The 53,518-nt window shown below is 33.5% G+C and carries 60 protein-coding genes and 1 riboswitch (1 of these 61 running past the window's edge); of the genes, 34 read left to right on the forward strand and 26 right to left on the reverse strand.

The window, feature by feature from the left end:
• From parC to ESZ54_RS04785, 20 genes are all read left to right on the forward strand, one after another.
• Positions 1-1,980: the 3' portion of a DNA topoisomerase IV subunit A gene (gene parC, locus ESZ54_RS04690; protein ID WP_136136530.1), read on the forward strand. 483 nt of this gene lie to the left of the window's left edge; only the last 1,980 of its 2,463 coding nucleotides appear in the window; its start codon lies off the left edge, out of view; it ends in the stop codon at positions 1,978-1,980.
• Positions 1,981-2,333: 353 nt separating this feature from the next.
• Positions 2,334-4,583: a formate C-acetyltransferase gene (gene pflB, locus ESZ54_RS04695; protein ID WP_136136586.1), complete on the forward strand. Its 2,250-nt coding sequence runs from the start codon at positions 2,334-2,336 to the stop codon at positions 4,581-4,583.
• 71 nt (positions 4,584-4,654) lie between these two features.
• Positions 4,655-5,428 carry a pyruvate formate-lyase-activating protein gene (pflA, locus tag ESZ54_RS04700; RefSeq protein ID WP_136136531.1) on the forward strand — a complete coding sequence of 258 codons (774 nt, stop codon included), beginning with the start codon at positions 4,655-4,657 and terminating at the stop codon, positions 5,426-5,428.
• Between the two features lie 74 nt (positions 5,429-5,502).
• A riboswitch (guanidine-I (ykkC/yxkD leader) is annotated at positions 5,503-5,612 on the forward strand.
• A 61-nt stretch (positions 5,613-5,673) separates the two neighbouring features.
• Entirely contained in the window at positions 5,674-6,015 is a 342-nt protein-coding gene (locus ESZ54_RS04705; protein ID WP_136136532.1) for a DMT family transporter, read from the forward strand.
• A 3-nt stretch (positions 6,016-6,018) separates the two neighbouring features.
• Complete coding sequence (locus ESZ54_RS04710) at positions 6,019-6,333, forward strand: DMT family transporter (protein WP_136136533.1); 315 nt, start codon at positions 6,019-6,021, stop codon at positions 6,331-6,333.
• Between the two features lie 66 nt (positions 6,334-6,399).
• Positions 6,400-7,326, forward strand: a complete 927-nt coding sequence (locus ESZ54_RS04715; RefSeq protein ID WP_136136534.1) for a manganese-dependent inorganic pyrophosphatase — start codon at positions 6,400-6,402, stop codon at positions 7,324-7,326.
• Between the two features lie 69 nt (positions 7,327-7,395).
• Positions 7,396-8,346 (forward strand): DUF1803 domain-containing protein, encoded by a 951-nt coding sequence (locus ESZ54_RS04720; protein ID WP_136136535.1) that lies wholly within the window; start codon positions 7,396-7,398, stop codon positions 8,344-8,346.
• Positions 8,347-8,414: 68 nt separating this feature from the next.
• Positions 8,415-8,756 (forward strand): thioredoxin family protein, encoded by a 342-nt coding sequence (locus ESZ54_RS04725; protein ID WP_136136536.1) that lies wholly within the window; start codon positions 8,415-8,417, stop codon positions 8,754-8,756.
• Positions 8,757-8,767: 11 nt separating this feature from the next.
• The gene (locus ESZ54_RS04730; RefSeq protein WP_136136537.1) at positions 8,768-9,154 is read left to right on the forward strand and encodes a hypothetical protein; all 387 of its coding nucleotides are present in this window, start codon (positions 8,768-8,770) and stop codon (positions 9,152-9,154) included.
• Positions 9,155-9,175: 21 nt separating this feature from the next.
• A complete protein-coding gene (locus ESZ54_RS04735) occupies positions 9,176-10,081 on the forward strand; it encodes an RluA family pseudouridine synthase (protein WP_136136538.1) in 906 nt (301 codons plus the stop codon).
• A gap of 200 nt (positions 10,082-10,281) precedes the next feature.
• Positions 10,282-10,824, forward strand: coding sequence for a bifunctional pyr operon transcriptional regulator/uracil phosphoribosyltransferase PyrR (gene pyrR, locus ESZ54_RS04740; protein ID WP_136136539.1), 543 nt, complete (start codon positions 10,282-10,284; stop codon positions 10,822-10,824).
• A gap of 142 nt (positions 10,825-10,966) precedes the next feature.
• The gene (uraA, locus tag ESZ54_RS04745; protein ID WP_136136540.1) at positions 10,967-12,283 is read left to right on the forward strand and encodes a uracil permease; all 1,317 of its coding nucleotides are present in this window, start codon (positions 10,967-10,969) and stop codon (positions 12,281-12,283) included.
• Positions 12,284-12,305: 22 nt separating this feature from the next.
• Complete coding sequence (locus ESZ54_RS04750) at positions 12,306-13,232, forward strand: aspartate carbamoyltransferase catalytic subunit (protein WP_136136541.1); 927 nt, start codon at positions 12,306-12,308, stop codon at positions 13,230-13,232.
• 10 nt (positions 13,233-13,242) lie between these two features.
• Entirely contained in the window at positions 13,243-14,520 is a 1,278-nt protein-coding gene (locus tag ESZ54_RS04755; protein ID WP_136136542.1) for a dihydroorotase, read from the forward strand.
• 14 nt (positions 14,521-14,534) lie between these two features.
• Positions 14,535-15,314, forward strand: coding sequence for a dihydroorotate dehydrogenase electron transfer subunit (locus ESZ54_RS04760; protein WP_136136543.1), 780 nt, complete (start codon positions 14,535-14,537; stop codon positions 15,312-15,314).
• Positions 15,311-16,231 carry a dihydroorotate dehydrogenase gene (locus tag ESZ54_RS04765; protein WP_136136544.1) on the forward strand — a complete coding sequence of 307 codons (921 nt, stop codon included), beginning with the start codon at positions 15,311-15,313 and terminating at the stop codon, positions 16,229-16,231. The genes ESZ54_RS04760 and ESZ54_RS04765 overlap by 4 nt, the downstream gene beginning before the upstream one ends.
• Positions 16,228-16,935: an orotidine-5'-phosphate decarboxylase gene (gene pyrF / locus ESZ54_RS04770; protein WP_136136545.1), complete on the forward strand. Its 708-nt coding sequence runs from the start codon at positions 16,228-16,230 to the stop codon at positions 16,933-16,935. The genes ESZ54_RS04765 and pyrF overlap by 4 nt, the downstream gene beginning before the upstream one ends.
• 2 nt (positions 16,936-16,937) lie before the next feature.
• The gene (pyrE, locus tag ESZ54_RS04775; RefSeq protein WP_136136546.1) at positions 16,938-17,555 is read left to right on the forward strand and encodes an orotate phosphoribosyltransferase; all 618 of its coding nucleotides are present in this window, start codon (positions 16,938-16,940) and stop codon (positions 17,553-17,555) included.
• A 124-nt stretch (positions 17,556-17,679) separates the two neighbouring features.
• The gene (locus ESZ54_RS04780) at positions 17,680-18,750 is read left to right on the forward strand and encodes an ABC transporter permease (RefSeq protein ID WP_136136547.1); all 1,071 of its coding nucleotides are present in this window, start codon (positions 17,680-17,682) and stop codon (positions 18,748-18,750) included.
• Between the two features lie 10 nt (positions 18,751-18,760).
• Complete coding sequence (locus ESZ54_RS04785; protein WP_136136548.1) at positions 18,761-19,456, forward strand: ABC transporter ATP-binding protein; 696 nt, start codon at positions 18,761-18,763, stop codon at positions 19,454-19,456.
• 56 nt (positions 19,457-19,512) lie between these two features.
• On the opposite strand, the gene ESZ54_RS04790 is transcribed toward ESZ54_RS04785, so the two are convergent.
• The 4 genes from ESZ54_RS04790 to ESZ54_RS04805 all read right to left on the reverse strand — a co-directional run bounded on the left by ESZ54_RS04790 (position 19,513) and on the right by ESZ54_RS04805 (position 24,671).
• Positions 19,513-20,427 carry a DUF5692 family protein gene (locus tag ESZ54_RS04790; protein WP_136136549.1) on the reverse strand — a complete coding sequence of 305 codons (915 nt, stop codon included), beginning with the start codon at positions 20,425-20,427 and terminating at the stop codon, positions 19,513-19,515.
• Between the two features lie 125 nt (positions 20,428-20,552).
• The gene (locus ESZ54_RS04795) at positions 20,553-21,098 is read right to left on the reverse strand and encodes a TetR/AcrR family transcriptional regulator C-terminal domain-containing protein (RefSeq protein ID WP_136136550.1); all 546 of its coding nucleotides are present in this window, start codon (positions 21,096-21,098) and stop codon (positions 20,553-20,555) included.
• Positions 21,099-21,183: 85 nt separating this feature from the next.
• Positions 21,184-22,884: an NFACT RNA binding domain-containing protein gene (locus ESZ54_RS04800; RefSeq protein WP_136136551.1), complete on the reverse strand. Its 1,701-nt coding sequence runs from the start codon at positions 22,882-22,884 to the stop codon at positions 21,184-21,186.
• 74 nt (positions 22,885-22,958) lie between these two features.
• The gene (locus tag ESZ54_RS04805) at positions 22,959-24,671 is read right to left on the reverse strand and encodes a cell division site-positioning protein MapZ family protein (protein ID WP_136136552.1); all 1,713 of its coding nucleotides are present in this window, start codon (positions 24,669-24,671) and stop codon (positions 22,959-22,961) included.
• A gap of 184 nt (positions 24,672-24,855) precedes the next feature.
• Here ESZ54_RS04805 and ESZ54_RS04810 point away from each other — a divergent pair, with 184 nt between their 5' ends.
• The 7 genes from ESZ54_RS04810 to ESZ54_RS04840 all read left to right on the forward strand — a co-directional run bounded on the left by ESZ54_RS04810 (position 24,856) and on the right by ESZ54_RS04840 (position 29,831).
• Positions 24,856-25,476, forward strand: a complete 621-nt coding sequence (locus ESZ54_RS04810) for a hypothetical protein (protein ID WP_136136553.1) — start codon at positions 24,856-24,858, stop codon at positions 25,474-25,476.
• A gap of 340 nt (positions 25,477-25,816) precedes the next feature.
• On the forward strand, positions 25,817-26,818 hold the full coding sequence (gene trpX / locus ESZ54_RS04815) for a tryptophan ABC transporter substrate-binding protein (RefSeq protein WP_136136554.1): 1,002 nt from the start codon (positions 25,817-25,819) through the stop codon (positions 26,816-26,818).
• 4 nt (positions 26,819-26,822) lie between these two features.
• Positions 26,823-27,692: an ABC transporter permease gene (locus tag ESZ54_RS04820; protein ID WP_136136555.1), complete on the forward strand. Its 870-nt coding sequence runs from the start codon at positions 26,823-26,825 to the stop codon at positions 27,690-27,692.
• The gene (locus ESZ54_RS04825; RefSeq protein WP_204249511.1) at positions 27,689-28,435 is read left to right on the forward strand and encodes an ABC transporter ATP-binding protein; all 747 of its coding nucleotides are present in this window, start codon (positions 27,689-27,691) and stop codon (positions 28,433-28,435) included. Before ESZ54_RS04820 ends, ESZ54_RS04825 begins: the two co-directional genes overlap by 4 nt.
• A 269-nt stretch (positions 28,436-28,704) precedes the next feature.
• Positions 28,705-29,085, forward strand: coding sequence for a cytidine deaminase family protein (locus ESZ54_RS04830; protein ID WP_136136557.1), 381 nt, complete (start codon positions 28,705-28,707; stop codon positions 29,083-29,085).
• A gap of 193 nt (positions 29,086-29,278) precedes the next feature.
• The gene (locus ESZ54_RS04835; protein WP_420824354.1) at positions 29,279-29,491 is read left to right on the forward strand and encodes a helix-turn-helix transcriptional regulator; all 213 of its coding nucleotides are present in this window, start codon (positions 29,279-29,281) and stop codon (positions 29,489-29,491) included.
• On the forward strand, positions 29,481-29,831 hold the full coding sequence (locus ESZ54_RS04840; protein ID WP_136136558.1) for a DUF2178 domain-containing protein: 351 nt from the start codon (positions 29,481-29,483) through the stop codon (positions 29,829-29,831). The genes ESZ54_RS04835 and ESZ54_RS04840 overlap by 11 nt, the downstream gene beginning before the upstream one ends.
• A 45-nt stretch (positions 29,832-29,876) precedes the next feature.
• Here ESZ54_RS04840 and ESZ54_RS04845 read toward each other — a convergent pair whose 3' ends face one another.
• Positions 29,877-30,173, reverse strand: coding sequence for a putative quinol monooxygenase (locus tag ESZ54_RS04845; protein ID WP_136136559.1), 297 nt, complete (start codon positions 30,171-30,173; stop codon positions 29,877-29,879).
• A gap of 121 nt (positions 30,174-30,294) precedes the next feature.
• Here ESZ54_RS04845 and ESZ54_RS04850 point away from each other — a divergent pair, with 121 nt between their 5' ends.
• Positions 30,295-30,609: a PadR family transcriptional regulator gene (locus tag ESZ54_RS04850; RefSeq protein ID WP_136136560.1), complete on the forward strand. Its 315-nt coding sequence runs from the start codon at positions 30,295-30,297 to the stop codon at positions 30,607-30,609.
• Positions 30,610-30,635: 26 nt separating this feature from the next.
• On the forward strand, positions 30,636-31,298 hold the full coding sequence (locus ESZ54_RS04855) for a DUF2812 domain-containing protein (protein WP_136136561.1): 663 nt from the start codon (positions 30,636-30,638) through the stop codon (positions 31,296-31,298).
• A 16-nt stretch (positions 31,299-31,314) separates the two neighbouring features.
• On the opposite strand, the gene ESZ54_RS04860 is transcribed toward ESZ54_RS04855, so the two are convergent.
• The 4 genes from ESZ54_RS04860 to ESZ54_RS04875 form a co-directional block, all read right to left on the reverse strand.
• Entirely contained in the window at positions 31,315-31,869 is a 555-nt protein-coding gene (locus ESZ54_RS04860; RefSeq protein WP_136136562.1) for a tyrosine-type recombinase/integrase, read from the reverse strand.
• Positions 31,870-32,106: 237 nt separating this feature from the next.
• Positions 32,107-32,628 (reverse strand): hypothetical protein, encoded by a 522-nt coding sequence (locus ESZ54_RS04865; protein WP_136136563.1) that lies wholly within the window; start codon positions 32,626-32,628, stop codon positions 32,107-32,109.
• A 144-nt stretch (positions 32,629-32,772) separates the two neighbouring features.
• Complete coding sequence (locus ESZ54_RS04870) at positions 32,773-34,203, reverse strand: APC family permease (RefSeq protein ID WP_136136564.1); 1,431 nt, start codon at positions 34,201-34,203, stop codon at positions 32,773-32,775.
• A 239-nt stretch (positions 34,204-34,442) separates the two neighbouring features.
• Entirely contained in the window at positions 34,443-35,984 is a 1,542-nt protein-coding gene (locus ESZ54_RS04875; RefSeq protein ID WP_136136565.1) for a ClC family H(+)/Cl(-) exchange transporter, read from the reverse strand.
• A gap of 297 nt (positions 35,985-36,281) precedes the next feature.
• Here ESZ54_RS04875 and ESZ54_RS04880 point away from each other — a divergent pair, with 297 nt between their 5' ends.
• The 4 genes from ESZ54_RS04880 (at position 36,282) to ESZ54_RS04895 (ending at position 42,401) form a co-directional block, all read left to right on the forward strand.
• Positions 36,282-38,348 (forward strand): tellurite resistance TerB C-terminal domain-containing protein, encoded by a 2,067-nt coding sequence (locus ESZ54_RS04880; protein WP_136136566.1) that lies wholly within the window; start codon positions 36,282-36,284, stop codon positions 38,346-38,348.
• Positions 38,338-39,666, forward strand: coding sequence for an ATP-binding protein (locus tag ESZ54_RS04885; protein WP_239433747.1), 1,329 nt, complete (start codon positions 38,338-38,340; stop codon positions 39,664-39,666). The genes ESZ54_RS04880 and ESZ54_RS04885 overlap by 11 nt, the downstream gene beginning before the upstream one ends.
• On the forward strand, positions 39,667-41,817 hold the full coding sequence (locus tag ESZ54_RS04890) for a DEAD/DEAH box helicase (protein WP_136136568.1): 2,151 nt from the start codon (positions 39,667-39,669) through the stop codon (positions 41,815-41,817). It begins immediately after the preceding gene.
• 155 nt (positions 41,818-41,972) lie between these two features.
• Positions 41,973-42,401: a GNAT family N-acetyltransferase gene (locus tag ESZ54_RS04895; RefSeq protein ID WP_136136569.1), complete on the forward strand. Its 429-nt coding sequence runs from the start codon at positions 41,973-41,975 to the stop codon at positions 42,399-42,401.
• Positions 42,402-42,497: 96 nt separating this feature from the next.
• Here the strand turns inward: ESZ54_RS04895 and ESZ54_RS04900 are convergent, their stop codons facing one another.
• The 16 genes from ESZ54_RS04900 to yeiL all read right to left on the reverse strand — a co-directional run bounded on the left by ESZ54_RS04900 (position 42,498) and on the right by yeiL (position 52,120).
• Positions 42,498-42,779, reverse strand: a complete 282-nt coding sequence (locus ESZ54_RS04900; protein ID WP_136136570.1) for a hypothetical protein — start codon at positions 42,777-42,779, stop codon at positions 42,498-42,500.
• 111 nt (positions 42,780-42,890) lie between these two features.
• Entirely contained in the window at positions 42,891-43,631 is a 741-nt protein-coding gene (locus ESZ54_RS04905; RefSeq protein WP_136136571.1) for a hypothetical protein, read from the reverse strand.
• A gap of 768 nt (positions 43,632-44,399) precedes the next feature.
• The gene (locus tag ESZ54_RS04910) at positions 44,400-44,855 is read right to left on the reverse strand and encodes a GNAT family N-acetyltransferase (RefSeq protein WP_162615099.1); all 456 of its coding nucleotides are present in this window, start codon (positions 44,853-44,855) and stop codon (positions 44,400-44,402) included.
• Positions 44,856-45,068: 213 nt separating this feature from the next.
• Entirely contained in the window at positions 45,069-45,680 is a 612-nt protein-coding gene (gene yqeK / locus ESZ54_RS04915; RefSeq protein WP_162615100.1) for a bis(5'-nucleosyl)-tetraphosphatase (symmetrical) YqeK, read from the reverse strand.
• 35 nt (positions 45,681-45,715) lie between these two features.
• The gene (locus ESZ54_RS12835; protein WP_136136574.1) at positions 45,716-45,931 is read right to left on the reverse strand and encodes a DUF3784 domain-containing protein; all 216 of its coding nucleotides are present in this window, start codon (positions 45,929-45,931) and stop codon (positions 45,716-45,718) included.
• Positions 45,932-46,361: 430 nt separating this feature from the next.
• On the reverse strand, positions 46,362-47,000 hold the full coding sequence (locus ESZ54_RS04925; RefSeq protein WP_136136575.1) for a DJ-1/PfpI family protein: 639 nt from the start codon (positions 46,998-47,000) through the stop codon (positions 46,362-46,364).
• Positions 47,001-47,057: 57 nt separating this feature from the next.
• The gene (locus ESZ54_RS04930; protein ID WP_136136576.1) at positions 47,058-47,414 is read right to left on the reverse strand and encodes a hypothetical protein; all 357 of its coding nucleotides are present in this window, start codon (positions 47,412-47,414) and stop codon (positions 47,058-47,060) included.
• Between the two features lie 118 nt (positions 47,415-47,532).
• Entirely contained in the window at positions 47,533-47,946 is a 414-nt protein-coding gene (locus ESZ54_RS04935) for a GNAT family N-acetyltransferase (RefSeq protein ID WP_136136577.1), read from the reverse strand.
• A gap of 34 nt (positions 47,947-47,980) precedes the next feature.
• The gene (locus ESZ54_RS04940) at positions 47,981-48,259 is read right to left on the reverse strand and encodes a hypothetical protein (RefSeq protein ID WP_136136578.1); all 279 of its coding nucleotides are present in this window, start codon (positions 48,257-48,259) and stop codon (positions 47,981-47,983) included.
• Between the two features lie 13 nt (positions 48,260-48,272).
• On the reverse strand, positions 48,273-48,767 hold the full coding sequence (locus tag ESZ54_RS04945) for a hypothetical protein (protein ID WP_136136579.1): 495 nt from the start codon (positions 48,765-48,767) through the stop codon (positions 48,273-48,275).
• A 20-nt stretch (positions 48,768-48,787) separates the two neighbouring features.
• A complete protein-coding gene (locus ESZ54_RS04950; protein ID WP_136136580.1) occupies positions 48,788-49,303 on the reverse strand; it encodes an AAA family ATPase in 516 nt (171 codons plus the stop codon).
• The gene (locus ESZ54_RS04955; protein WP_204249509.1) at positions 49,287-49,844 is read right to left on the reverse strand and encodes an AAA family ATPase; all 558 of its coding nucleotides are present in this window, start codon (positions 49,842-49,844) and stop codon (positions 49,287-49,289) included. The genes ESZ54_RS04950 and ESZ54_RS04955 overlap by 17 nt, the downstream gene beginning before the upstream one ends.
• Positions 49,845-49,857: 13 nt before the next feature.
• Complete coding sequence (locus ESZ54_RS04960) at positions 49,858-50,172, reverse strand: hypothetical protein (RefSeq protein ID WP_136136581.1); 315 nt, start codon at positions 50,170-50,172, stop codon at positions 49,858-49,860.
• 20 nt (positions 50,173-50,192) lie between these two features.
• On the reverse strand, positions 50,193-50,816 hold the full coding sequence (locus ESZ54_RS04965; RefSeq protein ID WP_136136582.1) for a hypothetical protein: 624 nt from the start codon (positions 50,814-50,816) through the stop codon (positions 50,193-50,195).
• 50 nt (positions 50,817-50,866) lie between these two features.
• Positions 50,867-51,436, reverse strand: coding sequence for a GNAT family N-acetyltransferase (locus ESZ54_RS04970; protein WP_136136583.1), 570 nt, complete (start codon positions 51,434-51,436; stop codon positions 50,867-50,869).
• Positions 51,437-51,448: 12 nt separating this feature from the next.
• On the reverse strand, positions 51,449-52,120 hold the full coding sequence (gene yeiL, locus ESZ54_RS04975) for a transcriptional regulator YeiL (RefSeq protein ID WP_136136584.1): 672 nt from the start codon (positions 52,118-52,120) through the stop codon (positions 51,449-51,451).
• Between the two features lie 82 nt (positions 52,121-52,202).
• On the opposite strand from yeiL, the gene ESZ54_RS04980 reads away from it, so the two are divergent.
• Positions 52,203-52,871: a DUF6198 family protein gene (locus ESZ54_RS04980; RefSeq protein WP_136136585.1), complete on the forward strand. Its 669-nt coding sequence runs from the start codon at positions 52,203-52,205 to the stop codon at positions 52,869-52,871.
• Positions 52,872-53,194: 323 nt separating this feature from the next.
• Here the strand turns inward: ESZ54_RS04980 and ESZ54_RS04985 are convergent.
• A partial coding sequence (locus tag ESZ54_RS04985; RefSeq protein WP_162615058.1) for a transposase occupies positions 53,195-53,518 on the reverse strand: 324 nt, incomplete at its 5' end.

A 53,518-nucleotide genomic window follows, 5' to 3' on the forward strand; every position in this document is an offset into this window, starting at 1 on the left:
TATCCTAATCTTTTAGTTAACGGTTCAACTGGTATTTCGGCTGGGTATGCTACTGAAATACCCACTCATAATTTAGGGGAAATCATCGATGGAACCATCCATCTGATTGATAACCCGAATGCTTCCTTGGATAAATTAATGACCTATATTCCTGGTCCGGATTTTCCAACGGGAGGTATTCTTCAAGGTAAGAAGGAATTAAAAAAAGCTTATGAAACTGGTAAAGGCAAGGTGAATGTACGTTCGGTAACAGCAATTGAGCCATTAAAAGCAGGGCGTGAGCAAATTGTCGTGACTGAATTACCTTATGAAGTGAATAAAGCTAATTTAGTGAAGAAAATTGATGAATTACGTTTAAGCCGACGTATTGAAGGGATTTCAGAAGTCCGCGATGAGAGTGACCGAACAGGGTTACGGATTGTGATTGAACTAAAAAAAGATGTTGATGCGAACGGTATTTTAAATTACCTATTTAAAAATACTGATTTACAAATTAACTATAACTTTAACATGGTAGCAATTCACAATTTACGTCCGGAACAAGTGGGCTTAAAAGTCATTCTCCAAGCCTATATCGATCACCGCCAATCTGTTATCCGAAAAAGAAGTCATTATGAACTAAATAAGGCTTCAACACGTTTGCATATTGTTGCAGGTTTAATTAAAGCACTTTCTATTCTAGACGAAGTCATTAAAACGATTCGTGCTAGTAAAGATAAAAAAGATGCAAAACTGAATCTTATGAAAAACTATGACTTTACTGAAGCACAAGCAGAAGCAATCGTTTCCTTGCAATTATATCGTTTAACAAATACTGATATTGTTGCTTTAGAAGAGGAATCGTCAGAGTTAAATGCAAAAATCGAAAAATTAAATTTAATTCTTAATAATGAAAATGAATTGTTTAAGATGATGAAAGCAGAGCTTAGAGAAGTTAAAAAACAATTTACAATGCCTCGTTTAACGCAATTACAAGATGAAATTGAGGAAATCACAATTGAAACAGCTGTCTTAATTCCTCAAGAAGACGTTATGGTAAGCATTACGCGTGAAGGTTATGTCAAACGAAGTAGTTTACGCTCATACAATGCATCAAAAGAAGATGATATTGATATTAAAGAAACCGATGATGTTGTTTTCAAAAAACAATTGAATACACACGATCATTTGTTTATCTTAACGACTCAGGGAAATATGATTTATCGACCTGTCCATGAATTGATTGATAAAAAATGGAAAGAAGCAGGGGATCACTTCTCAATGAGTCTGACTAACTTTGGTACAAATGAACAAATTCTTGAAGTCTTTTCATTTGATGCTGACCTGAAAATGTCAGGTAAATTTGTCTTGATTTCAAAAGATGGCATGATCAAGCAAACGGAAGCCCAAGAATTTGAACCTTGGCGTACTTATCGAGCACGTTCAACCATGGCGATGAAACTGAAAGACCATGATGAATTAATTTCTGTTTACTACTTACCAACTGAAGATAAAATGGATGTACTCTTAATTAGTTATCGTGCATTTGGGCTGCTTTATAGCCTAGATGAAGTAACAACAGTGGGTGCTCGTGCTGCTGGTGTTAAATCAATGAATTTAAAAGAGATGGATGAAATCGTTGGTGGATTCATTATCCCTAGAGGAGAAGAAGAGACGCTGACCATCTTAACAACAAGAGGTTCATTGAAACGTATGAAAGTCTCACAACTAAGCAAATTAAGTCGCGCTAAACGTGGATTAATGGTTCTACGAGAGCTAAAATCTAATCCACACCGCGTCTTAGATTGTTTCTTAGAAAGTGAAACCGATACAATTGAAATATTTACAGCAAAAGAAAAAGATTACACTGTAACATTGAAAGATGCGCCAATTAATGATCGTCAATCAAACGGTTCATTTGTAATTGATGAAAAAGAAGATGGCGAGATTATTAAGGTTGTGCGTAAATCAAAGCCTACCGATAACGATCTAAACGATTAAACAAACGAAACCCCTCAGCTATTCTGAAATGTCAGAATAGCTGAGGGGTTTATTTATTCCTAAATATGCAAATGATAAAATTCACTATTCCCAGAAACTGTACTATCACACAAGGTGAAACAACCGACTGTTATAGTACAGTTAAAACAAATATTGAAACAGAACAATATTGCATATTAGCTGTCATAACCCTTAATTAGACGGTATTATTAAGAATTATTTAAGCTTGCAAATATTTTTCATCTTTTTGAAACTATAACACTTGCGTACTTCTGTTTTTGTGCTATAATGAGCATGTAAACAAATAAGACATTAAACATTAAAAAAAATCTCTTTAGGAGGACCCGTAAATGATGAATGAACAATGGACTGGCTTTAAAGGTGAAAAATGGCGCACAAGTGTGGATGTAAGAAGCTTTATTCAAAACAACTACACTGAGTACAAAGGTGACGACTCTTTCTTAGAACCTGCCGCTGAAAGTACAGAAAAATTATGGGACAAATTACAAGAACTTTTTGAAGTGCAACACGAAAAAAATGGTGTATACGACATGGATAACAATATCCCTGCAACAATCACTTCACATGAACCTGGCTATCTAATCAAAGATGAAGAAAAAATTGTTGGTTTACAAACTGATGTACCATTAAAACAAGCATTCATGCCTTTTGGTGGAATCAACATGGCTAACAACGCTTTGCAATCAAATGGTTACGAAACTGACGCTGAAATGACAAAAATCTTCACTGACTGGAGAAAAACACATAACCAAGGTGTATTTGATGCTTACACTCCAGAAATGAGAGCTGCTCGTAAAAACAAAATCATTACAGGTCTTCCAGATGCATACGGACGTGGACGTATTATTGGTGACTACCGTCGTTTAGCTTTATACGGAATTGATTTCTTAATCACTGAAAAGAAAAAAGATCTTTCTAATGTTGGTAACAAAGTAATGACTGACGACGTAATCCGTTTACGTGAAGAAGTATCTGACCAAATTAAATCATTAGGTCATATCAAAGAAATGGCTACTTATTATGGCTTTGATATTTCTAAACCAGCTGCAAACGCACAAGAAGCTATCCAATGGACTTACTTCGGTTACTTAGCTGCAATTAAATCTCAAAATGGTGCAGCAATGTCAATCGGACGTATCTCTGCATTCTTAGATATTTATATCCAACGTGACTTAGAAAACGGTGTAATTACTGAAAACGAAGCACAAGAATTAATTGACCACTTAATTATGAAATTACGTATGGTTAAATTTGCTCGTACACCAGAATACAATCAATTATTCTCTGGTTACCCAATCTGGGCAACACTTTCTATCGCTGGTATGGGATTAGATGGACGTTCATTAGTAACTAAAAACGATTTCCGTATTTTACATACTCTTGTAAACATGGGACCATCTCCAGAACCAAACTTAACTGTATTATATTCTTCTCATTTACCAGTTGGATTCAGAACATTTGCTTCTAAAATTGCAAAAGAAAGTTCTTCAATTCAATTTGAAAATGATGATTTATTAAGAGCTAACTGGGGATCTGACGACTGTGCAATTGCTTGTTGTGTATCTTCAACAGTAATGGGTAAAGACATGCAATTCTTCGGCGCTCGTGCTAACTTAGCTAAAGCTGTATTATACGCAATTAACGGTGGCGTTGACGAAAAAACAAAAGCACAAGTTGCACCTAAATTCCGCCCTATGACAGGTGATGTTTTAGAGTTTGATGACTTTATCGAAAAATATAAAGACATGATGGATTGGTTAGCTGAATTATATGTTAATACATTAAATGTGATTCACTTCATGCATGATAAATATTCATATGAAGCTGGACAATTAGCATTTATGGATACTGACTTAAAACGTACTTTCGCAACAGGTATTGCTGGTATCTCACATGCAACTGATAGTTTAATGGCTATCAAACATGGTAACGTAAAAGTTATCCGTGACGAAGATGGATTAGCTGTTGATTATGTACCACAAAATGAATTCCCAACTTATGGTAATGATAGTGAAGAAGCAGATGCTATGGCAAACTGGATCTTAGATTACTTCATGACTCAAATTAAACGTCAACACACTTACCGTAACTCTAGACCTACAACTTCATTATTAACAATTACTTCTAATGTTGTTTATGGTAAAGCAACTGGTAATACTCCTGATGGACGTCGTGCTGGTAAACCTTTAGCACCAGGTGCTAACCCAAGTTATCAAGATGGTAAATTCTTAGGTGAGAAAAATGGTCTTTTAGCATCATTAAACTCAACTGCTCGTTTAGACTATACACACGCTTTAGATGGTATTTCTAACACTCAAACAATCAACCCTAACGGATTAGGTAAAGATGACGAAACTCGTATCGCTAACTTACGTAACGTTATGGACGGTTACTTTGATAAAGGTGGTTACCACTTAAACGTTAACGTCTTTACTACAGACTTATTATTAGATGCTCAAGCGCATCCTGAAAAATATCCAAACTTAACAATTCGTGTTTCTGGATATGCAGTTAAATTCCGTGATTTAACTCCAGAACAACAAGCAGACGTTATTTCTCGTACTGCTCACGACAGAATGTAATAAAATAAAAATTAATGAAGAGGTGACTGCGATTTGGTCGCCTCTTTTTTTAAAGAATTGAGGGAATCATCATGACAGAACCAGTAAAAGGTAGAATTCATTCAACAGAAAATTTCGGAACGGTAGACGGACCGGGTGTGCGTTTTATTGTTTTTACTCAAGGTTGTAAAATGCGTTGCGAATTTTGTCATAATCCTGATACTTGGAAAATTGGTGGCGGACGTGAAGTGACCACTGATGAAGTGATTGAAGAAGCATTAAAATATCGCGGTTATTGGGGAGAAGAAGGTGGTATTACTGTCAGTGGAGGGGAACCTTTACTACAATTAGACTTTCTAACTGATCTTTTCAAAAAAGCCAAAGCCTTAGGTATACATACAACAATCGATACTTGTGGTCGACCATTTACTTATGAAGAGCCTTTCTTTAGCAAGTTTAATGAACTAATGAAATATACTGATATGTTATTGTTTGATATCAAACATATTGATAATGAAGGCCATAAAAAATTAACGATGAATCCAAATGATAGTATTTTAGAAATGGCTAAGTATTTATCAGAAATAAATAAACCTGTCTGGATTCGCCATGTCTTGGTTCCTCAAAGAACAGATTATGATGAGTTTTTAGTTCGACTAGATGCTTTTATCAAAACACTAAATAACGTAGATAAAGTAGAAGTTTTACCTTATCACACAATGGGTATCTTCAAATGGGAAGATCTTGGCTTAGATTATCCATTAAAAGGAATCGAACCACCTACTTCAGAGCGTGTTGAAAATGCGAAAAAATTATTACATGTTGATGACTATCAAGGCTATTTAACACATCAAAGTAAAAATTAAGAAAAAAGATTTGATTTTTGAAATGTAATTTACTATAATCGAATGAAGTGATTTAGCGATAAAGTAAATACTAATATCGTGTTTTCTAGGGTTCCGTTAAGAAGTAACATTTTTAAGTCTGGTCCAAGTGAAAACCCACAGTTTTAGCTAACTGTGCACACGGAAGGAGAAAAGCCTGGGAGATGTATAAGTGATTATACATTTCTCAGGCTTTTTTATATAATTTTTTTAAGGAGAGAGAATATATGTTTAAGAATCCATGGATTCAAGTTGTCGTCGCGGCAATCTTTGAAGTAAGTTGGGTCATTGGCCTGAAACATGCAACAAATGTAATCGAATGGGGATTAACAATCGTTGCAATTTTCGCAAGTTTCTATTTGATGATTAAAGCAGGGGAAAGAATTCCAGTTGGTACAGTTTATGCCGTTTTCGTTGGTTTGGGTACGGTTGGAACAGTAGTAACAGGTGCGCTATTGTTTAATGAAAGTATTACACTAGCAAAAGTCTTTTTTATTGCATTGTTAATTTTTGGTGTAGTTGGACTTAAAATGTCAACAGAAGAAAAACAGAATGAAGGAGGGCAATAAATCATGGCATGGATTAGTTTAATTATTGCAGGACTTTTTGAGATGCTTGGTGTCAATGCAATTAATACATATTTAAAAAATAAAACCAAGAAAAACTTAGGTCTATTAATCGCCTTTTTCGTCGGAAGTTTCGTGTTACTTAGTTATGCAATGGAATCTTTACCAATGAGTACTGCTTATGCTGTATGGACCGGTATTGGAGCATCAGGTGGCGCTGTACTAGGTATTATCTTTTATGGTGAATCAAAAAACATAAAACGGATCATTTTTATTGCCTTAATTTTGATTTCAGCAATTGGTTTAAAAATTATTTCTTAATCCGTTCAAGCCAATAAAAATATGTTATAATACTCAGTATGAAACATAATATTGGAGGAATAAAATATGACAAAAGTACTTATTTTTGGTCATCAAAATCCTGATACGGATGCGATTACATCAGCAATTTCATTTGCTTACTTACAAAATCAATTAGGTGTAGAAGCGGAAGCTGTCGCATTAGGCGAAGTTAATGAAGAAACTGCCTTTGCCTTGAATTATTTTAAAGTGGATGCACCACGTGTTGTTACAACGGTAGCAAATGAAACAAATCAAGTAATGCTAGTTGACCACAACGAAGCGCAACAAAGTGTTGCAGATATTAAAGATGTTGAAGTTTTAGCGGTTGTCGATCATCACCGCATTGCAAACTTTGAAACAGCAAACCCTTTGTATTACCGTGCTGAACCAGTTGGTTGTACAAACACGATTATTTTAAAACTATATAAAGAAAAAAATATTGCAATCCCTAAAGAGATTGCTGGTTTGATGCTTTCTGCAATCATTTCTGATTCATTATTATTCAAATCACCAACTTGTACTGATGAAGATGTAGCAGCGGCTAAAGAATTAGCTGAAATTGCTGGTGTAAATCCTGAAACTTATGGATTAGACATGTTAAAAGCGGGTACAAACCTTACAGATAAATCAAGCGAAGAGTTAATTGATGCTGACGCTAAAAGCTTCCCTATGGGTGGTTTAAACGTTAGAATTGGTCAAGTAAATACGGTTGATGTAAATGATTTATTATCAAGACAAACCGAATTAGAGTCTGCAATGGCAACATCTAATAAAGAAAATGGCTATGATTTATTTGTCTTAATCATTACTAACATTTTAGATAGTGATTCAGTTGCATTAGTCATTGGTGACGCAACAGATAAAGTTGAAAATGCTTTTGACGTTAAACTTGAAAACAATACAGCTTTACTAAAAGGTGTGGTATCTCGTAAAAAACAAGTCGTACCACCATTAACAAATGCTTTTAATTAATTAAAACAATTATTGTCAGGCTAGGAGTTTTAAATTCCTAGCCTGAAATTATTCATAAGGAGACGTGGCATGTTCTTACTAAATCCAACATCATTTTCAAAACAAGCAGTTGAAGCATCTGCCGACCCTTGCTTTTTTCCGATTATCTCTTACTTATCCACGCACCCAAAAGTGACGTTAAGAGACATAAAGCGACAAAATCCTACTATTTCAATTTCAGATCAATATATGGAAGCGTTAGTTGCATTAAAGATCATTGAACGTCACCATGGCTTGTATCAATTAACTAAAACAAAAATTAGACCAGAGGATTTTGATTTATTTAATTTAACTTTGAAAGAATTTTTTAGTCATCAAGACTTGACCAAGTGGGAATATAATCAAGTATTTACAAGTCAATTCTTAGTGGCTTTAAACGAAATGTTTCCCTTAGAGGATACATATTTTTACTTCGAAAATAATGACACTCTTAATTATCACTTAAATTTACCTATTCATTTAAGTAGACTGAGTGGAAACGAATATCATTGGACCGTTGTTCGTAAAAGTATGCCTGAATTTCAAGAAACAATTAGCGATTATTTTAATTATTTACAGATTTCAGAACACTTATTTCCAAAGGAATTTTTAAAAACTTATACAGATATTGGCGATGTCAATCCTTCATTCTTTTTTTCTTACATCGACAGAAAAATACGTCGTTTAAATAAAGGTCGAACAATTGGTTCCGACAAAACAGATATCTTTTTGTCGCTAATGGCAGATTATTCATATTTAAAAATAGAAGCAGGACAGTATCAACCTAACTATATTTTGGAAGATAATGCCTGTCAGTCACTTGATTTTTCAGTGTTCTTTAGCGAAATCAAAAAACTAATAAGAGGTTTGGATAATATCAATCTATCTTCCTCAGATCAGAATTTTTTATTAAAAATCTGTATTTATGAGTATTTAGTTGAAAATAATATCATTGAATCGTTGAATACAACTCTTATTTTGAAATCAGTAACTACTGACTAAACAAAATGATTGGTTTTTCCTATCTTTTTCATTACAATAGAGGTAGTGAATAAAGAAGGCGGGATTGTATGTTTCAAAAAATTTCAGATATTCAATCGCTTGAAGAAAAAATTAAGCAAAATAAATTAGTTTTTGTTTACTTTGGACAACCAGGCTGTAGCGTTTGTCATAGTTTAAAACCACAAATCGAAAAAAAATTATCAACCTATCAAAATGATGTTTTATTTCTTGAAGTAAATACTCTAGAAATACCTGAAGTTGCTGGTGCTTTTCAAATTATGACAGTTCCTGTAACATTATTATTTGTAGAGGGCCAAGAATATATGCGTAAAGCTAGAATTATTCCGTTGAACGATTTAGAGCAAAGTGTTGCCAAAATTGTAACAGGTGTCCTACATACTGAAAACTAAGAGGTGAGAACATGAAAAAATTTTTTAGTGTCTTAATTTTTATTATTTTAATTGGTGGCGGTGGCTATTTTTACTACACACAAGTTCAACAAACAAAAGCTCCAGATAAAGTTGCAACTGATACTGGTACAGTCGTCATTCAAAAAGAAGAATTAGCTAAAGAAGCTGAGGAAGCTAAAAAAATAGCTAAAAAAGTAAAAGAAAAACGTAAAAATGTGAAAGAATACAAAGAAACATTTCCATCATGGGAAGAATTCAACAATAAAGAAAATGATGATACAAGTTACACAACTGAAGAACATCCTGATAAGAAACTATATTTAGTTGTCGCGTCAGAAAATGAAGACGGCAGCATCTCAGCTACATTTAATGATGAGCCTGTCAATAAACCGAAATAAAAAAACGACTGGAGTTATTTAATGGAATCACTATTTTATACGATCAAAGATGAAGCAGGCCGAATTGATAAAGTATTAACACAAGTTTTCGATGCCTATTCGAGATCACAAATTCAAAGTTGGTTAAAAGAAAGTCTTGTTTCAGTCAATCAGGAACCTGTAAAAGCTAACTATAAAGTTAAAGAACATGACGACATTACCATTCAAATTCCTGAAGTAAAAGAACTTGAACTAATCGCAGAGGATATACCTTTAGATATTATTTATGAAGATGATGACGTCATTGTCATTAATAAACCGCAAGGCATGGTTGTCCATCCATCAGCGGGTCACCCTAATGGCACTTTAGTCAATGCCTTACTATATCATTGTAAAGATCTATCAGCGATTAATGATGTTATTCGACCAGGGATCGTTCACCGAATTGATAAAGATACTTCTGGGTTATTAATGGTTGCTAAAAATGATCAAGCGCATTTATTCTTATCCGACCAATTAAAGGAACGTAAAGCACTACGAAAATACGTTGCTTTAGTTCATGGTGAAATTCCTCATGATAAAGGAACAATTGAGGCACCAATTGGCAGAAGTAAAGAAAACCGCCAAAAACAAGCTGTTGTTGCTGATGGTAAGCCTGCTTTAACTCATTTTGAGGTCTTAGAGCGCTTTAATGATTTTACGCTAATTGAATGTCAATTAGAAACAGGTCGGACACACCAAATTAGAGTGCATCTCAATTATATTGGCTATCCAATTGCTGGCGATCCAATGTATGGTCCCCGTAAAACATTAAAAGGGAATGGTCAATTTTTACATGCTAAAACAATTGGCTTTGAACATCCTACAACACATGAATTATTAACATTCTCAAGTGATATTCCTGAAGTATTTGCCGTAGAATTAAAAAAATTACGCGAAATGAATTGATTTTTGCCTCATAATAGGGTAAAGTCTATATAGTTAAATATTTGTATCCTTTAATGGCAGTCCAGAGAGGCTCGAAAGGTATCCGTTGATGTTTAAAATGATGTGTGGCACACATTTTAACAATCATTTATTCAAGATACACTCTTACCTCTAACTTTAGGTAAGAGTTTTTTTATTGGAACAAGGAAAGGGGAATAAAAATGACAAAGTCTAAAGAAATTATTGATGGTATGACTATGAAACGCACGTTAACGCGTATGACTTATGAAATTATTGAACGAAATAAAAATATTGATAATGTCGTTTTAATCGGCATTAAGACGCGCGGCATTTTTATCGCCAATCGTATTAGTCAACGTCTGAAAGAATTGGAAGGTCATGATATACCCGTTGGTGAGTTAGATATTACACTTTATCGAGATGATCACCACGTGGCAGATGATACTGAACCAATACTCAATGCCACAAATGTTCTGTTTCCAATCGATGGTAAAGAAGTCATTTTGATTGATGATGTAATCTTTACAGGTCGCACAATTCGGGCAGCACTGGATGCTATCATGGATATTGGGCGTCCAAGTAAAATTTCATTAGGTGTTTTAGTGGATCGTGGTCACCGAGAGTTACCCATCCGCCCAGACTATATTGGAAAAAATATTCCGACGTCAAAAACAGAACAAGTTGTTGTCCGCATGACAGAAGTCGATGAATTAGACAGCATCTTGTTAAAATCTAAAAATTAAATATAAGCTTTTTAATCAAGTACAGAGAGACTAGAAAAAGCAAGGAAATATTTCAATCTATATAAGGATTGAAGTGTATACTTATATGCCTTGTTTCTAGCGAAACAGGGCATTTTTTTATAGAAAAAGGAGAAGATATGTAATGGCAGAAAAACAATTTAGAAATCCGGATGTGGTCTTAGATATTCACGACCGACCACATGGTTTAAAATGGCTTGGTTTAAGTTTACAACATTTATTTACAATGTTTGGTGCAACCGTTCTTGTCCCAATACTCGTTGGAATCAATCCCGGAATCGCACTTTTTAGTTCAGGTCTTGGCACATTAGTTTATCTTTTCGTTACCAAAGGAAAAATACCTGCATATTTAGGTAGTAGTTTCGCTTTTATCGCAGCAATGCAAATGTTGATGAAACAAGATGGTTACCCAGCAATTGCTTTAGGAGCTGTCACAACAGGACTGGTTTATCTCATTGTATCTGCGATTGTCAAAAAAGCTGGTTCAGCGTGGTTAGATGCTTTACTTCCACCAATTGTTGTCGGACCAGTCGTCATGGTTATCGGATTAGGACTAGCAGCCAACACTGCGAACCAAGCCATGTATGAAACGTTAAAAAATGGTGAACAATTATACAACGTCAAATATATCATCGTAGCTCTCATTACACTAGCGGTTACCATCATATTTAACATGTACCTTAAAGGCTTTCTAGGACTCATTCCCATCTTACTAGGTATTGTAACTGGATATATTGTTGCTTTGTTTTTCGGAATCGTCGAGACACAACCGATTATTGACGCACCTTGGTTTGCACTACCAGATTTCCAAGCACCTTTCATAACCTACCAACCTAAACTTTATCTCACAGCTATCTTAACAATGGCACCCATTGCTTTCGTGACAATGACTGAGCATATTGGACATTTGATGGTCTTAAACAAATTAACAAAACGAAATTTTTATGAAGATCCGGGCTTACATAAAACATTGATGGGCGATGGTTTAGCACAAATTGTTGCCGGTTTAGTCGGTGGACCTCCTGTAACAAGTTACGGAGAAAACATTGGCGTTCTTGCGATTACAAGAGTCCATAGCGTCTTTGTAATCGGAGGAGCAGGGGTTCTGGCTATCTTGCTTGGATTTGTCGGGAAACTAACAGCTATCATTCAAAGTATACCTGGACCAGTAATTGCCGGCATTAGTTTCATTCTCTTTGGGGTCATTGCTTCAAGTGGTTTAAAAATATTAATCGATAATAAAGTTGATTTTAATATAAAACGTAACTTACTAATTGCATCAGTCATTCTTGTCGTCGGAATTGGCGGACTGAAATTTGAAATTGGCGCAGTTGCAGTATCAGGCATGGCTCTAGCAGCACTTTTCGGCATCATCTTAAATGTAGTTTTACCAAAACAAGCAAAAAGTGAAATTGAAATAGAAAACGAGCAATCAATTTAACAAAAAAGGGAAGGGTGACATCATGATTATCACATCAGAACAAATCAGTTTAAAACACTTACTTACAGCAGAGGCCTTAAGTGATCAAGAAGTAATGGGTCTTATCAAACGAGCACAAGCTTTTAAACACGGAGAGTTACCAGCATTAGAAAAACAACAATACTTTGTATCAAATTTATTTTTTGAGAATAGCACTCGTACTCATAAAAGTTTTGAAGTAGCTGAGAAGAAGATGGGAATTGATGTCATTGATTTTGACGCAAAAACAAGTTCGGTAAGCAAAGGTGAATCCCTTTATGATACCGTTTTGACAATGTCGGCGATTGGTGCACACGCTTGTGTCATTCGACATTGGGAAGAAGACTACTACAACGAATTAATCGAAAGTAAAACCATTACAACTTCAATCATCAATGGTGGCGACGGAAGTGGCAATCATCCCACCCAATGTTTACTTGATTTATTAACCATCTATGAAGAGTTCGGTCACTTCGATAACTTAAAAATTGCAATATGTGGTGATTTAACGCACTCACGAGTTGCAAATTCTAACATGAAGATGCTTAAACGATTAGGGGCGACACTGTACTTCTGTGGGCCAGAAGAGTGGTATAACAAAAAATACGAAGCATATGGAACCTTCAAACCAATTGATGAAGTGATTGGTGAAGTCGATGTGATGATGATGCTACGCGTGCAACATGAAAGACATGATGATGACTCACAATTTTCTAAAGAAAACTATCATACCGAGTTTGGCTTAACAGAAACTCGTGCCGAAAACATGAAGCCTGGTGCAATTATTATGCACCCAGCACCAGTCAATCGCGATGTTGAGCTTGCTGATAGTTTAGTGGAATGTTACCAATCAAGAATCACACAACAAATGGCCAACGGCGTCTTCATGAGAATGGCAATTCTAGAAGCAATCTTACACGGTAAAGCATAGGAGGAAAACAATGAATCGCTTAATTAAAAATGGAGTCACAGTGACTCCTCAAAATGAAATAGTTAAAACAGACCTTTGGATTAAAGATGGCTTAATCAATGGCATCGGATATTTTGATGATAACTTAATCAATTTTGATGAAGTAATTGATGCCCACGGATATTTAATTGCACCAGGTTTTGTTGATGTCCATGTCCATTTTCGTGAACCAGGCTTCGAGTACAAAGAAACAATAGCAACTGGTAGTCTTTCTGCAGCCAGTGGAGGATTTACAACTGTTTGTGCGATGCCAAACTTAAATCCAGTGCCGGACACTGTTGAAAACTTTGAAAAAGTGCAACAGATTATTGCTCGAGATGCTAGTGTTAAAATCTTACAATATGCTTCCATCACAAAAGATTTGAAAACGGAAGAATTGGTTGATTTCGAGGCATTGAAAAAGGCGGGGGCTTTTGCCTTCACAAACGATGGAGTGGGGGTACAAACAGCAGGTGCTATGTATTTAGCCATGAAAGAAGCTGCTAGATTGAAGATGCCAATTGTTGCTCATACTGAAGATGAGTCACTACTCTTTGGTGGTGTCATGCATCTAGGTGAAAAATCCAAAGAATTAAATTTACCTGGTATCATGAGTGCAACTGAGTCCTCACAAATTGCTCGAGATTGCCTTTTAGCACAAGAAACTGGCGTACATTATCATGTTTGCCATGTGTCAACTAAAGAAAGTGTTGAAATCATTCGCCAAGCAAAACGTCATGGCATTCATGTAACCTGTGAAGTTTGTCCCCATCATCTCATTTTAAATGAAACGGCAATTACACACGACCACGGATCATTCAAAATGAATCCGCCACTACGCTCTATGGAAGACCAAAAAGCCTTGATTGAGGGATTATTAGACGGAACAATTGATTGTATTGCAACCGATCACGCACCACATAGTCATGAAGAAAAAAATCAAAGCATGTGTCAAGCACCATTTGGAATTATTGGTAGTGAAACAGCCTTCGCTTTAATGTATACCCACTTTGTTAAAACAAATATATTTACACTGACACAAGTCATTCACTGGATGAGTGAAGCCCCAGCAGAAATTTTTAATCTGGATGCAGGTACACTGACGATCGGAAAAAGTGCTGACATCACACTAATCAATTTAGATCAGAATTATGAAATTACCGATTCCTTTAACTCAAAATCAAATAACACACCTTTCATTGGCGAAACAGTGACAGGAGAAATCCAACAAACTTTGGTTAATGGCGAAATTGTTTGGTCAAAAAAATAAGATAGGAGATAACAATGCGACAAGAACAAATGATTGTTACAAAACAAATTGAAATTGCAAAAAACATCTATGAAATGACACTACGTGGTCAACTTGTAGAGGAGATGAAAGAAGCGGGACAATTTTTACATCTCAAACCGAATCGAACAGACCTCATTTTAAGACGTCCAATCAGTTTAGCAAATATTGATTCTGACAACAACGAATGTCAAATTATCTATCGCGCAAGTGGAGATGGCACTAAGGATCTTGCTCAGTTAAAAGCACAAGACAGCGTTGATGTTTTAGGTCCATTAGGAACAGGCTTTGGGCATGATTTTATTGCAGAACAAGATTTAGTTTTTGTTATTGGTGGTGGAATAGGCGTTCCTCCTTTATATCAATTAGGTAAAGAATTAAAAGAAAAAAATGCGAAAATCATTTTTATGAACGGCTTTGCCAATCGCAGTGTCATGTTCTACGAAAGGGAATTCAGTCAACTTGGTACATTAATGATTTCGACTGATGACGGTTCATACGGAATAAAAGGACACGTTGGGCAATTAATTGATCAAGCCGTTTCTGTCTACGGTAAACCTAAAGCCGTTTTCTCCTGTGGTCCAATCCCACTTTTAAAAACAGTTGAAACAAAATTCAACGACATCGAACATGTTTATCTTTCAATGGAAGAAAGAATGGCGTGTGGCGTAGGTGCTTGCTATGCCTGTGTTTGCGAAAGTAAAACTGAAGAAAATAAAACAAAAAAAGTCTGTGAAGACGGTCCGGTCTTCAAAAATGGGGAGGTTAGAATATGAACCGCTTAGCAGTAAATTTACCTGGACTAGACTTAAAAAATCCAATTATTCCAGCGAGTGGTTGTTTTGGTTTTGGCGAAGAATATGCCAAATACTACGATTTAAGCGTCCTTGGCTCCATTATGGTAAAAGCAACAACATTAGATGAACGAATGGGAAATCCTACACCTCGTGTGGCTGAGACACCCTCTGGTATGTTAAATGCGATTGGCTTGCAAAATCCAGGCCTTGAAGTTGTGATGCGAGAAAAACTACCGGCTTTAGAAAAATATGATTTACCAATTATTGCGAATGTTGCCGGCTCTTCAGTCGATGAATATGTTGCCGTTTGCGCAAAAATAGGTGATGCACCAAACGTTAAAGCGATAGAATTAAATATCTCATGTCCAAATGTTAAAGAAGGTGGCATTGCCTTTGGTACCAGTCCTGAAGTTGCCTACGAATTAACAAAGGCTGTGAAAGAGGTCGCAAAAGTTCCAGTCTACATCAAATTATCACCTAACGTCACAAATATTGTTCCAATCGCACAAGCAGTTGAGCGAGCTGGTGCAGATGGGATTACCATGATTAATACACTTTTGGGTATGCGTCTTGACTTACATACACGTCAACCTGTTTTGGCAAACGGAGCTGGCGGACTATCCGGTCCTGGAATCAAACCAGTTGCAATTCGAATGATTCATCAAGTATCACATGCTGTCGATATTCCAATCATCGGAATGGGAGGGGTTGCGACTGTTGACGACGTACTAGAAATGTTCATGGCAGGGGCTAGTGCTGTTGCTGTTGGAACAATGAACTTCACTGATCCTTATATTTGTCCCAAACTCATTGAAGCCTTACCACAAAGAATGGATGAACTAGGTATCACAAGCTTAGAAAAATTACGTGAAGAAGTAAGGGAGAGCAGAAAATGAACCGTCCAATAATTGCTTTAGACTTTAAAAATAAAACCGAAATTGAAAATTTCCTTGCTCACTTTCCACAAGACGAGCAACTTTATGTTAAAGTTGGCATGGAAATTTTTTACAAAGAAGGACCACAAATTGTTACATGGTTGAAATCCCTTGGCCATGATATCTTTTTAGATTTGAAGTTACATGATATTCCTAATACCGTATATTCAGCAATGAAAAATATTGCTGGACTAGGTGTCGCGATGACAAACGTCCATGCTGCTGGCGGTATGGAGATGATGAAAGCGGCACGTAAAGGTCTTGAAGAAGGTAGTCTTAGTGCAAATAGACCCAGGTTAATCGCAGTGACACAATTGACATCAACTAGTGAAACAGAGATGCAACATGATCAAATGATTCAAACATCACTAATTGAAAATGTGGTACATTATGCTCAAATAACAGAACAGTCTGGCTTAGATGGTGTCGTTTGCTCCGCACTTGAAGTCAAAGAAATTAGAGCAATGACCCAAGCTGATTTTATATGTTTAACTCCAGGCATTCGCCCTCTTGAAAGTGCAGTTGGCGATCAAAAAAGGGTCGTCACACCAGCTAAAGCCAAAACAATTGGATCAACCTATATTGTTGTAGGACGACCGATTACACAGTCAAAAACGCCTTATCAAAGTTATCTAAAAATAAAAAAAGAATGGAATGATGAATAGAGATGAAACATATTGCCGAAAACCTTTTAGAAATTAAAGCAGTTGCACTTAGTCCAAATGAACCTTTTACATGGGCAAGCGGGTTAAAAAGTCCTATTTATTGCGACAATCGTCTAACAATGAGTTTTCCACGAGTTAGAAGAGAAATTGCAAAAGGCTTAGCACAACTAATCAAAGAAAAATATCCAGAAGTTGAAGTCATCGCTGGAACTGCGACAGCCGGCATTCCTCATGCAGCATGGGTTGCAGAACTCTTAGATTTGCCAATGGTTTATATTCGCGGCAAAGCTAAAGATCACGGTAAGAAAAACCAAATTGAAGGTCAAATTACTAATGGTCAAAAAATGGTTGTCATCGAGGATTTAATATCGACTGGCGGGAGTGTCATTGAGGCATGTGTAGCAGCTGAACAGGAAGGCGCAAATATTTTAGGCGTTGCTGCCATTTTCACATATGAATTACCTCAAAGTACAAGTAATTTTTCTGAAAATCAAATTGCTTTCGAAACTTTGACCAATTACTCCGAATTAATTGAAACAGCACTAGAAAACAATTATATTCAAGCAGAAGATGTGGCAATCTTAAAAAATTGGAAAACCAACCCTAAAGAGTGGCACTAATCAAAAATCCCTTTAAAGGGATTTTTTTCTTTTAATGTTAAATAAAATGGCGAGGGTTACAGATTAAGCGTTTACAAAGGTTGTGTTATAATAAATTAACAACAAGCGAGGAGGAGGGAGTACAATGTTTTTAGCATTCAATGAAATTAAGCATGCACTATTTAGATATTCTTTAGTTTCTGGTGTTATCTTTTTAATTGCTTATCTGGTCTTTTTCTTATCCGGTTTAGCATTTGGTCTAGCTGAGGATAATCGTACTGCCGTTGACAAATGGCAAGCGGATTATATTATTTTGACTGATGACGCGAATGATAACTTAAATATGTCGATGATTCCATTAACAGCCATTAATAAAGTAGACGCCAAAGAAAAAGCAATTCTCCTTCAAACTCCTGGAGTGATAACTAAAGGCAAGCAAGAAGATAATCTAAATGTTGCTTTTTTTGGTATTAAATCTAACCAATTTTTAAAGCCAAATATTAGTGCAGGAAAAATGTATCATGCAAAAAATGAAGTTGTGGTAGATAATAGTTTAAATAAAGAACATGATATTCAGCTGAATAACCAATTAGCCATTTCAGGAAATAATACAAAATTAAAAGTAGTTGGTTTTACTGACAATGCAAAATATAATACATTACCTGTCATTTATACATCCACTGAAACTTTTCAGGAAATTCGTTACGAGAACCTTGAAGCAAAACATGCGAATAATCTACCTGTTAATGCATTAGTTGTCAGAGGAACACCGAAGAACATCCCCTCGAGCTTAAAATCAGAAAGTCTGAAAGACTTTATTAATAAAATACCTGGATATAGTGCACAGGTGCTAACTTTTGGCTTCATGATCAGCTTTCTGATCGTTATTGCGGCTATTGTCATTGGTATTTTCATCTATGTTTTAACAATGCAAAAAATCGATATTTTTGGTGTGATGAAGGCTCAAGGTGTGCCTAATCGATATATCTCAAAATCCGTTATTTACGAAACATTTATCTTAGCGACAGTAGCTGTTTGTCTAGGTGCCATTCTGACTTTACTAACTGCAGTGTTATTACCTAATAAAGTCCCATTTACAATTAATCTATACTTATTTATCGGTATAAGTATCCTGATGGTTCTTTTCGCAATCCTAGGTGCATTATTCTCAGTTAGAACAATCACAAAAATTGACCCGCTGAAAGCAATCGGATAGGAGGGAGCATATGAAAGCTATTGAATTTCAAGACATCGAAAAACGATTCAGTGATGGTAGTCAGACTATCGTTGCCTTAAAGAAGACAAATTTCTCAGTTGAACGTGGTGAGTTTATTGCAGTAATCGGACCATCTGGATCCGGTAAAAGTACTTTTTTGACGATTGCTGGAGGTTTACAAACGCCAACTGAAGGAACTGTACTTATAAATGGCGAACCATTTAGCCAGTCTAAAGAAAAAAATCGTGCCAAAATGCGCTTTGAAGAAATTGGGTTTATTCTGCAAAGCTCCAAACTGATTCCTTTTCTAACTGTTAAAAAACAATTGCTTTTAGTCGATAAAATCAAAAAACAAAAATTTATGGAGACGAGTTTATTCAAAGAACTTGGTATCGAGAAATTAGTCGATAAATATCCTGAAGAGCTATCTGGAGGCGAGCGGCAACGTGTTGCAATTGCGAGAGCATTATATAATAATCCTTCCATTATCTTAGCTGACGAACCAACCGCAAGTTTGGACACCAAAAAAGCTTTTGATGTCGTTAAAATTTTAGCAAACGAGACAAAAACAAAAAACAAAGCGACAATTATGGTGACGCATGATCTTAGAATGATTGATTTTTGTGATCGTGTCTACCTAATTGAAGATGGAGTGCTATCTGAAGTAGAGAATAAAAAATCTCTCATTAGCAAACTTGAGAGCTAAACACTAAAAAAGGACTGAAGCTGTTGAGGCTTCAGTCCTTTAAACTAACAATTTTATTAGTTATTTTGTTTTACTTCTTCAAATCCTTTTAGACCAGAATAAACTTCGTCTTTAAGAACATTTTTCTTGTATTTCGTGATGCGGTAGATGTGGTAAACAAATACGGCAATGTTAATAGCAAGAGCTAAGAAGCTTAATGTGAATAACGCTGTGCTACTATGTGAGCTTGCAACAGCAAATTTAGACTCACCAACAAATGCTGGGAATGTCATTGTAAACATCATCCAGAATGCTAATGTTTGAGCACGGTGTTGTAACCAAGCTCCTTTTTTGATTAAGAATGCTGGAATTGTACATGACATTAATAATCCAAGACCTGCGTAGAATGAGTGGTCAGATACACAGTTATAAACATATGCAAAGTTCCAAACATCATAAGCGATGATCCAGAACCACATTTGATCGGCCCAAACCATATCTTTTTGTTTATCTTTACTAATTTGAATACCAACCCAACCTGAAATAGTTAGGATGTTTAAGATACCAGCTACCCCGTTCATGATGTTCCAAACGCCACCGTTCATGAAAACTCCATCAACCATACCGTGTAGAGAATAAACTTGGAAATCACGAATAACTGCTTCCATAATGTTAATTGCTAAGATTAAAGCTGGGAAAGCCATCATGAATTTGTGGTTTTCTGCACCTTTGATAAATCTTAACGCTAAGAAACCTAAACAGCCAGCTAAAGCAGAGTATACTTTAACCCAGTGGAACCAAGTTCCTGTACTACTTCCTGGACCAGCTGTAGTTGGCCATACGAAGATTGTTAAAATAATTGGTAAAACGGTAAATAAAATAATAGCGACCCATTTGTTCATTCTTGCAAGTTCATTCATTAGCATTAATCCGCCAACTACAACAAACCACATTAAAACTGAATACCATGGTATTGCTTCAAAGAAAAACATTAAAAATTCCTCCCAATAAAAGTTTGTTTGTTACATTCCTATCATACAAACTTTTCAAAAAAACAACATTGACAAATTTAATGATTTGTTTAATTTTTGGGCAAAATTTATGATTTGTAATGCTCTTAATGCTTTTTAACGATTAAGTCAATAACCCCGGTCGTCACTCTTTCAACTCTGGCAATCAATTCATCCTTCGGTTCTTCTAGTCTTGTTTCCAGCCAGTGAATCATTTGAGCAACAATTGCACGACCATAAAAATCAGCAATATCTAATTTTAACTCTTGTGGTAGAAGGGTAAGGGAGTACTTTTTATTCATAATTGAAATCATCATGTCATAAGTAATCCGATACAAAAACTTTTCCAGACGATCACGGCTTAATGAATGAAAAGTATTCAAACAAAACTTACGATTTGTTTCTGTATAAGTAAACACACTTAACAAACCATCTCTCCAAGTTTCCAAATTTTCGTAACCGGCTAACTCATTAACAATCTCCACATCATAAGTCCACTCAAGTAGGTGATTAATATCTTGAAAATGATAATAAAATGTATTTCGTGAAACACCTGCTTGCGACGTCACATCAGAGATGGTGATTTTGTCGTATTCCATATGATTCATTAATTCTTTTAATGCTTGAGATAAAGCCTTCTTGGTAATATTCATTTTATCTCCTCCAAAATTATTCCTTTTTAATCATGTAAAGAAAGCTATTCTTTTAAATTATGATTGAAAGAATAGCTAAGTGATATTATTTTTTTAATGATGTAACATGTTCTTCGGTCGGTGTAACATATAGTGTTTTTTGACCTTCATAAATAACATAACCAGGTTTTGCACCATTTGGTTTACGAATATGTTTAACTGCTACATAATCTACTGGAACCTGACTAGATAAGCGATATTTAGAAAAATAGGCTGCTAAAACAGCTGCGTCGAATAGTGTTTCCTCACTTGGATCACTTGCTTTAATGATAACATGTGAGCCTGGAATATCCTTAGCATGTAACCAAATATCGTTTTTACTTGCCGTTTTTAATGTGAGTTGATCATTTTGTAAATTGTTTTTTCCAACCAAAATAGTCGTACCATCTCTAGATATAAACTCTTCAGGTTTACTCATTTTTTGTTGTTTCTTTTTCTTGTTTTGTCTTTTTTCTTTAATATAATTCTGTTGAATTAATTCTTCGCGAATGACTTCAACATCGCTTGGTTGCGCAATATCTAATTGAGCCATCACTGATTCTAAATATAGCAACTCAAAATCAGCAATTTCAAGTTGTTTTTGCACTTCAATCATAGCTGTTTTCAATTTTTGATACTTATGGAAATATTTTTGTGCATTTTGATTAGGTGATAGGGAAGGATCAAGTGTAATATCAACAAGTTGGTTATCTGTATAATAATTATGTAAACTAACCTTTGTACCATTTTTGGGCACTTCATGTAAATAAGTCGTCAGAAGTTCGCCTTTAAGTCGATATTCATCAGCTTTATCTGTTTCACGTAAGTCTTTTTCGAGATTTTTCTTTTTCTTTTTTAATTTATTATTGTCTGCAGCTAACTTTTTAAGTAATTCATTTGCTTGCTGCTTCACGCGATCTTTTTCAGCTTTTCCAATATAAAAAGCATCTAGTAATTCACCTAATGAATCAAATGATTGAATCTCTTGAGCTTTTGAAGACTCAAAAACTATTGGTGTAAAGTTTTCTTTGTTCCCATCATTAACAAGACTTGGATTGGTCTTAGTTAAACACTCTTCAAAAAAACTGGTCCAAGTTGTCAATTTCTCTTTCGGATTTTTTTGAATGCGAAGGGCCAATTCAGTTGCAGTATCTCTACCTAACCCTTGAAAAGTAGACTGAATAAAACCAGTATTTATTTCATCTGCTGTCGCTAGTTTTTCATGAAGTAGGGTAGAAGAGACCGTTAATGGATTAATCTGATCTTGTTTAGGGGGTTCACGATAAGTGCTACCAGGTAAAATTAAGCGATAACTATTTTGTGTTGAGCCGACATGCTTAATCGCATCTAATATTTTACCTGTGGATTGATTAATTAATAGAAGATTACTATGTCTTCCCATTAATTCGACGACTAATAATAAATTCTCTAAATCTCCCAATTCATTTCGACTACTAAAAGTAAAATGAATCACACGGTCATTCTCAATTTGCTCAACAGCTTCTAAAATACTACCTTCAAGATACTTACGCATCGTCATACAAAAATTAGGTGGTGTCTGAGGGTTCTTATAACTTATTTCAGTTAATTGAATTCTTGCAAAACTTGGATGTGCGGAAAGTAAAAGCGTCATGTTTTTTCCGTGATTTCTAAAGATTAACATTAATTCATGGTCATAAGGTTGATGTATTTTTGACAAACGACCATTTACAATCGTTTCATTCAATTCATCGACCATCAAGTGGGTGAATAAACCATCAAATGACATGACAAAACCTCCTTTAAATTTAAAATCTAAGTAAGAAAGCAAATTGTGACTTTCTTACTTAGATTTTATTACAATTAGTTAGGTCCATTCCCAATAAACCAACCAGATTTCACATTTACTGTCACTAAGTAAATAGGGAATTCTTCAGGTTTGCTCTTAGGAAATAGTCTTGAATTTGTTGTAGCATATAAATCATAATAACCTTCGCCATTTTCAATATATTTAGGTACAAGAGAGTAGCCACCTTCAACAACATAGCCACGTTGTAACACTTCTTGGATAAATTTCTCTTGAACACCAGGATTCCAACCCCAGGCAGGATTAGAAAAATCTTTATAGCTATCTTCACGGTTACCCCAACGTTGTCCCGGAACAGCTGTTGGTGCTTTTGCAACATAATTTGGTGTTTGGTTTTGTTGCTGTGGTGCTGCCGTATACTGATTTGTTGTGTTAGCATCAGTTTGAGCGACGGGTGCCGTATTTTTTTGATTGGCTTTTTCTTGTTTTTCTAAAAAGTCTTTCACTTTATCAAGTTGTTTTTTATAATCATCTTTTGTTTTAGAATCAGGCATTTTAGTAACAGCAGCAAGAGCTTTATCATATTGTTCTCTTGTTACAGTTGTCACAACATCATCATGATCAAAGACAACGACCATTAATTTTTGAACCTCATCATGCTCTTTTTCTTGTGTTAAAGCATGTTCAAGTGCTTCATTATAGTTTTCTTCAAAGGCATCTTTTGGTTTTGCAATTTTTTCTAACTTAATAGAATCTGCTGTTTTCAATTCTGCTTTTAAGTTTACTTTATTTCCATCTAAAACTGGAGAATAGAAGAGATCATTAAGATTACTTTGAACTTTAAATTTTTTCTTAACCTGTTTTAAATCTGCAGCAAGTTCATCATATTCTTTGCCGTCAAACGCTTTAATTTTATCTAACTGTTTCTCTGCTTTTTCAATATCACTTTCTGTTAAACCATCTTTTAAGAAGACATGTTCCGAATTATAGAATAAAGACTTAACAGAGGTATCTGAGGCAATGACTAACGCTTGATTTTCTTTTTCTTCTTGTTTATTTGAATATGATTGATACCAGAAGGCACCACCACTAACAGCAGCAACTACAACAGCCGCACCAATAATTTTCTTCACATTATTATTAGATTTTGGCTCTTGGGGCATCATCATCTCAACATCATCAGTATTTTGTTTAGGAATTGATAATTCTTCAATTGGTTCAATTGCAGTTTGGCTTTCAGCATGATTATTTGATGATGTATTATGAGTTTCGTCAATAGGTTCATCTTTAACATCAACAATAGGAATTTGATCCATTTGTGGACGATCTGAAGCTTCTGATTCAGTAGATTCAATAACTTCATCCGTTTCAGAAATAATTTCTTCTTCCATCACAGTGTTTTGAGTGTCTGCTTGAACAGATTCTACTTTTTCTTCAGCAGTTACTTTAGGATCTTCATCTTTAACGTTGCTAGTTTTAGCTGTAGAAACTTCTTCATCAGCTCTCACACGATGTTTGAAAAAATCTTCAGAAATTTCAATAGTCTCATTCAAATCAGGAGTGTCGTCACTGATACCTTGTTCTTTTATAGTTTCTTTTTCTTCAACTTTATCAGTTGTTTCATTAATTTCAGGTTTTGATTGTTTTTCTTGTTTTTCTGATTCTTCTAAAATATCTAAAGGTACAAACAAGTCACATTCTGGACAGAATTCTTGTTTAGTTGATAAGATATGGCCACAATTTGGGCATTTTTTTTCCGCTTTAGGCACTTAAATCGCTCCTAATCATTTTTTTATAAACGTTAACTCATATATTATATACTATAAATAGATAAAAAAATAGCGATATTCAGGATTAAATTGATTTCTGAAAAAATAGTAGAAACTTTAATGTCATTTTATGAATTGTTAGGGTATAATATGGTTAATTAATATGAAGGTGGTATCAGGCTGTATGTCTCAAAATAAAACAAAAAAAGGACGAATGAAAAGATGGCTCTTTGGAGCAGTTCTTCTTTTAATTATCCTTTTTATTGCGTCAATTTTTGTCAAAGACTCAATACGGAATCAACAAATTGCGGCAGTCACTGCATTAGAAATGAAAAATATAAAATTCGATTTTCTAACTGATTCAGAGTTCAATAAAAAACTAGATGCACAAGATAATTTCTTAGTTTTTATGTATCAAACAAAAGATAATCCTGGACTAGATACTGTCGAAGAGTTCCTCAAAAAAGGGGCTAAAGTCAAAGGTATTGATGAACCAATATACGTTTATCAACCCGTCTATAATTCAAAAGCAATTTGGAAAGAAATGGAACTGACTGAAAAAAACAATATGGTTTCTTTTAAATCAGGAAAAATGGATACAATTTTTGGTTTTAACACTCTTGATAATGGCACAAAAGAGATCAACGATGCGATTTATACAATCTTAAATCCCAAAATCAAACAGAAAGAACCCGTTCAGAATAAATCTTCAAAAACTGAAGGTGACGCTGAAATTATCCCTGAAACAACTGAATCAACAACAAAAAATGAAAAAGTTGATACGCAAGAAATAACATTTGAATAAAAAGATGTTTGACATTTTTTTAATTTAAGCGTAGTATTAAGCCAATCAATTAAAGAAAAGAGGACTTGTCATGAAAACATACACATACAAATCAATTTCACATTTAAATAGTACTTCATGGCAAATCTGGCGTAGATAGTTGTATCTTTTATCAGTAGATACAACTTTTTAGAGAGCAATTCTAAATTTTTGTATCTATGCTAGGTCCGTAAACACGTCAAACAAACCGCATAGATGACTTATCATTTATGTGGTTTTTTATTTCAAAACTTTTGAGAGACAACAACCACTTTTAACAAGAGGTCGTTGTCTTTTTTTATTGTAAAAAGGAGAGAGTTAAATGAAAAACAAAAAAATTATTGTCGCCTTAACTATTATCTTTGCTATTATCATCGGTTCCTTTGTTCAAGAAAAATTCTTAGTTAGAGAACAAACAAAGGAGACTCAAAAATTATCAATTGGTGTTTTACAATTTGTCAGTCATCCAGCATTAGATGAAATCTATCGTGGTTTTACTGAAGAACTTGAAAAAGAAGGTTACCAAGACAAAAAAAATATTTCAATTCAATATCAAAATGGGCAAGCTGATCAAAGCAAGCTTGTTAGTATGAGTCAACAATTACTACAACAAAAACCAGACGTTTTAGTCGGTATTGCCACACCCGCAGCACAAGCCTTAGCTAATCAAACGAAGGAAGTACCAATTGTTTTAGGTGCTGTCTCAGATCCTAAAGGTGCTGGCTTAGTTAAAGATAATAAAAGACCTGGAGGAAATATTACTGGTGTCAGTGATTCAGCCCCAATTGATAAACAGTTAGCACTCGCACTTGAACTGATTCCAGATGCAAAAACGGTCGGCGTTTTATATTCGTCATCAGAAGCCAACTCTAAAACGCAAGTTGAACAAGCAAAAAGAGAAGCAAAAAAACTAAATCTAGAAATAAAACCCTATGCAGTGCCATCATCTAATGAAATTAATCAAACAGTACATGCCTTAGCAAAAGAAGTTGATTTCTTGCTGATTCCAAATGACAATACGATTGCGAACGCAATGCAAACAGTTGTTTCGGTTGCAAATCAATATAAACTACCCATTGTGCCACCAGTTGCAACGATGGTTGAACAAGGCGGTTTAGCAACAGTCGGTGTCAATCAATATCAATTAGGTGTTCAAACAGCGAAAATGGCCATTAATATTATGGAACACAAAAAAGAACCAGCAAACTATCCAATCTATCATTTTACTGATGGAGATATTGTGATTAATAAAAAACAAGCTGATTTATTGAATATTAAAATTCCAGAACATCTACAAAAATATCAATTGAAAGAAAAGGGGTAAGGATATGTTAATTTCAACAATTGGACAAGGTTTACTATGGTCAGTCTTAGGCATCGGTATCTTTTTGACTTTCCGTGTTTTAAACTTTCCAGATTTAACAACAGAAGGTAGTTTTCCACTTGGTGGTGCAGTGACCGTTGCTGCAATCACACAAGGAGTTAATCCAATTCTAGCAACACTTTTTGGATTTCTAGCTGGTATGTTAGCCGGTCTTGTCACAGGATTTCTCTATACTAAAGGAAAAATACCTGTTATTCTTGCAGGAATTTTGGTAATGAGTGCTTTAAATTCGGTTATGCTCTTCGTGATGTCATCACCTAACTTATCACTTTTAAATCAACCAACTATCTTCAAAAAAATTGAGAAATTAAATTTACCACAAAATTTTGATGTCATCTTAATTGGTTTAATCGTTGTCAGTGTCGTGATCACAATTTTATATCTTTTCCTACATACAGAATTAGGGCAAGCTTACATTGCTACAGGAGATAATGAGATGATGGCCAAATCACTCGGTATTAATACCGATGCCATGAAAATACTAGGACTTGTGATTTCAAATGGCATTATCGCTTTATCAGGTGCCTTGATTGCCCAAAGTGAAGGATACGCGGATGTCAATAAAGGGATAGGAGTTATTGTGATTGGTCTTGCTTCAATTATTATTGGTGAACTCGTTTTTGGTGAATTAACACTACTCGAGCGTTTAATCGCAATCGTGATTGGGAGTATTCTTTATCAACTACTCATTTTATCAGTCATCAAATTAAACTTTGATACGACTTATTTAAAAGCCTACTCTTCATTAATTCTTGCAGTCTGTTTAATGGTCCCAGAAGTTAGAAAAAAAGTGCTTAAAGGAGGTACTAAATAATGGCGCAATTAGAACTGAAACAAGCCTCAATTGAACTTGATAACTCATTAAAAATTATGGATCAATTATCCCTTTCTGTCGCACCAGGCGATTTTATTACTATTTTAGGTGGCAATGGCGCTGGAAAATCAACCCTTTTTAACGCAATTACAGGTAACTTAAGGCTGACAGAGGGAATTATTGAATTAAACAAAACGAATATCACGCAACTTTCAGAAGAAAAACGAGCAACCTATATTGCACGTGTCTTTCAGGATCCTAAAAATGGGACAGCACCTAGAATGACCGTCGCAGAAAATTTAGCACTAGCCATGAAGCGTGGTGAAAAACGTAAAATATTCAAACGACGTGAAATCAAATCTAATCGAGATTACTTTCACGACTTATGCGCTTCAATCGGTAACGGACTCGAAAATCATCTCGATACTCCGACTGGCAATTTATCTGGTGGACAGAGGCAAGCTCTAAGTTTACTCATGGCAACAATGAAAGATCCTGATTTATTATTGCTTGATGAACATACCGCAGCGCTAGACCCGAAGACAGCTAAGCAACTCATGTCATTGACTCAAAAATTTGTAACAAAGAAAAATTTAACTTGTTTAATGATCACGCACCACATGGAAGATGCGTTAAATTTTGGTAATCGCTTGATTGTACTTGAGAAGGGGTGTATCAAAAAAGACTTTAATCAAGAAGAAAAAGCAAAACTACAACTCGAAGATCTACTAAGATTCTTTTAAGCGATGGTAAAATAATTCATATAAAACATAGTTGGCAAGCAAATTGTAGCGTTTTATATACTATCACTTTTCAATAAAGCCCTATGACATGAGTATTTTATAGTCTCATTCCATAGGGCTTTTTAATTTGACTGTGTTCTAGCATCATAGTTTATACTTTTAGTAGGTAAGAATACGACAATTAATAAATGTATGATCTCTTGAAATATGAATCCATTCAAAAACAATTAATTTCAAAAATATAAAAATGAAAGTAGAGGATCAAAAACATGAACTTTAATGAGTTATTAGCAGAAGCAAAGGACTTACTTGCTCCAACAGATATAAATCAGTGGGTATCAGTTGGGAGTGTCGCAACCGTTTTAGAAACAGAAAATAATCATATTTATAAAGGTGTCTGTATTGATACTGCATGTTCCCTAGGTTTTTGCGCTGAACATTCAGCAATCGCAGCAATGATAACAAGTCGTGAGTATAAAATTAAAAAAATTGTTACTGTCAATTCTAAAGGAATTCCAATTCCTCCGTGTGGAAGATGTAGAGAAATAATGAGCCAAATTACTGATAACTCAGACAATGTTCAAATTATGATTGGTACTGAAAAAGTGATTTCTCTGACAGCTTTACTTCCTAACGATTGGAAAAAATAATTGAAGAGTAGTACTATATCCTACAATTATTAAATTCTTGTAACGGAAGTTTGCATATTTATATTAATTACTCAGACATTATTCAAAAAACTAACTTATATGAGTTAGTTTTTTAGTTTGACTTCGATGCCTCTATTTTATATACTAGCAATGTAAATAAGTCGTTACATTTTGGAAAGAGATGATTACATTGATTAAGAATAGAATAAAAGTTTTACGTGCTGAAAATGACTGGACACAAGCTGATTTAGCTCTTCGTATCGGCATCTCTAGACAAGCAGTCATCTCTATTGAGAAATATAAATATCTACCGTCATTAGAATTGGCTTTTAAAATCGCCCACGCTTTTGATTTACCACTGACAGAAGTTTTTTATCCAGAGGAGGGTTTGTTTGATGAACAATGAAAATTTGATCATTTGGTTTTTAGCATTGTTATCTATTTTAGGATATGCCACGATGCTATATGAAAATAAGAATAGGGCAGCTAACCAAAATGATGAACGTTGGCAAATGATTACTGCCAAAGCAAATACAATGACGCTCTATAGCATCTGGTTTTTACTTTTGCCGATTGCACTGATTAGTTTGGTTACCTATACTGGCTTCACCGGTTCTCTTGCTAGCTTTAATGATATTTTAAAGAAAAATAGCGCCTTATTTATGTTAGGCGTCCTATTCGTTCTACCATTTTTAATTGCTGTTCTTAGAATAATTTTCCTAACAAAATATAATCGCGAATTATAAAAAATGAAGTCCTTTACTCAAAATAATAGAGTAAGGACTTCATTTTTATTCCATTTCTTTGAAAGAGAGCATTCTAGTAAAACGAGATTCTAAACGTGTATAAGTATTTATCTCAGGTACAAGACGTTGGAAATGTTCTGACGAAATATGGTGATCTAAATCTACTTCTGTTTCCCATTTTTCAAGAAAAAGAAAATGACCTTCATCTTTCAAATCATGAGTTAATTCATAAGACAGACAACCTTGTTCTTGTTGCGTCAACTCAACGAGTTCATGATATAAAGGCAGTACTGCTTGAATTTTATCCGGATGAATGAAATCTTCTGCAATAATATATAGCATAATAATCCTCCAAAAACGCTTTTCTTAAGTATACTCTTTTTTTAAAATTAAATATATACAGTTAGACTATACATCACAACTATATAGTGGTACTATATAATTAAGAAAGGGAGGCGATCAGATGGTAAAGAATGTATTACCGCTAACCGAAACTGTATACTATATCCTGATGGCTTTTCAGAAACCAACTTATGGATACTTAGCAATTAAGGACATTGAAAAAATGAGCCTAGGGAAGGTAAGGATTGCAGCCGGGACGATGTACGGAGCAATCGATACTTTATTGAAAAATAAGATGATTAACCAAATTCCATCAGAGGTGGAAAGACGCAAGATATATCAAACAACAATTTATGGAAATGAAGTTCTTGCCGCAGAAGTTGAGCGAATGGCGCATTGCATACATATATGGCAAGATAAACACGAGATGAATTAAGAGCCACAAAAAAGGAGGAAAAGAATATGAAAAGAAAATTTCGACTTTTCGCAACGATAGAAAGAGAAGAAGCTTGGTTAGAAAAACAGCTTATAGAAGGTCATGTATTAATAAAAACAGACGGCTATGGGACATATACTTTTTCCGATGACACGCCAATGGGAAAAATTAAACGCCGTGATCTTGGAGTAGGTCCAAACATTCAAGATTATATTATCCGGATTGATTGTCAAACATTTAAAAGTAACTCTGAATATGAAGAATACTGTTCTTTCTTAAAAGAATTTGGTTGGACTGGTATTAAATCAAATAAAAAAAGCGGAAAGCTATATTTTATTGGCAAAAATTCTGACACTAACGAATTATTTTCTGATGTAGAATCAAGAATTCAAAGAGATATTAGATCAAGAAATGAATTACTTACTATGAATACAAGTATGCTCGTCCTATACTTCATTTTATTTTTCGATTTAAGATTAATCCTGCATCCCTCTAGAGCATTTTTAACACCTCATTTATTTGAGATGCAAGGAAGTTTATTTGTAAAAGCCTTTTTATTTGAATTGCCATTTGCAATTTTAAGACTCGGAGTGACATTTGTTCCGATTATTTTAGCAATTTTCCTATTTTATCGGCTTTATCTCAGTCAAAAAGCAATCAACCAATACAAAAAGCAAGTTTCTCTATAGTGAGGAACTTGCTTTTTTAGAATCCTAATTTAAAGTCTGCTAATGTATTGCCAATTTCATCAGTGGTGATCCCTATGTAACGTTTTGTAACACGTTCTGAACTATGATTGAAGATTTCCATCAAAGTCGCAATATCACGGGTTTTACGATAATAATGATAACCAAATGTTTTACGTAATGTATGAGTGCCAATATCTTTACGATCTAAATTTTTAGCGATTGTTTGATACTGTTTATAAACTGAATTAACTTTTAGATGACCGCCTTGTTGACGACTAGAGAAGAGCCAATCTTCATCATTTTTATCTTGAATATATTCAGCAATATGTTCTTGTAAATTATCAAGATAGAGGACTTTACGTTTTCCCGTTTTTCTTTCGACGATAATCGGTCGCTTTTCATATTTTATATCTTTCACTTTTAATTTCACGATATCTGACATACGTAAACCATTATTAATACCAAAGAGAAATAAAAAAGTATCTCGTTCTGGTTGACTCGTTCTGCGCAGCCAAAACATAAAATCATCGATTTCAGTTTGTGTTCTTAAGGGCTGAACATTATATGACAAAAAATCACCTACTTTCTGTAAAATACAAGTTCACTATTTTAGGTCTATATTATCATATTAGTGAACTAAAATATATCACGAATTTAAAGCTGATTAAACAAGGGGTTGAGTTCATGATTTTACATAATATAGTGAACTCAAAAAAATCAAAAAATATATTCGAATGCACAGAGAACGATTCTAAGGAATTCAAATAATTCTAAAGCTGTCATTATACTTAAAACATTATACTAAAAACTACTCGATAGAACTAAGCACATAATTCGGTAAATTCTTTTTCCAATCTCTTTTCTCAAAAGCACTATTTCTAGTTTTAATATTCAATTTTTTTAGAACTAATTGCCAGCTTTCTTTTTTAGCAACTTTTTCAGCACGTGCACATAAAAAGATACCAATTAAAACCATGATATAGGCACCAAATAATAAGACAAGAAAAGATATATAAACAACACGAACAGCGTTTGTCGCAGTTTCAAAGGTAACTGCACTTGAATGGTTTTGACCAATATAAAAACCAAGCCCACAAGATGCAATAAACATGAGTATGGCAATCAATACACAACGTTTGGCGCCTTTTCTAGCTTTCGTGTACACATTTACACCCAACGATTTCTCCAAACTAAGTAGATCTTTAATTGTATTTGGTGCTCGATGCGTCTCAACTTGATAGTATTGCTTCAATAAATTAAATGTTTCGACCTCATACTTAACCCCTTTATTTAATAAGTAAAAATAATAAAAATAAAAAATAAGTATCATAATAACCACCCTTTCTAAACCTCTAAGATAAAAGTGTATCATAAAATAACATGAATCACTATGTTTATTTAAAAATCACACAAAAAAAAGAGTGGCGAACCACTCTAAAAAATAAATTTTTGGATATTTTAATTCATTTTTGATTTATTTTTTTAATTCTTTTCGAGCTAAGATCGGGAAGATCATACCTAAGCCAATTAAGACAATTGGAGTCAGAATGTTTAATCCCAATTGGAACATATATTCAGTTGGTTGTGCAGCATAATCGACTTTTGGAACGATTCCTAAGATACACGCGAAAGCTGTAAATAGGAAACACCATAATCCAATCACAAAACCAACCTTAGGATTTTTAACAAATTTATATTCAGAATTAAATTGACTAGATAGTTTGTTTAACATCATATAGGCAAAGAAGACCCATAAATAACGTAATGGCATAACAATTGCATTTAGACTTAATAACCAATTGTATAGTACTGTCATATTCTTCATACCTAGTCCTGGTACAACAATTAAGATACTTACTAAGACACCTGTCAAAATATAACCTTTAACCGGTGTGCCATTTTTATTCTTTTTAGCAAAACTTTCTGGAATAAATTCTTTATCTGAGTCAGATAATAAAATTTGCAGTGGTGCATCAATTGAAAATGCTAGTGCAGAGATAGTTGCCATTGCTTGAGCAATCGCATAGATCACAACAAAAAGATTTCCAACTTTGTAATAAGCACCTAATTTACCAAAAGCTAAGTAGGCACCATTCGCCATTAAATCATCTGGAATATTATTTGCATCAAACAGCATACCCATTGAAAACGAACCTAAAATTGCACAAATTGCAATCATTAAAGCTAAGATTAACATACCTTTAGGGAACTCTTTTTCTGGGTTTTTAGTATTATTTACATATGGTGAAATTTTCTCACAGCCACCAACTGCGAACACTAACATTGAGATTGTTGTAAAATATTTAAAATCAAATGTAGGCATATAAGTACGCCAGTCACCCATATTAGGTGTTTCGAAAGTCGCATTACTAATTGCAGGTGCCGTTACAGCTAAGATGATAAAAAGAATCGACATAATAAACATCGCTGTTCCTGCAACACTACCAATTCTTTTTAACGTTGTTAGTCCTTTTGAGGCAATCCATAAAAAGAATAAAAAGATGACTAAACTAATCATTGCGATTAAGGTTGGGTTCGCTTGTTTTACGAAATCTCCACTTTGATTAAACATCCAATCAAATGCAATTAATATCTGTTGTGGTTTTTGAGCAAGGTAGGGGATATGTACCACCCAATAGGTCCAAGCTGCAAGATAACCAATTTTTTTCGTTGTTGTGTTTTTAACCCAACTACTTACTCCACCAGAACTATCCTTAAAGGCTGAACCAAGTTGCCCAACAATTAAAGCATAAGGAATAAAATATAAGACCATAATTAATATCCAAGAAACAACAACTGAAGTTCCTTGAGTTGCGAAGTTGTTTACAACATTTCCAAGTCCCCAAACAGAGACGAAAGCTATAATCGCAACGTTATACCATCGCAATTGTTTTGAATCACCCATTTTACACTTCCTTTTCTTAAAATATCCTTATTCATCATACCTAGCAAATCAGATTGTGACAATCAATTTCACAAATTTTCATGATAACTTTATATAAACAACACCATTATTATAACGATAGATTAGAATATAAGAAGATTTAAAAAAACTGAAAATTGTGAAAACTTATCTACAGTTTACATAATAATATTATGATATATAAAAGATGACTCACTCCTAAAATAGAAGTAAGTCATCTTTTATATTTTACTTTCACGAACGAGTTCGTCTTTTATTTTTTGTGAGATCCCAATATCCGTTAGAATAATTAAAGTATCTCCTACATTAATCACTGTATCACCATGGGTTAATATTTCTGCTTCACCGCGTCGAATAGAAGTGAGGAGCATATGTTTTGGCCAATTAATATCGCGGACCATTTGATTATCAAAAGCACTTTCGATAACAATCGGAAACTCAATGATTGTTTTTTTACCTTTAATATCAAATTCTTTCAAGTGGACTAACTTTTCAAGAAGTGCTTCATAGACAGGTTTTCCATTGAAAAAATCTACGACAACATAGCTTGTTAAGACAACCACTCCGATTGACATAAGATGTGAAAAACTACCGACCATTTCAGTAATCAAAACCATCGCAGTCAAAGGCGCTTTACTGATGGCCGCAAAATAACCAGCCATTGCAAAAATTAAAAAGTTCCTCACATAAATGTCATCTAATCCAATTGTTTGAACTAAAATAGCACCAAAACAAACACCAATCACAGCACCTAAACTTAAAATTGGTAAAAAAATACCACCTGGAAGTCCCGAGCCATAACTTATCATTGAGAAAACAAAGCGAAAAATAAACAGTAAGACTAAAGCTGTAATCGAAAAGCTCAAATCTTTTAAGTCAATAATAATGTCATGACCACCACCAAGAAATTGAGGGAAATAATAACCGATTGGAATCACAAATAATATCGGAATAATGCCATAGTAGTACTCAGGAATCTTTTTAATTCTTCCATACCATGACGACATCTTTAAAAGCACGTATTGATAAAAGAGACCTAATAATCCGACAATAATTCCCAATAGTAATAATGTCCAGTAATAGCGCAGCGGAAGGGTTTCAACTTTACCTAGATCTAGAACTGGTTTCAAGCCAAAGAAATGAAGGGAAACAAAATTACTTGTGATAGTTGCCGAAAAAGCAGTCAGTAAAACTAAAGGTGAGAACGAATGATGAACTTCTTCAAGAATAAATAGTAGTCCTGCAATCGGTGCATTGAATGCAGCGGATAAACCGGCACTCGCACCACTTGAGATTAATATTTTTTCTTCGACAGGCGTTGATTTTAACTTTTGACTCACACCTTGACCAACAACAGCGCCTAATTGAATAGACGGACCTTCCCGACCAAGAAAAAGACCTAAACTTAACGCAAGGACACCACCAGTAAATTTTTTCCAAAGTACAGAGAACCAATTCACATGAATTTGACCGCGTAATTGACCTTCGACTTGCGGGATGCCACTTCCTTTAATATTTGGATCACTCTTAATCAATTTTCCAATAAAAATTGCGATAACAAGCGAGAGTAGAATCCATGGAATTATCCAGATTGGTTGTTGATGCAAGAAGTGGTAGATTTCCTTCACCATATGACTAAAATAACCAATTCCTAATCGAAAAAGGCTCACCACAAAACCAGCAATTAATCCAACTACGAGACCTTTTCCGATAAAACTAATTTTTGTTCCATCTAAACGTTTTATTTCATTATGATTTTCCATATCTAAGCTCCTTTGTTTATATGCGTTTTCAAATAAACGTATTAAACAAAACCATATATAAACCAAAAGGATAGAAATAGTTTTTGTTGCTTATTCTTATTTTTTAACATAACTTTAATAAGTCACCTCTATAATAATTCTATTTTAATCATATCAAAATTATTGAAATAATAAAGTACTACTAAAACTAATTACTATAGTTTTAGGATTCTATCTGTAAAAGCATTACTTTATACGTTATACTAAAGATAATCAATTTATTTTTATAAATAACAAAGATAGGTGTGGCATCATCTTATGAAACTTTTCTATATCTATAATTTTCGTGATTTTAAAAAAATGAATAAAAATATGTCTACAGCTGGTTTTCTAGCTTTATTTTTAGGCTGCACTGGCGCTCATAAATTCTACTTAAATAATAAAAAAGCGGGTCTACTGTTATTGTTACTTTCAATGGTAACACTAATTTTTTTTATGCCAGGATTCATTATTCTCTGGTTTTATACAATAATTGAAGGACTAAGCTATCTTTTAAATGGCATTAAAAGAGAACGAATCCGGCAAAAAAAAATTGCACGATTACAACAAAGAAAAGACCAACAATCTAAACGTCCCGTTCAGAAACAGCCAAAAGTTAATGCTAAAAATATAAATAATCAAATCCGAAATAGTATAAATCAGAACAATCATTCTGATGTCATCGACATTACTAATCTTGATATTAAACCAATTAATTACTCAGAATTTGAAGAGAATTGGCAATACTATTTAGATTTACCTTATGAAAGAAAATGTATGGAAGATGAAGAGATAAAACATCAGACCTTGGCACTTTATCATAAAGTTTGTCAATTTCTAAATTATGAACTTGGTGCGCTTGGTACAACTCTACCTGAATTATTTGAAAATTATCAAAACGAAAACATTCAATATAATAATCTGCCCTATACAATCTACTGCATTGCTGAAGGACATGTCACTCAAGGAACTTATGATAATACTTTTTCATACCAACTACTCGAGCAAGCGATTGGTGAAACATTAAAAGAAAAGATACGGGAATATGCTTTAGCAGTCTGTCAGCATACGATTACAGATCCCCAGTCCATTATGCAAAACACTATTTTTTCAAATGATTGGGTTTGGTGGGACCCTGAACATCAAATTCGTGATACAAATATTTTTAGTGCTGAGGATATTTATTTGCTTGATTTAACGTGCCCTCGAGAAACCAAAATTTGGGAACTTTATGATATTAAAATTGAAATATTAAAATTATATCTTTTAGCTTTAAATTCAATTCTAAATACTTCTTTAGAAGAAGAGACGTGGAAAAAACAATCCAAACAAACAATTGAACAACTTAAAACGCAAAATTATCGAGAAACACAACGATCATGGCGTTTCATAAATGGATTACTCAAGGTTTCTGAAAATACCTTACGTCAAATTTTACCAAGTTCAAATTATACTCAAAATTTAAACATTGACGAAGAAATCCATGCGATTGATTTGTTTTTACCAGAAAAAGTGATGATTCAAATTAATACAATTACTGAAGAATACTTGCAACAATTATCCGAAGACGTTCTTTTAAAATTAGTAAATACGCTACATTATTCTGAAGCACGTAACAATAACATCATCATAAAAAAACTATCATTGGAAGCATTAACTGAAAAATGGAAAAAATCTCTAATTAGTATTCAAGAACAAAATAATTATTTGAAAATTATTAAAGAAGTAGGAAAAAACATCTCAAATCAAGACTTTAAACTAATCATTCTTTATGAACAAAGCCGTCTCGATAAATTTACAAAAGCGAGAAAAAAACAAGTTACTTCAATGATTGATGTTGGAAATATTACAATTTTTGAAACACTTATAAAAAATCAAGAGAGGTTAACACAAAATCAAATTGAAACGATTTTGAACTTAAAACAACCGATCAGAAAAACAGTTTCTTTGAATGCACAACAAATAAAAGTATCTCAAGCCAAGCTAAATGAAACAATTTCTGTTTTAGAAGAGTATTTTGATGAAGAAGAAATAGAGCCAATTGTTACAGAACAAGAGAGCTTAGATAAAACAACCGAAAAAATTCCAAAAGTTGCCTCATATACAGAAAAAGACGATGCAGTCTTTCTAATCAAACGTATTTTGGACGAAAAAAGTATCCCGGTTTCAGAAGTTAATGACTTTGCAATGAATCAAGGAAAAATGCTTAATATGTATCTCAGTGATTTAAATAAACTATTTTATGACGATCTGTCGGATCAACTTTTTACGGTTGAGGATGATATGGTAATCATTGATGATTATTACTTAGAATATGCAATGGAGGAGATTAACTTTGAAGAATAAGGTAAACAAAAAAGAAGCTGTGACTATAATTAGTGCTCTAGAATCAGGCGTTGTACCCGTAAAAGGTATTCGACATTTACTTGTTGGCAGAAATGATGAAGTGAATGAAGTCGTACGAACGCTTGAACGAATTGAAGAAGGTGAAAGTGATATTCGTTTTTGGGTAGGGGATTTTGGTAGTGGTAAAAGTTTTATGTTACGTACGATAGAATCCATTGCCTTACAAAAAAACTTTGTCGTCTCAACCGTTGATTTGACACCAACACGACGTTTTGTGGCTTCAGATGGAAAAGCACGCGCACTCTATACCGAAATTATCGATAATCTCATGATTCAAACGTCACAAAACGGAAATGCCTTAAAAACAATTATAGAGGAATGGATTCACAAGTTAGCTTCTGAGATGGCAAGTGAAGAAAACGTCTCAATTAATAAAATATTGACACCAAAATATCAACGTAACATTGAGAATAAAATAATAGCTGTTTCTAGTTCGTTTTCTTCTGTAGGTTTATCTTTTGAATTAGGTTCTTCTGTCATCAAATATTATGAAGGTTTCATAACAGGGGATCAGATTTTAATGTTAAATGCATTGAGATGGATTCGTGGTGATATTGAGACAAAAACTGAAGCCAAGAAGACACTTGGAATTAACAAAATTATCAATGATGATAATTGGTTTGACGCGATTAAAAATCTATCCGAACTTTTTTCTTCTTTAGGTTATGCCGGCTTTGTGCTCAATTTTGATGAATCTGTTAATCTTTATAAGTTACCAATGCGACAAACACGTGAACGAAATTATGAAAAAATACTAAATATTTATAATGAATGTAAGTCAAATCAAATCAAACATTTATTTGTAAACTTCGGTGCGACTCGCAAAACTGTTTTTGATGATGATCGCGGTATGGCTAGCTATGGAGCTTTAAAAACAAGATTAGGTGATGAACACTCAATGGATTCTCAGTTTGTCAATACAAATCGGACAGTCCTACCACTAAAACCACTGTCAAATGAGGATATTTTTACTTTATTAAATCAATTAGTTGTCATCTATAATACCGATCAGAATGAGTCGATTGATTTAAGCCTGGAACATATTTCTTTATATATGGAAGAGCAGTTAAATCGTCCAGGAGCAGATGAGTTTTTAACACCGCGAGCTGTGATTAAAGATTTTATTGAAATCTTAGCCATAATTAAACAAAATCCAACTGTCGAAATTTCAATGATTATTCTTCAGAAATTTGGTAAAAATAGCTTGCCAGTTGAAAAAGATGATGATAATTTAGATGACGACATTGAGGTATTTTAAATGACAAGTTATCATCTATTAAGAAGAGAAATTCGCGAATACATCTATGATCAAGGCTGGCCTTCGCTCTCAAAAACCCAAGAAGCGGCTATTAGCCAAGTTGCGAACTCAAATCATAATCTTATTCTCTCTGCTCCGACTGCTTCTGGTAAAACAGAGGCAGCTTTTTTACCTGCCATTAACGCGGTGAATGATTGGGAGTCAGGTTTAAAAATTATTTACATTTCACCATTGATTGCATTAATTAATGATCAATTTAAGCGTATCACTGAATTGTGTCACTATTTAAAAATCCCAGTAACTGCGTGGCACAGTGAAGCTTCCGCAGCAAAAAAGAAACAATTGTTAGCTCATCCTGCTGGTATTTTATTGATTACGCCAGAATCGCTCGAAGCAATGTTGACACTACAACCTCAAGAAGCACAATTTTTATTTAAAGGGGTTGAATGGGTTCTTATTGATGAAATCCATGGTTTTATCGCATCGAATCGAGGTCTACATTTAGAGTCAATGTTAGAACGCATGCAACACTATATGATTGATCAACCGCGATATATTGGTATGTCAGCAACTTTACCTCGTGAAGATAGCGCGTTAATAAAGAATTACTTCAAAAATGATGTGGAAACTGTCATTATTCAGGATAAAACAAGAAATGAACTACAACTTTCAACTGATTATTATCCCATTATTTCTAGTAAATACAGTGAGTTAGCACTGGAAAAAATTTATTCTTATTCTCTAATTGAATGCATGTTAATTTTTCCAAATTCACGATCACAAGTCGAATTATTAACTGTTCAGCTTAAAGAGATGGCTAAAAAGAATAATGTTGATGTTAATTATTTTGCTCATCATTCCTCACTTTCAAAAGGCACTCGAACCTCGATTGAGCAGTTCGCTAAACACACGAAAAGAGGTGAACTTTTTTCAATTTGTTGCACTTCCACTTTAGAGATGGGAATCGATATCGGCTCTGTTGATAGTGTTGTGCAATATAACGCGCCTCATTCAGTCACAAGTTTAGGCCAACGACTGGGAAGAAGTGGACGACGAACCAAAACTAGTATCCTACATTTTATCGCAACAAAACCCTTTGAATTACTTAAGGGATTAGCGACAATTGCTGTCTACCATGATGGAGAAATTGAACGCTTTGATAGACCAATCAAACCTTATGACATTTTTGCCCATCAAGTACTCGCCCTACTTTTAGAACATTCTGGTATGACGCGAGAACGAATTATAGAATTAAATCAAACCTCCAAAAATTTTAGTTGGCTTGAACGAAGAGAAATCAAAGGAATCATTAATCACTTAATTAAATACTCATACATTGAAGACATCGGAAATGAACTTATCATAGGTAAAAATATTGAATCGCTCATGTATAAGGGTAATTTTTTTGCACAATTTGTAACTTTTGAAACCTATACAGTTCTAAATGATTCTAAGAAAATCGGAGAGTTGGATTTTACTCCAATGATTGAAGTGGATCAGAATATCATCTTAGGTGGTAAAAAGTGGCGAATCTCTGCTGTAAGACATGATAGTAAAAAAATTATTGTCACAACTGCAAACGATGCCGTCCCACCGACATTTTTTTCTGATGGGGGAGATACTAGTCATCTTGTGACACAAAAAATGGTTACCTTGATGACAGATGATTTATGGATAGAAGCACTGCAACCCGAGATGAAAATAGCTATTCAATCATTAATTGATGATCAAGTTTATCCTAACAATCCCTATCTTGTCATTGAAAAAGAAGAACTAGCCGTTCGGAGCTTTGCAGGTTCAAAAATCAATCGAACGATTCAACTTTTACTCTCCATCGTAGATCCCGATGCGAAAATTCAATATTATGATCAAGAGACTTTATTCGAAATCAAAAATTCGAATAATTCGATTACTGATCTTTTATTTAAAGTAGATAGTTTAGATTGGGAAGAAGAGATACTTTATAATTTTTTACGTGAACAACCAACACTTGCGATTCGATACTTAAGTGGCTATAAATACATAAAATTACTACCATTTCCTCTACAACTCAAGTATTTTATCTTCAACTTATTAGATATTCCCGCAGCAACTGAGCATATTCATATTATTTGCTCGTCGTTAACACATGATAACAATCAAAATAGTTGACAAGGTAATTTTACGAAAGTAAGATTGTTCATAATAAAAAAAACAAATACGAGGTATTAAAAATGAATGCATACTACTCATGGTGTTACACACAGAAAATAATTAAAGTAGAAATCGAAAGGAGAGGATAATAAAAAAATAAGAGGATGATTAATATGTTAACTAAAACTAATACAACACAAAATGATTATCAAACAGTCTTAAGTATTTGGGAGAAATCTGCACAAAAGACACACGATTTTCTTTCTAAAGAAGATTTTGAATTCTATAAGAATATCATTCCACAGCATTTAGACACAGTTGAACTAAATTTATGGCGTGATGACGAAGCTATTGTTGGTTTTTCAGGTGTAAGTGAACAAGAACTTGTGATGTTGTTCCTTGATCCTGATTTTATAGGTCACGGTTATGGCAGTAAAATTCTAACTTGGTTAATCGAAAATGAAAATATTAATCAAATTGACGTGAATTCAGAGAATACAAATGCTAAAAACTTTTATATAAAGCATGGCTTCAGAGTTTCATCTGAAGACCTTGTAGATGGTTTTGGGAAACCTTACGCCATCACTCATCTAATTAAATAAAAAGTCGAAATATCATCAAAAATACTCGTACCTTTTTACGTGTTCAAACAAACAGGTACGAGTATTATTTTTATTTTGTAATAGAAGAGGGGGACACTATTTTTTAACAGAGCTTAATTGATCAATTGGATACGATTGCCCAATTTCAACATTCTGATAAACTTCTTGGGATACAACCATTTTCTCTTCAAGTTTTTGTCCGTTTCTAAGACATGTTTCAACCAGTAAAAAATATGTTTCAGATGAAGTTGTCACATCATTTATTTTATCAAGCACTGTAACATCAGTTAAACTTGGAACTTTGCCTTTTTTCTTTTTCTTATTGTAAATATAAAACCCAGCAACAATCAAAATAAGAATGATAAACATATTCTCCATAAAAAGCATCTCCTTTAAACTTACTAACTTCAAGATTAAAATAATATAATTTTCAATAAAAAGGAGAGGGGAGAATTGATAAATCTCACACATCCCCATAGTTATTGATAATTACCACTCTTTACCGAAAGCTACAAGGTAATATTCTTTTGATTTCGGACTTAATTCTATTCCACATTCCTTATAAGCTGATTCCCAATTCGGAAGTCGAACATCTTTAAAGCCTTTTTCGATAATTTCATAATTTTCTGTTTTCAAAATCCAAACGATAGCTTGCTTTTCAACTAGTTCTTTAACAGATTCAGAAATTTCATCACCAGAAGCATTGTTTTGGCTAAGATTACTTATTAATTCAGTCACATCTGCCGTAAACATTCTTCCAGTGTATGCATGTTCCCATTGCAACATTACATTTGAATTAACCGCCTTATCATCTTTTGCTAACGCTTTATTTAATTTAGCAACATCTTGTTCACTAAGATGTGAAGCAACTGCAAGAAAATCTGGATCATCAACTAAACTAGCAACTTCATCCATTCCAAATTTTAGACTGTAATCATATTTACATAAGTCATCCACACCTAAACTCTTTGCAAATACAGCTGTTTTTTCTGATACAAAAAGGTTAAAGGGAAGGGTGTTGCGCCATGAAGCTGTCAGCATTGTGATTATTTCTGTGACTAACATTGACTTTATTTGTTTTACATCGTCAGAAGGATCATTTGCAATTTCATTACTTAAAGATACAGCAACCTTAACTAATTCTGTAAAATACTCAATTCGACCAGTTAATAAGTTTTCTTTGTTCTTTAAGATTGTTTCCATTGAAATTTCTTTGTTTTGTAAGTTCATATTTTTAATTTCCAGCTCCTAATCATAAGTATGTACAAAATATTATAACATTATTTATGTTCGTTGCGTTTTTATTATTGATGTAAATGTTAAGACATTTAGTATTAATTTAGCAAGAGAAGGAGTCTGATAAGTATCATGATAATAAAAGATGACAGAAAGGTAATCAAGTTGGGAGATAGTCAAAACTAAAATTTTATATCTTGGTTTACATAATATATATTATATGAAGTTATCCAAAAGTGACGAATGTCAACGTTAAGTGCAAAAGCTTAATGTTGGCTCAGTTACAAATTCGTTTTTAGTGTAAAAAGATAAAGATATCGCTTTTATTTTAATTACATTGATTATATTCCTTAATGCATCAAGTGGCTTGAGTATATACTTTAGTAATCGTTCATCGAATCGAGGGAAATTTCAGAATCGTAGTAAAGTTGCCATACTTTTATTTTGTCATTTTCTACATAAACTTTCAAACACGCTGGTAATTTCCATTTTTTCTCAAATTCCCAATGTCATATCTCTTCATTTAGTTTTAACCATTACACAACTACTTCATTGCGAAAATTTACTATTAAGTTTCTTCAACTAACTCACTACTGACAAATAGAACCTCTTTGTTTATGAAAGTTTTTTTAAAGTCAGTATATTATTGAGAATCTCTACTTAGCAAATACTAAATATAGCAGAATTTTCTTGGTTTTATATTTTTCATCAGACCCCTTATTATAGTTTAGTCACTATTAACTTATCTAGTTATGTTTTAGATTAAATATTTTTAACAAATACTTGATCTTTGTTTTTAGCTCGATAACTGTCATCCATTCTAAAATCATTTTTTAAATACAACTCTGCGTCCGAATCGGTTGTTAAAATTAATTTATGGATTTTTTTGATTTTTGCTAAATTTTCAACTTGATTTAACAAATTGCTTGCGATGTTTTGCTTTCTAAATCGTGGGCTTACCCATAATTCACGAATAAAATACACTTCCTCATGAAAAAACCAATTTGATAATTCTTCAATTCTAAATAGAATAAAAGCAATGGTATTTTCCTTTTCTGTTAAAACGAATGCTTGATTTCCTTTTTCTTCATTCATTTCTTGAAAGAACTTTTCCCAATCATCGACTACAATTTCAAATTCTGCAAAATAAGTTTGAAATGCATTCATAAAACTAGTTTCTGTAAAATTATTTATTAACTGCTTATTAATTTCTTTCAACAACATTATCTCCTTTTAATTCATCAATGAGCTATAAAAAATAGTTTTTCGTGAAATTCGTTAATATCATCTTCTTTAAAAAGCTGTTAATTATTCAATTCTAGGTCTTTTATCGAAAAAACATGGTTGTTACACTATAGCAAGTCAAAGCTATACGGCATTTAACTTAACTGGCTTGAATAGATTACATTATTTAGGCATAAGCAAACCTCATCATTGATATTTTAATTTCAATTCATCATATGCCTGTTGTGTATATGGATGGATAATTGGCATACCGACTTCAAAAAGCCAATCAAAATACGCTAGACATCCTTTATCTAATGATATATCAAGTTGATTTAAAACTTCGTCAAAATACGGTGCACTATGTTTATTGTCCCACTTCAATTTGTCAGAAATAAAAATAAGTTTATCAAATTCCGTTGCACCTGGTTTTAATGTTGTGTGACAGGCCATTGAAGATAAAATTTGTTCATCTTCAATTCCAAAGTGTTCCTTAGCAATATAAGCAGAGAAATTCTGATGTAAAAGCAATGGAAGGTGCTTGTCTTCTTCAAAGATATTGAAATGTAATTCAGTTGCTAAAATTACTCTACTCTCATCAGGTACAACCCCACCAATATCATGTAATAGTCCAGCCACATATGCTTTCTGCGGGTTTAGGCCAAATTTATCAGCTAATATTTCTGCTTCTTGTGCAACTTCTAAAGAATGCTGTGCTGTTCCTATTAATTGAAAATAATTCAAATAAAAAAACATATTTTCTTTAATTTTATCGTAGCAAAATGGTAACTTAATTAAAAAATCATCAATTTTTTCCATGTGATACCTCCAATAATTTATATAGTAAATACTCTTCATTTCTTTTTAGCAATTGTATTCCCTAAGACAACAGTTATTACTACAGAAATAAGAATTAACATGGTCGTTAACATTGAAGACTTGGGTAAAAAAATATCGACTGACAACATTAATGCGATAAATAGACACTCTGACCTCATGATTTTTGTTAGCCTCGAAATACTATACTGTTCTTTTTCTTTTTGACTCATTGTATTGTAACCAGCAATCAAAAATAGCCATTTTTACCTGAAAAATTGAAGACTACTGATTAATGCAAATAAAATAATTACTATATTAACAAAATTATCCATTACAATACCTCCTAAGAATTAAAGAATATCATTTATAAATTCTTCATAATGCCGTAGTTTATCTCTTGTTAAAATGACTGTTTTCGAAGCGTTAAACTTAATGATCACATCTACGCCGTTAGTATTGTTACTGAAAAACAATGATACTAGTAAATAGAAAACAAAAAAACCATCCACAACTTTGACGATTCGGATGGTTTAATTCTTAATATCTAAGACAATCACCGTCTTTAACGGCCTATTTTAGGGACATGTTGACGCATGTCTCTTTTCTTTATCTTAATTATACAGATATTATTTTAGATTTTCAAGAAATGAAAAGCACTGTAAGGCATTGAAGTCAGACACGTTATTCATCGGGTCCATACATATAAAACGTTAACTCTTCTTCGGTATAAGGTGGTGTTGTTCTTGGACCAGAAAATTTATCATTTGCTAAGTCAAATCCTAATATTTGAGCAGTTTTAACTGCAAATTCTCGGTAAGCAAAGCCTATTGCCGTAATAATATGCTGTTTCTCATCATAAACAAGTGGTTGTCTGACGATGTTTTCTTTGTTGAAAAACTCAAATTCGTTTAATGTCTCCTCAAATAAACCAGAAGTAAACTTGCTATCTCTCAAGACGCCAGCTTTCGCGAGTAACATTGGTGCAGAGGATATTGCTGCGATTAATGGTCTGTCTTTTAGATTCGCAAGAGGTTTTAAAAAATCAATCAATTCTTTGTCTTCAGCAATTGGATAAGGATTCATAATACCTGTTAGTAAAATTAATTGGTAATTTGAAAAGTTTATCTCCCTAAATGATTTGTTGGGCACTATTTGAAACGAATCTTCTGATTGAATCATCTTTTTATCATGGGAACCGACAGTATCAATTGTCCACCATTCACCACAAGGCTGATACACAGTTAAGTAATCTGTTAATAACGTAATTTCACTCATTGACATACCATCATATACTAAAACTAATGCCTTATTTTCGACCATTGTAAAATCTCCTTAATAATTATTATTTTTCAATTTTTTAACTATAACTTTTTGGAGTTAATCCATTTTGTTCTTGCGACGCTTAATTAGATAGATGATTTCAAAAATCATCGCATCTAAGAATAAGCTATTGATATGAAGTGGCGAGTTTGTAAATAATGGAAATACAGGTGAGAAAAAAGTTTGCATAAATAATTTCCATTGCGGCGAAATGATTGATATAAGTGTCTGAATAAAATGAATCAGGACCAACACTACAAAGCTTAAAATTAATGTTTCATAAACAACTTTCTTTTGATCTATATCAAATTTTTTGTAATTAAAAACAACACTAACAATTTCACCCGTTGAGATGATGCCAAAAACTATGAGTATTACGAAAAATACTAAACCAACTAAAGCCCTTGCGTCCATTAATACTCCTCCTTAGTAGATAAAAGTTACATTAAGTATACATTAATAAAACAATTCATTGTTAAATTTAAAAAAACAAGTTCAATCTAAAATAATATTATTCAGATTAAACTTGTTTTTATAGTGTTTTAACAAAGTAATGTTCAGTACCAGTAATTGGATAGTGCGCACGACGAAAGACTTCTTCATATCCATATTTGGGATAATAATCTTTGGCTTGAAAACCAAATGTATAAATAAAGATATAACCACATTTGTGTTCATGCGCTAATTGTTCAGCTTCTTGAAGTAGTTGATGCCCAATCTTTTGATTGCGATAAGCTTCATCAACTGCTAAATATTCAATATCCATCCATTGACCAAAAATTTCTCCAGTAATGCCACCAATAATTTTTCCTGTTTCATCTTTAGCATAAATTGCAAAATCTTCCGATTCCAATATTTCGAATTTTTTTGCATTATATTGACGTAAAATATTACGAATATCTAAAATATCTTCATCTTTAGGATTTAATGTCCGTTCAAATTTCATTAGTGCTAGCCACCTTTATTTTATCAAAACATAATCATTTTTTTAATTTAGAATCAACACTGAGCAACGCGTAAACAAAAGCTCCCATCATAACTAGCAATTCTAATAAAAGACCTGCGATAATCCCTCTTGAGCCAATAGTAAAGAATAATATAAGTTCTAAAGCTAAAATGATACCTCCAGAAATCATGAGCATTTTTCTTAAGCCCTGAAGTGTTCCAACCAGTAACTCTTTAACTGAGGTTGTTTTTTCGGCAGCACTTGTTTTTTTCGCTTTGAGATGCCACATCAATACTATTAATAACAAAATCATTTATCATACACTCCTAATCATCATCATCGTCATCATATTGGTACTCGCAGGATATCTTATCTTGTGGAAAATCAAAAGAAGCTTTAATCTCACTTGCTGATTTTTCACCAGTAAACTTGATGAAGTATGTTCCTTTTTTTAATTCAATATCTTTAACACCGTCACTAGAATCTTTGGCTTTCAAACTAACAATATTTTTGACATAATGCTTATTATCAGTCAATACAAGCTTGAAAATGCCTTTTGTATTTTGAATATCATAAGTAATCGTAAATACAGAATCCTCTTTCACAACAACTTCCCACTGTGTTGTTCGTCCATTTAAGTTTAGCACACCATTATAAGCGCTATCTGAATGTTTTGTGTTCTGTTGGCTTATTTGATATTGATCCGACACTCTCGTAATATCTTGTGTTGTATATTTTTTATTTGGCATGTTCGCCATACATGATGAGCCAAATACAAGAATACCCAATAATGATCCGACAAGTAAAATATTCTTTTTCATTTAAACATCACTCTTTCAGTTTATTTAGAAGCTATGTTAGCCAATATTTTATTAACAGCATCATCGACTGAAGATTTGCTATAAGCAATTTTTTCAGTTTTTGGACGACGTTTGAAAAAATCTTGGCACTGCGATAATTTTGAAATACCCCAAGCCAATGTCTCGTCATTGCGATTTTTTAAGCGTTTAATGACGATTTCATCTTCAACATCAAGAATAAAATGGTAAACGTCAATCCGACGATACTGAAGTTCACCCACAATTTCATTAAAATAATCTTCTTGATAGAGACTCATCGGGACAATAATGACACCAGAATAAACTTTTGAAAATAATAGCAAAAGTCTAGCATTCCACTTACGCCATGCAGGATAATCTTGAAAATCACTTTTCCTTTTGTACTTAGGTGTTAATTGGTTTATAAATGAACCTATTATTTCTGGATCATAAATTTTAGATTTTGACATCTTATCTTTCAATGCATTAGATACTGTCGATTTCCCTGATCCAAAAGCACCATTAATCCAAATAATCATCTTTTATTCTTCCTCTTATTTTATCATGTAGCTGTCTTAATTCGTATTCATAATCAGACTGGATTAGCGTCATCGAAAGTTGATTAGTTTGACAAGCTTGCATATTTGCATGATTTTCTTTTATCATATTTTCTAGCGATAATTGCGAATCATCCAGCCTCATTTCGACACGATTCGCTTCATCTTTTATTGTTTCAAAAGAAGTTTTTATATAATCTTCCGTCATGACAAGACACTCAAATAAAATACTTTCAAGATATGTAGCATCAAAACTATTTTGCCAATTAAACGGGATATAGCAACCTTCAACAATTAAATTTTGCTTATTTTCAATTGCTGTCTTAATAATTTCACATGTAATTGGCCAAAGATAATCAACTAGGGCGTCATCGTCTTCAACGGTTAATGTTGTTTGATTAGAGCGGATTAAGCCCATTTTGAGATGGTCTTGAGACAAGTAAGAATAGTGGAGTGAGGTTAACAAAGATTGCGCTAAAGTTGTTTTTCCCGTATGAGTCCCACCCGTAATTATTATAATCATAAGTTCTCCTATATTAACCTAAAAAATTTAATATTGCCTGATATTCTTGATCGTTTGGTACGCGTTGTTCCTGATTTATTGACGCCCATTGATCAGTCGTAAACTGAATTGTTTCTAAAAAGGTTTCCTCAGATAAATTGTCGCTTTTTATTTTACGGTTAACATCAACGATAGCGATTATTCGTTCAATTTCTTCATCTGAAATTAAAGACGCTTCTGATTTATCAATTTTTAATAACTCTTTTATCGATTCTTTTCCAACCATCATGCCTAGTCCTTCAGCAATGCGGCGTACTTGACGCATGATCCAATCTTTTTCTTCATACATAAATATCAGTCCTTTAGCTTTTATTTTGAGGTTAATGAATAGAGCTTTTTCTTTGAGCTAAAAAAGGTCGTTAAAAAGACGTAATTCAGCATCATTAATTCTAGAATAATCAAATATATTGGATTGATTCGAAATGATTGGACATCGGATAGAGTAACGCCTAAGTTGATTGTCTTTATGACTGAAGCAAAAAAGATAAGCTGAGATGCAATCATTGCAATGGTTATCACAAAAAGAGCAAAAAAAGCGACCTGAAAGGTATAGTACATTGCTAAATTACCTGGTGTTTCACCGAGATACGACATGATTTTAAAATCTTCGTGTTGCAGAATAAAATATTGTTTAAAGCTTCTTTTGATAGTTGTAATGGTGAGCAGAATCATTAAGATAGCAAGAAAGAGTGAGGCGTACTTAAATAAAGTAAACCCCATAATTGGACCCAGACTCATCTGCACTTCAAGTGGATCGGTCTCAACAGCAACTGATTGATTCATTTCCTTCAAAAGATGGCTAAAAAACAGGAAAATATCACAAATAAACAGTGCCATAATACACACAAGTTCACAAAGTATAAAAGTCGAAAACAGGCCTTCGATTCGTGATAAACGTCTTAAACTTTGAGTCATTAAATAATAGAGTATCATTTGAAGATACCTCCATCTTAGTTTAACTCTATTATAACATTACTTTTGTCTTATAATATATTATTTTTTTGATACTCTTCACGGGTTAGACCATATTTCAATATTTCAACCATTTTTTCATCCTTAATGTCCTGGATATAATCTTTGCCCCAATATGTCATCCCTAATTTTTCCATTACACGTCCAGAATTAACATTTTGCTTAAGAAATCTTGCACATACAATCTGAGTTTCTAATAACTCAAAAACTAATTGTAAAAGCTGTTCAGCAGCTTCATATACAATGCCCTTTCCCCAATAAGATTCTCCAATTGCCCAAGCAAATTCAAATTCATTTTTAGAACGAGGAACAATACTGATTGTTCCGATAATTTTGCCACAATCTTTCAATTCAATTCCCCAATTTGTTAACTGATTTGAAAGAAAGATATTGGCGATAACTTCTTGTGTGTCACGTTTTGATTGATGAGGATAAAAAGTTGTATATTTAGAAACATTAGGATTTTGACAGTATTCAAACATATCATCAGTATCCTCTAGTGTAATTTTTCTGAGAAGGCAACGTTTTGTATCAATCCTTTGATTTTTCGCTAATATAAGATTCATTGACTCAGTTGACATAATAGATCACTCCTAAAAACGGATTGTCCCTGCAAGTTTTTGAAGACTATTTCGATTCACTATATCGTAACCAGGTTTATTTTTAATTATCATACCACTTTCCATCAGTTGTTGAAATGTATATAAGAGATGACGATAGCTGACAGCGAGATATTCGGCAACTTCAGTGTGTTTTTCATGATAATGAGTATTTGATTCAGTGTAGAGAATAAATGCTGCTAAACGGTTAATTATAGGGTAATTTTGACCTTCACTTAAACGATTAGTCCTTGATAATAATTTTTGGGCCAAATAGATACTCAGTTGTTTTAAAAATATCGTATTTTCGAGTAACATACTTTGGCCTTTTTGAAATGGAATGGCTAAACAGAGACACTCTGATTGAGCAGTCACATCTTTGGTTTGATTTTCCACACCTAATAGACTCAATTCACCGATTAACTCCCCAGCTTGAACAAAATGAACGATCGACTGCTTGCCATCTTCATGAAGTAGGGAAACTTTGGCTTTTCCTTCAAGTAAGATAAAAAGCATTTCGGTACCTAAATCATTCCGAATAATTGTTTCTTTGGGTTTAAAAATGACAACATCTGCAATTCTTTCGAGTTCATCAATTGATACATTTAGAAAGGCCTGCCAAACCTCTTGGTATCTCGCTGTATTTGAAATATTTATTTTTTTCATGTTTACCTCCAAAATGTGCTATATCTCATATTATTATCCGATTTTTAATGATAAATTACAAATGAAAGGACAGGTGGGAGCCATGAAAAAAACAAATTTATTGATTTTGTCTTTATTATTCTATACATTAACGGGATTCGGTATTAGTTTAACTATTTTAGGAAACGTTGGGGTAAGTAGTTTTAACTCACTTAATTTGAGTGTTGCACATTTAACATCGCTCAAAGTTGGCACAGTTACGACAATGATCAATGGATTATTCTTGTTGACATATACCATTCTTACACGTGGAAAATTAATTAGATCCTATGTCATTCAAGCGATTTCAGTTCTCTGTTTAGGTCAAGTCATTAATTTCTTCACTTATCAAGTCTTTGATTCAATCAGTATTGACCACTATATTGCTCGCTTAGGATTATTTATGTTAGGCTCAATCATTGCAGGTTTCGGGACTGGAATGGTCTTAAACCTAAAAATTTTAGCCTTTCCAATTGAAAGTGTTTGTCACTTTTTAGCAACACGTTTAAACACATCATTCGCAAAACTTCGCTATGGGGTCGACATTTTTTCTGTCACAACGTCACTTGTTATCACACTTGTCACCCATGGTTCTCTCTTCATCAGAGAAGGTACAGTTATCAGTTTAGTTTTACTTTCTTCAACAATCAGCGTTACGAAGAGTGTCTACGAAAAATGGTATGCAGCACGAGATATTAAATTACAAACGCAAGAAAGTTTAACGCAAATTTAATCTGGTAGCAACAACCTGATTTTTCATTACTACTTCCACACTAATGGGATCAAAGTTGTTTTTACATACATGAATTATCGCAATATATCACTTGACACACCCTTACGATATATTACGGTAATTTTTTATTACCAAATTTTTAAATCAAACAAAAGACAAAATTTTCTTCTTTTTAAAAGAGAGCATTTCTACCTTTCTTGAAAGATTAACATTTTAAGAAAGATAACAACAAATTTTTTAAATGTCATATTTGAGCTAATTTCATAATTCACTTTTTAGAAAAGTAAACACTCGACCAATTTCAAAATCATTGTTTTTTGAAGTTAAGCGACTAGTTCTTTTCTATATTTCTCTTGTGACAATCGTTGTGCTGCAAAATTCTTTAAATTATAAGCTAGTTGAATCAATAATAGTTCCACTTGAACAATTTCTGATTGATAGTGTGTCGTATCATTTAATTTCATATGTTCTTTTAGATAGCCATTCACTCTTTCAACTGCACTTCGTTTAGCGTATAGTTTTTCCCAAGCTTTTGTTCCGCGTGCAGGATGATTAAATTTTCGTATATCACTACTTTGTTTGATTTTTATTACTTTCTGACATATTTTTTCATGAAATAGTGGACATTCACGACATTTTTGAAGTGG

Source organism: Vagococcus silagei (genome assembly GCF_004795745.1).
GTDB lineage: Bacteria > Bacillota > Bacilli > Lactobacillales > Vagococcaceae > Vagococcus > Vagococcus silagei.

Excerpts from the sequence above, each read along its gene's own strand:
- pflB (WP_136136586.1), top strand. The coding sequence starts at position 2,334 with ATGAATGAACAATGGACTGGCTTTAAAGGTGAAAAATGGCGCACAAGT.
- pflA (WP_136136531.1), top strand. The coding sequence starts at position 4,655 with ATGACAGAACCAGTAAAAGGTAGAATTCATTCAACAGAAAATTTCGGA.
- ESZ54_RS04705 (WP_136136532.1), top strand. The coding sequence starts at position 5,674 with ATGTTTAAGAATCCATGGATTCAAGTTGTCGTCGCGGCAATCTTTGAA.
- ESZ54_RS04710 (WP_136136533.1), top strand. The coding sequence starts at position 6,019 with ATGGCATGGATTAGTTTAATTATTGCAGGACTTTTTGAGATGCTTGGT.
- ESZ54_RS04715 (WP_136136534.1), top strand. The coding sequence starts at position 6,400 with ATGACAAAAGTACTTATTTTTGGTCATCAAAATCCTGATACGGATGCG.
- ESZ54_RS04720 (WP_136136535.1), top strand. The coding sequence starts at position 7,396 with ATGTTCTTACTAAATCCAACATCATTTTCAAAACAAGCAGTTGAAGCA.
- ESZ54_RS04725 (WP_136136536.1), top strand. The coding sequence starts at position 8,415 with ATGTTTCAAAAAATTTCAGATATTCAATCGCTTGAAGAAAAAATTAAG.
- ESZ54_RS04730 (WP_136136537.1), top strand. The coding sequence starts at position 8,768 with ATGAAAAAATTTTTTAGTGTCTTAATTTTTATTATTTTAATTGGTGGC.
- ESZ54_RS04735 (WP_136136538.1), top strand. The coding sequence starts at position 9,176 with ATGGAATCACTATTTTATACGATCAAAGATGAAGCAGGCCGAATTGAT.
- pyrR (WP_136136539.1), top strand. The coding sequence starts at position 10,282 with ATGACAAAGTCTAAAGAAATTATTGATGGTATGACTATGAAACGCACG.
- uraA (WP_136136540.1), top strand. The coding sequence starts at position 10,967 with ATGGCAGAAAAACAATTTAGAAATCCGGATGTGGTCTTAGATATTCAC.
- ESZ54_RS04750 (WP_136136541.1), top strand. The coding sequence starts at position 12,306 with ATGATTATCACATCAGAACAAATCAGTTTAAAACACTTACTTACAGCA.
- ESZ54_RS04755 (WP_136136542.1), top strand. The coding sequence starts at position 13,243 with ATGAATCGCTTAATTAAAAATGGAGTCACAGTGACTCCTCAAAATGAA.
- ESZ54_RS04760 (WP_136136543.1), top strand. The coding sequence starts at position 14,535 with ATGCGACAAGAACAAATGATTGTTACAAAACAAATTGAAATTGCAAAA.
- ESZ54_RS04765 (WP_136136544.1), top strand. The coding sequence starts at position 15,311 with ATGAACCGCTTAGCAGTAAATTTACCTGGACTAGACTTAAAAAATCCA.
- pyrF (WP_136136545.1), top strand. The coding sequence starts at position 16,228 with ATGAACCGTCCAATAATTGCTTTAGACTTTAAAAATAAAACCGAAATT.
- pyrE (WP_136136546.1), top strand. The coding sequence starts at position 16,938 with ATGAAACATATTGCCGAAAACCTTTTAGAAATTAAAGCAGTTGCACTT.
- ESZ54_RS04780 (WP_136136547.1), top strand. The coding sequence starts at position 17,680 with ATGTTTTTAGCATTCAATGAAATTAAGCATGCACTATTTAGATATTCT.
- ESZ54_RS04785 (WP_136136548.1), top strand. The coding sequence starts at position 18,761 with ATGAAAGCTATTGAATTTCAAGACATCGAAAAACGATTCAGTGATGGT.
- ESZ54_RS04790 (WP_136136549.1), bottom strand. The coding sequence starts at position 20,427 with ATGTTTTTCTTTGAAGCAATACCATGGTATTCAGTTTTAATGTGGTTT.
- ESZ54_RS04795 (WP_136136550.1), bottom strand. The coding sequence starts at position 21,098 with ATGAATATTACCAAGAAGGCTTTATCTCAAGCATTAAAAGAATTAATG.
- ESZ54_RS04800 (WP_136136551.1), bottom strand. The coding sequence starts at position 22,884 with ATGTCATTTGATGGTTTATTCACCCACTTGATGGTCGATGAATTGAAT.
- ESZ54_RS04810 (WP_136136553.1), top strand. The coding sequence starts at position 24,856 with ATGTCTCAAAATAAAACAAAAAAAGGACGAATGAAAAGATGGCTCTTT.
- trpX (WP_136136554.1), top strand. The coding sequence starts at position 25,817 with ATGAAAAACAAAAAAATTATTGTCGCCTTAACTATTATCTTTGCTATT.
- ESZ54_RS04820 (WP_136136555.1), top strand. The coding sequence starts at position 26,823 with ATGTTAATTTCAACAATTGGACAAGGTTTACTATGGTCAGTCTTAGGC.
- ESZ54_RS04830 (WP_136136557.1), top strand. The coding sequence starts at position 28,705 with ATGAACTTTAATGAGTTATTAGCAGAAGCAAAGGACTTACTTGCTCCA.
- ESZ54_RS04840 (WP_136136558.1), top strand. The coding sequence starts at position 29,481 with ATGAACAATGAAAATTTGATCATTTGGTTTTTAGCATTGTTATCTATT.
- ESZ54_RS04845 (WP_136136559.1), bottom strand. The coding sequence starts at position 30,173 with ATGCTATATATTATTGCAGAAGATTTCATTCATCCGGATAAAATTCAA.
- ESZ54_RS04850 (WP_136136560.1), top strand. The coding sequence starts at position 30,295 with ATGGTAAAGAATGTATTACCGCTAACCGAAACTGTATACTATATCCTG.
- ESZ54_RS04855 (WP_136136561.1), top strand. The coding sequence starts at position 30,636 with ATGAAAAGAAAATTTCGACTTTTCGCAACGATAGAAAGAGAAGAAGCT.
- ESZ54_RS04865 (WP_136136563.1), bottom strand. The coding sequence starts at position 32,628 with ATGATACTTATTTTTTATTTTTATTATTTTTACTTATTAAATAAAGGG.
- ESZ54_RS04870 (WP_136136564.1), bottom strand. The coding sequence starts at position 34,203 with ATGGGTGATTCAAAACAATTGCGATGGTATAACGTTGCGATTATAGCT.
- ESZ54_RS04875 (WP_136136565.1), bottom strand. The coding sequence starts at position 35,984 with ATGGAAAATCATAATGAAATAAAACGTTTAGATGGAACAAAAATTAGT.
- ESZ54_RS04880 (WP_136136566.1), top strand. The coding sequence starts at position 36,282 with ATGAAACTTTTCTATATCTATAATTTTCGTGATTTTAAAAAAATGAAT.
- ESZ54_RS04890 (WP_136136568.1), top strand. The coding sequence starts at position 39,667 with ATGACAAGTTATCATCTATTAAGAAGAGAAATTCGCGAATACATCTAT.
- ESZ54_RS04895 (WP_136136569.1), top strand. The coding sequence starts at position 41,973 with ATGTTAACTAAAACTAATACAACACAAAATGATTATCAAACAGTCTTA.
- ESZ54_RS04900 (WP_136136570.1), bottom strand. The coding sequence starts at position 42,779 with ATGGAGAATATGTTTATCATTCTTATTTTGATTGTTGCTGGGTTTTAT.
- ESZ54_RS04905 (WP_136136571.1), bottom strand. The coding sequence starts at position 43,631 with ATGAACTTACAAAACAAAGAAATTTCAATGGAAACAATCTTAAAGAAC.
- yqeK (WP_162615100.1), bottom strand. The coding sequence starts at position 45,680 with ATGGAAAAAATTGATGATTTTTTAATTAAGTTACCATTTTGCTACGAT.
- ESZ54_RS04925 (WP_136136575.1), bottom strand. The coding sequence starts at position 47,000 with ATGGTCGAAAATAAGGCATTAGTTTTAGTATATGATGGTATGTCAATG.
- ESZ54_RS04930 (WP_136136576.1), bottom strand. The coding sequence starts at position 47,414 with ATGGACGCAAGGGCTTTAGTTGGTTTAGTATTTTTCGTAATACTCATA.
- ESZ54_RS04935 (WP_136136577.1), bottom strand. The coding sequence starts at position 47,946 with ATGAAATTTGAACGGACATTAAATCCTAAAGATGAAGATATTTTAGAT.
- ESZ54_RS04940 (WP_136136578.1), bottom strand. The coding sequence starts at position 48,259 with ATGATTTTGTTATTAATAGTATTGATGTGGCATCTCAAAGCGAAAAAA.
- ESZ54_RS04945 (WP_136136579.1), bottom strand. The coding sequence starts at position 48,767 with ATGAAAAAGAATATTTTACTTGTCGGATCATTATTGGGTATTCTTGTA.
- ESZ54_RS04950 (WP_136136580.1), bottom strand. The coding sequence starts at position 49,303 with ATGATTATTTGGATTAATGGTGCTTTTGGATCAGGGAAATCGACAGTA.
- ESZ54_RS04955 (WP_204249509.1), bottom strand. The coding sequence starts at position 49,844 with ATGATTATAATAATTACGGGTGGGACTCATACGGGAAAAACAACTTTA.
- ESZ54_RS04960 (WP_136136581.1), bottom strand. The coding sequence starts at position 50,172 with ATGTATGAAGAAAAAGATTGGATCATGCGTCAAGTACGCCGCATTGCT.
- ESZ54_RS04965 (WP_136136582.1), bottom strand. The coding sequence starts at position 50,816 with ATGATACTCTATTATTTAATGACTCAAAGTTTAAGACGTTTATCACGA.
- ESZ54_RS04970 (WP_136136583.1), bottom strand. The coding sequence starts at position 51,436 with ATGTCAACTGAGTCAATGAATCTTATATTAGCGAAAAATCAAAGGATT.
- yeiL (WP_136136584.1), bottom strand. The coding sequence starts at position 52,120 with ATGAAAAAAATAAATATTTCAAATACAGCGAGATACCAAGAGGTTTGG.
- ESZ54_RS04980 (WP_136136585.1), top strand. The coding sequence starts at position 52,203 with ATGAAAAAAACAAATTTATTGATTTTGTCTTTATTATTCTATACATTA.